General features: G+C 70.7%; 52 protein-coding genes, 4 pseudogenes and 1 riboswitch (1 of these 57 only partly in view). Of the genes and pseudogenes, 18 read left to right on the top strand and 38 right to left on the bottom strand.

All coding sequences use genetic code 11. From position 1 onward, the window contains the following. Nucleotides 1-40: 40 nt before the first annotated feature. Together ACGF8A_RS27440 and rarD are read left to right on the top strand one after the other, a co-directional pair. The gene (locus ACGF8A_RS27440) at nt 41-895 is read left to right on the top strand and encodes an SDR family oxidoreductase (RefSeq protein ID WP_393112666.1); all 855 of its coding nucleotides are present in this window, start codon (nt 41-43) and stop codon (nt 893-895) included. Between the two features lie 111 nt (nt 896-1006). After that, nucleotides 1007-2023: an EamA family transporter RarD gene (rarD, locus tag ACGF8A_RS27435; protein WP_393112664.1), complete on the top strand. Its 1017-nt coding sequence runs from the start codon at nt 1007-1009 to the stop codon at nt 2021-2023. A gap of 80 nt (nt 2024-2103) precedes the next feature. On the opposite strand, the pseudogene ACGF8A_RS27430 reads toward rarD, so the two are convergent. Beyond that, nucleotides 2104-3183 (bottom strand): annotated as a pseudogene (locus tag ACGF8A_RS27430) (MFS transporter); the annotation flags it as partial. A gap of 169 nt (nt 3184-3352) precedes the next feature. On the opposite strand from ACGF8A_RS27430, the gene ACGF8A_RS27425 reads away from it, so the two are divergent. Beyond that, nucleotides 3353-3796 (top strand): winged helix-turn-helix transcriptional regulator, encoded by a 444-nt coding sequence (locus tag ACGF8A_RS27425; protein ID WP_393112662.1) that lies wholly within the window; start codon nt 3353-3355, stop codon nt 3794-3796. Between the two features lie 91 nt (nt 3797-3887). Here ACGF8A_RS27425 and ACGF8A_RS27420 read toward each other — a convergent pair whose 3' ends face one another. Then, on the bottom strand, nt 3888-5300 hold the full coding sequence (locus ACGF8A_RS27420; RefSeq protein WP_393112660.1) for a tetratricopeptide repeat protein: 1413 nt from the start codon (nt 5298-5300) through the stop codon (nt 3888-3890). A gap of 192 nt (nt 5301-5492) precedes the next feature. Between ACGF8A_RS27420 and ACGF8A_RS27415 the strand changes: the two genes are divergently transcribed. After that, nucleotides 5493-5996, top strand: a complete 504-nt coding sequence (locus tag ACGF8A_RS27415; RefSeq protein ID WP_393112658.1) for a DUF6668 family protein — start codon at nt 5493-5495, stop codon at nt 5994-5996. A gap of 157 nt (nt 5997-6153) precedes the next feature. After that, the gene (locus ACGF8A_RS27410; RefSeq protein WP_393112656.1) at nt 6154-6738 is read left to right on the top strand and encodes a flavodoxin family protein; all 585 of its coding nucleotides are present in this window, start codon (nt 6154-6156) and stop codon (nt 6736-6738) included. 9 nt (nt 6739-6747) lie between these two features. Here the strand turns inward: ACGF8A_RS27410 and ACGF8A_RS27405 are convergent. From ACGF8A_RS27405 to ACGF8A_RS27390, 4 genes and pseudogenes are all read right to left on the bottom strand, one after another. Then, nucleotides 6748-6876, bottom strand: a pseudogene (locus ACGF8A_RS27405) (ABC transporter permease); the annotation flags it as partial. 97 nt (nt 6877-6973) lie between these two features. Beyond that, nucleotides 6974-7302 (bottom strand): annotated as a pseudogene (locus tag ACGF8A_RS27400) (ABC transporter ATP-binding protein); the annotation flags it as partial. A gap of 212 nt (nt 7303-7514) precedes the next feature. Further along, nucleotides 7515-8732: an outer membrane lipoprotein carrier protein LolA gene (locus ACGF8A_RS27395; RefSeq protein ID WP_393112654.1), complete on the bottom strand. Its 1218-nt coding sequence runs from the start codon at nt 8730-8732 to the stop codon at nt 7515-7517. A 426-nt stretch (nt 8733-9158) separates the two neighbouring features. Then, the gene (locus ACGF8A_RS27390) at nt 9159-10169 is read right to left on the bottom strand and encodes a polyprenyl synthetase family protein (RefSeq protein ID WP_393112652.1); all 1011 of its coding nucleotides are present in this window, start codon (nt 10167-10169) and stop codon (nt 9159-9161) included. Between the two features lie 243 nt (nt 10170-10412). Between ACGF8A_RS27390 and ACGF8A_RS27385 the strand changes: the two genes are divergently transcribed. The 5 genes and pseudogenes from ACGF8A_RS27385 (at nt 10413) to ACGF8A_RS27365 (ending at nt 13183) form a co-directional block, all read left to right on the top strand. Further along, complete coding sequence (locus tag ACGF8A_RS27385) at nt 10413-10766, top strand: hypothetical protein (RefSeq protein WP_393112650.1); 354 nt, start codon at nt 10413-10415, stop codon at nt 10764-10766. Between the two features lie 204 nt (nt 10767-10970). Then, on the top strand, nt 10971-11282 hold the full coding sequence (locus ACGF8A_RS27380) for a hypothetical protein (protein WP_393112648.1): 312 nt from the start codon (nt 10971-10973) through the stop codon (nt 11280-11282). A 121-nt stretch (nt 11283-11403) separates the two neighbouring features. Next, nucleotides 11404-11514, top strand: a pseudogene (locus tag ACGF8A_RS27375) (hypothetical protein); the annotation flags it as partial. Between the two features lie 88 nt (nt 11515-11602). After that, nucleotides 11603-12247 carry a CocE/NonD family hydrolase C-terminal non-catalytic domain-containing protein gene (locus ACGF8A_RS27370; protein WP_393112646.1) on the top strand — a complete coding sequence of 215 codons (645 nt, stop codon included), beginning with the start codon at nt 11603-11605 and terminating at the stop codon, nt 12245-12247. A gap of 281 nt (nt 12248-12528) precedes the next feature. Then, nucleotides 12529-12706, top strand: a riboswitch (cyclic di-AMP (ydaO/yuaA leader). Nucleotides 12707-12709: 3 nt separating this feature from the next. Then, on the top strand, nt 12710-13183 hold the full coding sequence (locus ACGF8A_RS27365) for a transglycosylase SLT domain-containing protein (RefSeq protein ID WP_393112644.1): 474 nt from the start codon (nt 12710-12712) through the stop codon (nt 13181-13183). Here the strand turns inward: ACGF8A_RS27365 and ACGF8A_RS27360 are convergent. Next, nucleotides 13147-14025: an HAD family hydrolase gene (locus ACGF8A_RS27360; RefSeq protein ID WP_393112642.1), complete on the bottom strand. Its 879-nt coding sequence runs from the start codon at nt 14023-14025 to the stop codon at nt 13147-13149. The genes ACGF8A_RS27365 and ACGF8A_RS27360 overlap by 37 nt on opposite strands. A gap of 355 nt (nt 14026-14380) precedes the next feature. On the opposite strand from ACGF8A_RS27360, the gene fahA reads away from it, so the two are divergent. Together fahA and ACGF8A_RS27350 are read left to right on the top strand one after the other, a co-directional pair. Beyond that, nucleotides 14381-15592, top strand: coding sequence for a fumarylacetoacetase (gene fahA / locus ACGF8A_RS27355; RefSeq protein ID WP_393112640.1), 1212 nt, complete (start codon nt 14381-14383; stop codon nt 15590-15592). A 175-nt stretch (nt 15593-15767) separates the two neighbouring features. Further along, entirely contained in the window at nt 15768-16706 is a 939-nt protein-coding gene (locus tag ACGF8A_RS27350; protein WP_393112638.1) for a M56 family metallopeptidase, read from the top strand. Nucleotides 16707-17003: 297 nt separating this feature from the next. On the opposite strand, the gene recQ is transcribed toward ACGF8A_RS27350, so the two are convergent. The 15 genes from recQ to ACGF8A_RS27275 all read right to left on the bottom strand — a co-directional run bounded on the left by recQ (nt 17004) and on the right by ACGF8A_RS27275 (nt 35243). Beyond that, nucleotides 17004-18986, bottom strand: coding sequence for a DNA helicase RecQ (gene recQ / locus ACGF8A_RS27345; RefSeq protein WP_393112636.1), 1983 nt, complete (start codon nt 18984-18986; stop codon nt 17004-17006). 203 nt (nt 18987-19189) lie between these two features. Continuing rightward, complete coding sequence (gene nuoN / locus ACGF8A_RS27340) at nt 19190-20839, bottom strand: NADH-quinone oxidoreductase subunit NuoN (protein WP_393112634.1); 1650 nt, start codon at nt 20837-20839, stop codon at nt 19190-19192. Further along, on the bottom strand, nt 20836-22407 hold the full coding sequence (locus ACGF8A_RS27335; RefSeq protein ID WP_393112632.1) for an NADH-quinone oxidoreductase subunit M: 1572 nt from the start codon (nt 22405-22407) through the stop codon (nt 20836-20838). The genes nuoN and ACGF8A_RS27335 overlap by 4 nt, the downstream gene beginning before the upstream one ends. Nucleotides 22408-22412: 5 nt before the next feature. Continuing rightward, nucleotides 22413-24377 carry an NADH-quinone oxidoreductase subunit L gene (gene nuoL / locus ACGF8A_RS27330; RefSeq protein ID WP_393112630.1) on the bottom strand — a complete coding sequence of 655 codons (1965 nt, stop codon included), beginning with the start codon at nt 24375-24377 and terminating at the stop codon, nt 22413-22415. A gap of 12 nt (nt 24378-24389) precedes the next feature. Then, complete coding sequence (nuoK, locus tag ACGF8A_RS27325) at nt 24390-24689, bottom strand: NADH-quinone oxidoreductase subunit NuoK (RefSeq protein ID WP_053760538.1); 300 nt, start codon at nt 24687-24689, stop codon at nt 24390-24392. Beyond that, nucleotides 24686-25528, bottom strand: coding sequence for an NADH-quinone oxidoreductase subunit J (locus tag ACGF8A_RS27320; protein WP_393112628.1), 843 nt, complete (start codon nt 25526-25528; stop codon nt 24686-24688). Before ACGF8A_RS27320 ends, nuoK begins: the two co-directional genes overlap by 4 nt. Further along, a complete protein-coding gene (nuoI, locus tag ACGF8A_RS27315; protein ID WP_393112626.1) occupies nt 25525-26166 on the bottom strand; it encodes an NADH-quinone oxidoreductase subunit NuoI in 642 nt (213 codons plus the stop codon). Before nuoI ends, ACGF8A_RS27320 begins: the two co-directional genes overlap by 4 nt. Beyond that, nucleotides 26159-27535, bottom strand: coding sequence for an NADH-quinone oxidoreductase subunit NuoH (gene nuoH / locus ACGF8A_RS27310; protein WP_393112624.1), 1377 nt, complete (start codon nt 27533-27535; stop codon nt 26159-26161). Before nuoH ends, nuoI begins: the two co-directional genes overlap by 8 nt. Next, on the bottom strand, nt 27532-30036 hold the full coding sequence (locus ACGF8A_RS27305; protein WP_393112622.1) for an NADH-quinone oxidoreductase subunit G: 2505 nt from the start codon (nt 30034-30036) through the stop codon (nt 27532-27534). Before ACGF8A_RS27305 ends, nuoH begins: the two co-directional genes overlap by 4 nt. Then, entirely contained in the window at nt 30033-31382 is a 1350-nt protein-coding gene (gene nuoF / locus ACGF8A_RS27300) for an NADH-quinone oxidoreductase subunit NuoF (RefSeq protein ID WP_393112620.1), read from the bottom strand. Before nuoF ends, ACGF8A_RS27305 begins: the two co-directional genes overlap by 4 nt. After that, entirely contained in the window at nt 31382-32254 is an 873-nt protein-coding gene (gene nuoE, locus ACGF8A_RS27295) for an NADH-quinone oxidoreductase subunit NuoE (RefSeq protein ID WP_393112618.1), read from the bottom strand. Before nuoE ends, nuoF begins: the two co-directional genes overlap by 1 nt. Further along, on the bottom strand, nt 32251-33573 hold the full coding sequence (locus tag ACGF8A_RS27290) for an NADH-quinone oxidoreductase subunit D (RefSeq protein WP_393112616.1): 1323 nt from the start codon (nt 33571-33573) through the stop codon (nt 32251-32253). The genes nuoE and ACGF8A_RS27290 overlap by 4 nt, the downstream gene beginning before the upstream one ends. Next, nucleotides 33570-34319, bottom strand: a complete 750-nt coding sequence (locus tag ACGF8A_RS27285; RefSeq protein ID WP_393112614.1) for an NADH-quinone oxidoreductase subunit C — start codon at nt 34317-34319, stop codon at nt 33570-33572. The genes ACGF8A_RS27290 and ACGF8A_RS27285 overlap by 4 nt, the downstream gene beginning before the upstream one ends. Continuing rightward, nucleotides 34316-34870 (bottom strand): NADH-quinone oxidoreductase subunit B family protein, encoded by a 555-nt coding sequence (locus ACGF8A_RS27280; protein WP_030174336.1) that lies wholly within the window; start codon nt 34868-34870, stop codon nt 34316-34318. Before ACGF8A_RS27280 ends, ACGF8A_RS27285 begins: the two co-directional genes overlap by 4 nt. 13 nt (nt 34871-34883) lie before the next feature. Further along, nucleotides 34884-35243 carry an NADH-quinone oxidoreductase subunit A gene (locus ACGF8A_RS27275; RefSeq protein WP_007383963.1) on the bottom strand — a complete coding sequence of 120 codons (360 nt, stop codon included), beginning with the start codon at nt 35241-35243 and terminating at the stop codon, nt 34884-34886. A gap of 724 nt (nt 35244-35967) precedes the next feature. On the opposite strand from ACGF8A_RS27275, the gene ACGF8A_RS27270 reads away from it, so the two are divergent. Next, nucleotides 35968-36804 (top strand): C40 family peptidase, encoded by an 837-nt coding sequence (locus tag ACGF8A_RS27270; RefSeq protein ID WP_393112611.1) that lies wholly within the window; start codon nt 35968-35970, stop codon nt 36802-36804. 627 nt (nt 36805-37431) lie between these two features. Here ACGF8A_RS27270 and ACGF8A_RS27265 read toward each other — a convergent pair. Next, nucleotides 37432-38718 carry a geranylgeranyl reductase family protein gene (locus ACGF8A_RS27265; RefSeq protein ID WP_393112609.1) on the bottom strand — a complete coding sequence of 429 codons (1287 nt, stop codon included), beginning with the start codon at nt 38716-38718 and terminating at the stop codon, nt 37432-37434. Between the two features lie 97 nt (nt 38719-38815). Between ACGF8A_RS27265 and ACGF8A_RS27260 the strand changes: the two genes are divergently transcribed. Both ACGF8A_RS27260 and ACGF8A_RS27255 read left to right on the top strand, forming a co-directional pair. After that, nucleotides 38816-39346, top strand: a complete 531-nt coding sequence (locus ACGF8A_RS27260) for a GNAT family N-acetyltransferase (RefSeq protein ID WP_393112607.1) — start codon at nt 38816-38818, stop codon at nt 39344-39346. 83 nt (nt 39347-39429) lie between these two features. Further along, nucleotides 39430-39771 carry a PASTA domain-containing protein gene (locus ACGF8A_RS27255; protein WP_393112605.1) on the top strand — a complete coding sequence of 114 codons (342 nt, stop codon included), beginning with the start codon at nt 39430-39432 and terminating at the stop codon, nt 39769-39771. A gap of 7 nt (nt 39772-39778) precedes the next feature. On the opposite strand, the gene ACGF8A_RS27250 is transcribed toward ACGF8A_RS27255, so the two are convergent. The 6 genes from ACGF8A_RS27250 to ACGF8A_RS27225 form a co-directional block, all read right to left on the bottom strand. Next, entirely contained in the window at nt 39779-40471 is a 693-nt protein-coding gene (locus tag ACGF8A_RS27250; RefSeq protein ID WP_393112603.1) for a demethylmenaquinone methyltransferase, read from the bottom strand. A gap of 72 nt (nt 40472-40543) precedes the next feature. Continuing rightward, complete coding sequence (locus tag ACGF8A_RS27245; RefSeq protein ID WP_393112601.1) at nt 40544-41146, bottom strand: hypothetical protein; 603 nt, start codon at nt 41144-41146, stop codon at nt 40544-40546. Nucleotide 41147: 1 nt separating this feature from the next. Then, nucleotides 41148-42347: a cyclic dehypoxanthinyl futalosine synthase gene (gene mqnC / locus ACGF8A_RS27240; protein ID WP_393112599.1), complete on the bottom strand. Its 1200-nt coding sequence runs from the start codon at nt 42345-42347 to the stop codon at nt 41148-41150. A gap of 71 nt (nt 42348-42418) precedes the next feature. After that, the gene (locus tag ACGF8A_RS27235) at nt 42419-43150 is read right to left on the bottom strand and encodes a prepilin peptidase (protein ID WP_393112597.1); all 732 of its coding nucleotides are present in this window, start codon (nt 43148-43150) and stop codon (nt 42419-42421) included. Beyond that, on the bottom strand, nt 43147-44589 hold the full coding sequence (locus ACGF8A_RS27230; RefSeq protein ID WP_393112676.1) for a bacterial transcriptional activator domain-containing protein: 1443 nt from the start codon (nt 44587-44589) through the stop codon (nt 43147-43149). The genes ACGF8A_RS27235 and ACGF8A_RS27230 overlap by 4 nt, the downstream gene beginning before the upstream one ends. A gap of 69 nt (nt 44590-44658) precedes the next feature. Further along, on the bottom strand, nt 44659-45507 hold the full coding sequence (locus tag ACGF8A_RS27225) for a menaquinone biosynthetic enzyme MqnA/MqnD family protein (protein ID WP_393112595.1): 849 nt from the start codon (nt 45505-45507) through the stop codon (nt 44659-44661). 294 nt (nt 45508-45801) lie between these two features. Here ACGF8A_RS27225 and ACGF8A_RS27220 point away from each other — a divergent pair, with 294 nt between their 5' ends. Next, complete coding sequence (locus ACGF8A_RS27220; RefSeq protein ID WP_189701348.1) at nt 45802-46005, top strand: cold-shock protein; 204 nt, start codon at nt 45802-45804, stop codon at nt 46003-46005. Between the two features lie 236 nt (nt 46006-46241). After that, the gene (locus tag ACGF8A_RS27215) at nt 46242-46895 is read left to right on the top strand and encodes a class I SAM-dependent DNA methyltransferase (RefSeq protein ID WP_393112593.1); all 654 of its coding nucleotides are present in this window, start codon (nt 46242-46244) and stop codon (nt 46893-46895) included. Nucleotides 46896-47079: 184 nt separating this feature from the next. Here the strand turns inward: ACGF8A_RS27215 and ACGF8A_RS27210 are convergent, their stop codons facing one another. Beyond that, nucleotides 47080-49029 (bottom strand): AMP-dependent synthetase/ligase, encoded by a 1950-nt coding sequence (locus ACGF8A_RS27210; protein ID WP_393112591.1) that lies wholly within the window; start codon nt 49027-49029, stop codon nt 47080-47082. Between the two features lie 272 nt (nt 49030-49301). On the opposite strand from ACGF8A_RS27210, the gene ACGF8A_RS27205 reads away from it, so the two are divergent. Next, nucleotides 49302-50129, top strand: a complete 828-nt coding sequence (locus ACGF8A_RS27205) for a MaoC family dehydratase (protein WP_393112589.1) — start codon at nt 49302-49304, stop codon at nt 50127-50129. A 322-nt stretch (nt 50130-50451) separates the two neighbouring features. Here the strand turns inward: ACGF8A_RS27205 and ACGF8A_RS27200 are convergent, their stop codons facing one another. The 8 genes from ACGF8A_RS27200 to ACGF8A_RS27165 all read right to left on the bottom strand — a co-directional run. Continuing rightward, nucleotides 50452-51096, bottom strand: coding sequence for a TetR/AcrR family transcriptional regulator (locus ACGF8A_RS27200; RefSeq protein WP_393112587.1), 645 nt, complete (start codon nt 51094-51096; stop codon nt 50452-50454). 46 nt (nt 51097-51142) lie between these two features. Next, nucleotides 51143-52447 (bottom strand): dicarboxylate/amino acid:cation symporter, encoded by a 1305-nt coding sequence (locus ACGF8A_RS27195; RefSeq protein ID WP_393112585.1) that lies wholly within the window; start codon nt 52445-52447, stop codon nt 51143-51145. Nucleotides 52448-52499: 52 nt separating this feature from the next. Further along, nucleotides 52500-52589 carry a putative leader peptide gene (locus ACGF8A_RS27190; RefSeq protein WP_393112674.1) on the bottom strand — a complete coding sequence of 30 codons (90 nt, stop codon included), beginning with the start codon at nt 52587-52589 and terminating at the stop codon, nt 52500-52502. 127 nt (nt 52590-52716) lie between these two features. After that, the gene (locus ACGF8A_RS27185) at nt 52717-53007 is read right to left on the bottom strand and encodes a DUF4229 domain-containing protein (protein WP_393112583.1); all 291 of its coding nucleotides are present in this window, start codon (nt 53005-53007) and stop codon (nt 52717-52719) included. 89 nt (nt 53008-53096) lie between these two features. Then, nucleotides 53097-53621 carry a GNAT family N-acetyltransferase gene (locus ACGF8A_RS27180; RefSeq protein ID WP_393112581.1) on the bottom strand — a complete coding sequence of 175 codons (525 nt, stop codon included), beginning with the start codon at nt 53619-53621 and terminating at the stop codon, nt 53097-53099. 16 nt (nt 53622-53637) lie between these two features. Then, nucleotides 53638-54282, bottom strand: a complete 645-nt coding sequence (locus ACGF8A_RS27175; RefSeq protein WP_393112579.1) for a UdgX family uracil-DNA binding protein — start codon at nt 54280-54282, stop codon at nt 53638-53640. Nucleotides 54283-54348: 66 nt separating this feature from the next. After that, the gene (mqnE, locus tag ACGF8A_RS27170; protein ID WP_393112577.1) at nt 54349-55512 is read right to left on the bottom strand and encodes an aminofutalosine synthase MqnE; all 1164 of its coding nucleotides are present in this window, start codon (nt 55510-55512) and stop codon (nt 54349-54351) included. A 40-nt stretch (nt 55513-55552) separates the two neighbouring features. After that, on the bottom strand, nt 55553-55652 hold the final stretch of the coding sequence (locus tag ACGF8A_RS27165; protein WP_393112575.1) for an Lrp/AsnC family transcriptional regulator. 356 nt of this gene lie beyond the right edge of the window; 100 of the gene's 456 nt are visible here — the last part of the coding sequence; its start codon lies beyond the right edge, outside the window; the stop codon is at nt 55553-55555.

The raw sequence follows: 55652 nt of genomic DNA, 5'->3' as shown, positions 1-55652 counted from the left end.
GGCAACCCCGCCACACCCACTCGTACGGAGGAAACCCACCATGGGCATCGTCGTCACCGGAGCCACCGGACACCTCGGCCGCCATGTCGTCGAGCAACTGCTGCAGAAGGTCCCGGCCGACCAGATCACCGCCGTCGCCCGGGACGCGGAGAAGGCCCGCGGCCTCGCGGAACGCGGAGTGCGGATCGCGCTCGCCGACTACAACGCGCCCGCGACGTTCGGCACCCTGTTCTCCGCCGGCGACAAGGTGCTGCTCATCTCCGGCAACGAGTTCGACGAGGACCGCGTGGCCCAGCACAAGGTCGTGATCGATGCCGCGAAGGCGGCAGGAGTGGCACTGCTCGCGTACACGAGCGCGCCCGGCAGCCTGACGGCCGCGCTCGCCGACGACCACCGCGCCACGGAGGCTGCCGTGCTGGCATCGGGTCTGCCGTACGTGCTGCTGCGCAACGGCTGGTACCACGAGAACTACACCGAGAACCTCGCCCCCGTGCTGGAGCACGGCGCGGTCGTCGCGGCCGCCGGCGAGGGCCGGGTCGCCTCCGCCTCTCGCGCGGACTTCGCGGCCGCCGCCGTGGCGGTGCTGACCGGCGCGGGGCACGAGAACAGGACGTACGAGCTGAGCGGCGACGAGGCGTGGAGCTTCGCGGAGTACGCGGCCGAGCTGAGCCGGCAGACCGGCAGGGAGATCGCGTACAACCCGGTGCCGTTCGAGACCTATCAGGGCATTCTGACCGGCGCCGGCCTGCCCGAACCGTTCGCCGCGATCCTGGCCGGGGTGGACGAGTCCATCGCGAAGGGCGAGCTGGCGGTGTGCACCGGCGACCTCTCCCGCCTGGCCGGGCGCCCGGCCACACCGCTCTCCGAGGCGATCACCGCCGCGCTCAAGGACTGACCTCGCACCACCGGCCTCTGCCGTCATGACCGTATGGCGATACGGCCATGACAGGCGGGCGTGTCGGGCGCTACCTTCGTGCGGTGGGCTGGAAGCGCGAAGGAGGAGCCGGTGTCCGGAAAGTCGAGGGGCGAGAGCCGCATAGGCCTGCTGAACGGCTTCGCGGCCTACGGGATGTGGGGCCTCGTCCCCCTGTTCTGGCCGCTGCTGAAGCCCGCCGGCTCGGTGGAGATCCTCGCCCACCGGATGGTCTGGTCACTCGCCGTCGTCGCGGTCGCGCTGTTCTTCGTGCGTCGCTGGGGCTGGGCCGGGGAACTGCTGCGGCAGCCGCGGCGCCTCGGGCTCATCACCGTCGCCGCGGCCGTCATCACCGTCAACTGGGGTGTCTACATCTGGGCCGTGAACAACGGCCAGGTCGTCGAGGCCTCCCTCGGCTACTTCATCAACCCGCTGGTCACCATCGCGATGGGCGTGCTGCTGCTGAAGGAGCGGCTGCGGCCCGTGCAGTGGGCGGCGGTCGGGGTCGGCTTCGCGGCCGTGCTCGTCCTCGCCGTCGGCCACGGCGGCCCGCCGTGGGTCTCGCTCGTCCTCGCGCTCTCCTTCGCCACCTACGGCCTCGTGAAGAAGAAGGTGAACCTCAGCGGGCTGGAGTCGCTGACCGCGGAGACCGCCGTCCAGTTCCTGCCCGCGCTCGGCTATCTGGTGTGGCTGAACGCGCACGGCGAGTCGACCTTCCACACCGAGGGCGCCGGGCACGCGGCGCTGCTCGCCGCGACCGGACTCGTGACCGCGCTTCCGCTGGTCTGCTTCGGCGCGGCCGCGATCCGCGTGCCCCTGTCGACGCTGGGGCTGCTGCAGTACCTGGCCCCGGTGTTCCAGTTCGCGCTCGGCGTCCTCTACTTCCGTGAGGCCATGCCGCCCGAGCGCTGGGCCGGGTTCGCACTGGTCTGGCTGGCGCTGACGCTGCTCACCTGGGACGCGCTGCGCGCCGCGCGCCGGGCGGCCCGCGCGCTGAAGGCCGAGAGGATCATGCCTGCCACCACCATCGCGACCGGCACCGTCAGCGCCGCGCGGAAGGCGGAGAGCGTGGCCTCCGGCCCCGAGGCGGTCGTCGAGGCCAAGCCGTAGACGGCGGTCACCGCCGAGATCCCGATCGCCGAGCCGAACTGCGTCGCGGTGTTCAGCAGCCCGCTCGCCAGGCCCTGCTCTTCCTCCGCGACGCCGTCCGTCGCCGCGATGGTCAACGGCCCGTACGCCAGCGCGAACGCGGTGCCCGCGATGATCAGCGTCGGGAACATGGCGGCGTACGACCAGTCCATCCCGACCGGCAGGAACAGCCCGTACGCGACGACCGCCAGCACGAAGCCGCCGAGGATCACGCGGGCGTTGCCGAAGCGGGCGACCAGCTTCGGGGTGAGCGTCGGGGCGAGGACCGCGTCGCAGCCCATGGCGACCAGCGCGATCGCGGTCTGCAGGGACGACCAGCCGCGCAGTTCCTGCAGGTACAGCGTCACCACGAACTGGAATCCGAAGAAGGCGCCGACGAAGAGCAGCGCCCCGAGATCCGCGCGGACGACGGAGCCCTTGCGCAGGATGCCGAGCCGGACCAGTGGCGCAGGGGACCGCCGTTCGACGGCGACGAAGGTGACCGCCAGCGCGGACGCGGCGAGCGCCGCCACGGCGGTGAGCGGCCAGTCGCGCAGTCCGTGTTCCAGCCGTACGACGGTGTAGGCGGCCAGCAGCATGGCGCCGGCGGCGGTGACCGCGCCGGGCAGGTCGAAGCCGCGTCCCTCGCGGCGCACCGCGGCCGACGCGGGCACGAGGCGGACGGCCGCGACCAGCAGCGCGCCCGCCAGCAGCACCGGGGCGAAGAACACCCACCGCCAGCCGATCGCGGTGAGCAGCCCGCCGATGACCAGGCCCAGGGAGAAGCCGCCGGCCGCGGTGCCCGCGAACACCAGCAGGGCCCTGTTGCGCTGCGGGCCTTCCTCGTAGGAGGTGGTGATCAGGGACAGCGCGGCCGGGGTCATGAACGCGGCCGCGACGCCGGTGACGAACCGCGCCAGGACGAGCATCCACCCGTCGGTGGCGAATCCGCCGAGCCCGGAGAAGAGCAGGAAGACGGTCAGCCAGATCAGGAACATCCGGCGGCGGCCGAGCAGGTCCGCGGCCCGTCCGCCGAGCAGGGTGAAGCCGGCGTATCCGAGGACGTACGCGCTCATCACCCAGGCCGCGGTGCCCGTCGACAGCGCGAGGTCGGCCCTGATCGTCGGGATCGCGACGGCCATCATCGCGACGTCGATGCCCTCCAGAAAGATCGTTCCGCACAGCACGAGCAACAGAGCCCAGGCGCGGGTGCCCATGGCAACACTCCAGGAGATAGACAGGGGTCGGTTACCGGAGTGAGGGTCGGTTCCCTCTTGTAACCACGGCCAGCCTGCGGCAGACTCGACAGACATGGAAGTAGGCACTTCTAAGTCACCGAGTAACTGCGAGAGCACCGTGGACTACGGCGACGCGGACCCCTTCCAGTGGGACACCCGCGAGGGCTGCGAGGTGCGGCAGATCCTGGACCGGGTCGCCGACAAGTGGTCGCTGCTCGTCATCGCCCTGCTGGAGAACCGCAGGCTCCGCTTCACCGAACTGCGCCGCGAGATCGACGGCGTCAGCCAGCGCATGCTGACGGTGACGCTGCGCCAGCTGGAGCGGGACGGCCTGGTCACGCGCACGGTCCACCCCGTCGTACCGCCCCGCGTCGAGTACGAGCTCACACCCCTGGGCGGCACCCTGCACGCCACGATCCGGTCCCTGGTGACGTGGACGGAGGAGCACCAGCGGGAGATCGCGGCGGCGCGGGCGGCGTACGACGCACGGGAGACACAGGCCGCCGAGGCCGGGTAGGGCCTGCTCCGCCGGGCAGCTCCACGGGACGGTACGAGATCGAGGACAACAGCGCCCTGGTCCAACGGCTGCGTGTCGCGGCGGGTGCCGCTCAGCCGCCGGACGCCCGGCCCGCCCGCGCGGCGAGGCGGACCATGCGGGCGCGGACCGATTCGAGTTCCTCCACGTCGTCGGCGGCCGGGCCGGCTTCGGCGGCCAACTCGGTCCACAGGCCGAGCAGTTCGTTCCCCAGCTCCAGGCCGAGCTCGGGATCGCGCACGGCTCGCCAGGCCGTGGCCGCGCTGTACACGTTCCCGTAGGCGCCCTCCGCGTCGTGCGTGCGACGGTAACTACGGGCCACGTCCAGGGAGAGCCGGAAGGCACGGACCGGGTCGGCCGCCAGGTAGGCGACGTACGCGGTGAGCTCCAGCAGGTGCAGCAGTTCGGGATGGCCGGGCGGCAGGCCCGCCGACGCCTCGCCCACGGCCTGCTCCGCGAGAGCCGCCGCCGTCTCTATACGCCCCGCCTTCACGGCGTCGCCGATACGGGCAATGGGTCCGGCGAGCAGGGAGGAGGTGGGGCTCGAAACCTCGTCCTCCGGTCCGAGGATGGCTTCGGCGACCGCGTCGAAGCCGCGGGGCGGGGTGGGCCTGGGGTCCGGATCCAGGTCCGCCGCAGCGAGCGGTTCCGGATGCGGCCTCGCGTCCATGACGGGGGGCGGCCCGAACTCGCCCAACGGCTGCGGCTCCTGGATCGCCCGCAGCCGGAAGGTCGGCGCGGAGGCGGGCCCGGCCGCGGAGGCCTGCGGTGTACGCAGCACGTGTGTGGCGCTGTCCTGCGGAGGCCCGGCCGAGGGCTCTGCGGGCGCCTGGTCCGGGGCGGGCCGGGCCGGTGCGGCCGCCTGGGGCGGGTGAGGCGACGCGGGGGCGGGGGCGGGGGCCGGCGGCCGGTCGGGCGAAGCCGGGGCAGCCACCTGGGGTGAGGGCGGCGGCGCGGGCCGCGGCGGCGGAGGTACGGCTTCCTGCACCGGGCCCGTCGCACGGGGCGCGTCGCGCTGAGCCTGACCCACCGGCGCGGGGCGCGGCGGTGTGGATGCGGCTTCCGCCACCGACCCCGAAGGCACCGATACGGCTTCCCCCGCACCACCCGTCGCCACCGATACGGCTTCACCCGCACCACCCGTCGGCACCGATACGGCTTCCCCCGCGCCGCCCGTCGGCACCGGCTCCGCCGTGAAGCAACTGGACCCGTCCGGGTGAACCTCGAGCGGTACGACGTAGCCGATCCGTTCGTCGTGGACCGTGGCGAGGACGGGTCGGCCGGTGGCGAGGGCGATGCGGTGGAGGTGGTTCAGGACCGTCTGCTGGAGCTCCTCGCCGGCCGCCGGGAAGACCGGGACGCCGCCGATCGAGGCGCCGGCGGTGCCGGCGGCGCCCGGTCCGGCGCCGGGCACGCGGACGTCGATCACCGCTCCCCCGTTCCCGTACTGCTGGTCCCGCTTCTTCTCGCGGCCTGGTCGAGACATCGGTTTCCTCACTCGCCGGGGTCCACGCCTCGGCGGACCCTACCGTCGAGTCTCACCGCTTTCGCCCGATACACGCGTCACCGGGGCGTCACAGCATCGTCCCAAGACCGGGCGCCCCCGTCACGGAGCTCTCCGGCGTCGAGCGAAGATCGATGGACGGCGATCGCCGGCCGACGACGGAGAGGAGCGGGCATGCGGACGGGTGCGCGACAGGGACCGGAGATCTGGATCCGCGGCCCGGTGGCCACGGCGCCGGTGCCGGACCCCTCTCCCGTCTCCTCCCGCACGGTCCGGCGCTTCTCCTGGGTCGGCACGCACGGCGGGGCGGGAGTCTCGACACTGGCCACGGTGTACGGCGGTCAGGACTGCGAACGCGCCTGGCCCGGCTCCGACGATCCGCAGTCGGTACTGCTCGTCGCCCGCACGCACGCGACCGGACTGGCCTGCGCCCTCCACGCCCTGGAGCTCTTCCGTCGCGGGGAGGCTCCGGTCGGGCTCGACCTGGACGCCGTCGTCCTGGTCGCCGACGCGCCGGGCCGGCTGCCACGACCTCTCGCCCAGCGGATCAGGCTCATCGAGTCGGTCATCGACGTGTACCGGGTGCCGTGGGTTCCGGCGTGGCGGCTCGGCGACCTGAGCGGACGCCCGCCCCGCGGGACCGAGGCTCTGGTCCGGCTGACAGCGGCGGTTCGCTGACGGACACGCTGACGGACGTCCACCCCTTGGATTCGGCCGCGCCGGTCTTCGTCGGCGGCGGCTCCTTCGGCACTGGACCATCTGCATGCGTGTGCATATACTGCACAAGCGTTTAACCGTCGTACGCCGAACATCTCGGAACCCCTTGGGGGACACCATGACCCGACGCTTCCTCTTCGTACTGGGCAGCAGCCGCAGCGACGGCAACACCGAACTGCTGGCCCGCGCGGCCGCCGATCAGCTGCCCGCCGACGTGCGACAGCAGTGGATCGACCTCGCCGCGCACCCGCTGCCCGACTTCGAGGACCTCCGGCACGACAGCGACCACGTCCGCCCCACCGAAGGCGAGGTCGCGCTGCTGCTCGACGCCACGCTCGCCGCGACGGACATCGTGATCGCCTCCCCGCTCTACTGGTACTCGGTGTCCGCACACGTCAAGCGCTACCTCGACTACTGGTCGGGCTGGCTGCGCACGCCCGGCCTCGACTTCAAGGCGACGCTGGCCGACCGCACGCTCTGGGGCGTCACCGCGCTCGCGCACGAGGAGGCCGAGGTCGCCGACCCGCTCATCGGCACCCTCAGCAACTCGGCCGCCTACATGGGGATGCGCTTCGGCGGGGTCCTGCTCGGCAACGGCAGCAAGCCCGGTGACGTACTGAAGGACACCGAGGCACTCACCCGCGCCAAGACGTTCTTCGCGCAGGAGGCGCCGCTCGCCCGGCTCCCGTACGAGGCCGCGTAGCACCTGTCGCTACGCGGTGATGTCCCTCGCCGTGAACCGCGCCCATGCCGCCGAGCCGAACACGACCGCGTACAGGGCCCGCAGACCGAGGTTGCGTATCAGGTCGTCCCAGTAGACCGGCTCGCGCATCAGGTCGGCGAGCAGCGCGAGGGTACGCCGGCGCCGGAACGTGATGACGAGTTCGCTGCGCAGCACACCGAAGGTCCACAGCGGACCGAGGCGGGACACCGCGACCTCAGCCCGCGGCATCGAAGCCCTCCCGCGTCAGCGCCACGAACGCGTCCTCCAGGGAGCCCCTGCACCCCGAAGCCGCGGTCCCGCACCCCTGCCTCGACCAACGCGGCGTTCAACTCCGCGAGTTCCCCCTCCGGCGGTTCGCCCGTCACCCGGTCCTCGGTGGCCGACACATCGCCCACCCCGCGCTCCTTCAGCACCCGGGCCGCGTCACCGGTGTCCGGCGTGGTCGCCACCAGCCGGCCCCGCGTACCCGCCGCCAGGTCCGTCACCGCACCCTGGACGATCAGCCGTCCTTGGGGTCATCACCGCCGCGTGCGCGCAGACCTGCCGCGGTCCCATGACGGACGTGTCGGCCATGCGTCCCCGATGCCTCGTACGCGTACCCGCGTACCGAACCCATGCCCCGGCACCGAACTCCGGGCTCTCGTCCCGGAGTTCGGTGCCGATCCGGCTCACTTCCCTGGCCGGGCGTTCACCCGGCTCACTTCCCTTGCCGGGCATTCATACAGCTCACTTCCCGGACCTGGCACTCACCCGGCTCACTTCCCGGAGTCGGCCGCCTTCACCAGCGCCTCCTTGGTGACCGCGCCGACGTAGACCTTGCCGTCGTCCGTGATCAGCGCGTTCACCAGGCGGGTCTCGAAGACCGTGCCCGAGCCGAACTTGCCCTTCACCTCGTCGCCCAGCGAGCCCAGGAAGCCGCCCGCGGCACCCAGCTCGCCCATGTCACCGCGTCCTGCGCCGGAGGCCGCGCCCTCGGCACCCGAGTCGAGGACCGCGACGGAGGTCCAGCCCTCGCCTATGACGTTCAGCCCTTCGAGGCCCTCGGCGAGCTCCTCCTCCTCGGGGTGCTGCGAGTGCTCCGGCGCCTCCACGCTGCCCTCCTCGGTCACCTTCGCGCCCTTGGGCGGGGTGAAGTCGAAGGTCGACGCGGCGGGCTTGCCGAAGCTGACCTGCGTGAAGCCCGCGTCCACCACGGCGGCGCCGCCGCTCGCCGGAGTCAGCGTGAACTTCAGCGGCGTCCCCGTCTCGGCGTCCACCGCCACGCTGATCGCGCCCACCGTGGAACCGGACTGCTTCGGCTCGATGACCAGCTTGTAGGCGTCACGGCCGGCCACCTGCGCGGTGCCGTCGACGGTCACGGACGTGGTGTCGTCGACCGCCTTGAGCGCCTCGTCGGTCAGGTCCTGCGGGGTGGCCGGGACCTTCTCCTCGCGCTGCTCGGTGCCCTCGGTCACGGTGCCGTGGTAGACCTCGTTGGACGCGCTGTCGTAACCCCAGACGTCCTTGCCGTTGTGGATCAGGCTGTACTCGGCGGCGTCCTCCAGCAGCGACAGCTTCTGCCTGTCGGGGCCGTCGGCGGCGACGCGCAGGGTGTGGGTGCCGGAGGCCAGCTCGGTCAGCTTGGCCGACGGGTCGGCCGAGGAGCCCTCGCCGCCGGACGGGCTCGCGCCGGACATCAGGTCGCCCTCGAGGCCGCCCAGGTCGGGCAGTCCCAGATCGGTGCTGATCTTCACCGTGCCGGACAGCTGCTGCACGTCCGACGCGGCCATCTTCTCCAGCAGTTCCTGCGCGGTGATCTTCGGCAGGTCGGGGCTGCCGGAGTCGGCGAGAGCGGGGACGAGCCCGATGGTGCCCGCCGCGAGCCCCAGGACCGCCGCCGGGACGACGTACCGGGCGGCCTTGCGCCGCCGTGCCGCGCGCTGTTCGTCCGCGTCGGCCACGGCCGTGGTGTCGTCGGATTCGTACGGTGCCATGTGTGCCTTACCTCCGTCGTAGGCGGCGGCTGTCTCGTCGCGTCCTCGCACGGGTCCCACCTGAGCCGCCATTCTCACCCGGATCGGTGAGGAGTGGTGTGTTCCGTGTTCTCCATATGACCAAATCCGGCGGCATGAAGCGTCAGACCCGGGAGCCAACTCCGTGTACTGCTGCGGTATGACACGACACGACGGCATCTCCCCCGACCCGTAGGGGTACGACGGGGGGTCACAAGTACTACGGGGGTGACGAGGCCGGACGGCCGGCCCTCGATGCCCGGCCCGGCGACCGGCCAGAGGGCACGCACCAGCATCAGGTACCGGCCCCACAGCCCACAGCCCACAGCCCACAGCCCACAGCCCACAGCCAGACCATGCCCCGGTCGGACCCTGCCCCGCTCGGACCACGAGCCCCCCGGAACGGAACTACCCGGCTCGGTGCACCACGGCGTCGCACAGTTCCGTCAGCGCCGCCTTCGCGTCGCACTCGGGCAGCGGGGCGAGTGCCGCCCGCGCCTCCTCCGCGAACCGGACGGTGTCCCGCCGAGCCTGCTCCAGCGCCGGATGCGCACGCAGCGCGGACAGCGCCTCCGCGTGCCGGGCGTCGTCGGTGAGGTCGGAGGCGAGCAGCTCGCACAGCGCGACGTCCTCGGCGAGCCCCAGCCGGGCGGCCCGCTCCCGCAGGCGCAGCACGGGCATCGTCGGGATGCCCTCCCGGAGATCCGTGCCCGGTGTCTTGCCGGACTCGTGCGAGTCGGAGGCGATGTCCAGTACGTCGTCCGCGAGCTGGAAGGCGACGCCCAGCCGCTCCCCGTACTGGGTGAGCACGTCCACCACCGACTCGTCGGCGCCGGACATCATCGCGCCGAACCGGCACGACACCGCCACGAGCGATCCCGTCTTGCCGGCGAGCACGTCGAGGTAGTGCTCGACCGGGTCCCGGCCGTCCGACGGCCCCGCGGTCTCCAGGATCTGACCGGTCACCAGCCGTTCGAACGCCTCGGCCTGCACCCGTACCGCCTCGGGCCCGAGGTCGGCCAGGATGTGCGAGGCGCGGGCGAACAGGAAGTCTCCGGTGAGGACGGCGACGGAGTTGCCCCAGCGGACGTTCGCGCTGGGCACCCCGCGCCGTACCGCGGCCTCGTCCATCACGTCGTCGTGGTAGAGCGTCGCGAGGTGGGTCAGCTCCACCACCACGGCGGAGGGCACGATTCCGGGCGCGTACGGGTCACCGAACCGGGCGGCGAGCATCACGAGCAGCGGCCGGAACCGCTTTCCGCCGGCACGCACCAGATGCTGCGCGGCCTCCGTGATGAACGGGACCTCGCTCTTGGTGGCTTCGAGCAACCCTTCCTCGACAGCCGCCAATCCGGCCTGGACATCGGCTTCCAGAGCCTGGTCCCGCACGCTCAGCCCGAACGGCCCGACGACGGTCACGAGGGGTCTCCTGTCTGCTGGTGTCTACTGGCGATTACGCGGAATGTCGATAGGTCGCTGCCTTCACTCAAGTCAGCGTATCCGGTCACGTTTCGATCACCGAGGCCGCCCACCGTTACACCTCAGGCGGTATCGGATCACGGCGGGTATGTTTTTGATCAGTTGATATGAGCAGATATTTATCGACTCAGCCGGAAGAGGTGCCCCCAGCCCCGCACCGCCGTCGCCGCCGGACCTGAGAGCATGCCGCCGTCCGGCGACGACCGCGCCTTCCCCGTCCGACCCCGGCGCCTGCCCACCCTCTCCCGCCTCGAGGTCCGGGAGCGCTTCTCGTTCCTCGGCGTGCAGGCCGTCCCCGTCCCGCACGCCGCCGGCACGGTCACGAACGGCGGCACGGGCATGTCCACCACGAAGGGCGGCACGGACATCTCCACCGGAACGGATGCTTCCGTCTCGGTCGCCCACGGCACCCTCGCCTGTCCGGTCTCCGTCGCCGCCGGCCGTGTCCCCGGCTTCCACCCCGCCGTGCTCCGATCCGGCATCCCGATCGCCTGCGGGCCCCACGCCATGGCCATGCCCGCCACGGCGACGACCTGAGCTGGCCTGGGCCTGATCGGCGCGGGCAGCGGGCTCCTCACGCCCTACGCGGCCACCACGGGCGGCAGACGCCGCCGCACGCACGCCGGCTTCCCCCTCAGCTGCACGGCCATCGGCATCGGCGCCTCCACGGGCTCTTTGGTCACGGACCGGCCGGGCGGGCGCGAGGGCCGGCACCGGGGCCTCTGGGCTCCCGCGACCGGCATGACGTTCGGCCTGGTCCAGTACTTCATCGGCAGCCGCCACCTGGCCGGGCGCAAACGCGCGACGGAGTGCGCGCTCCCGCCGCGGGCGACACGCCGTGCCGTCCGCCCGGTCACCACGGGGCCGGCACTCGCCGTCGCGCTCGCGGTGCCGGTCGGGGCGTACGACTCGCCGACCAGGGGCCTCGTGGTCGCCCTGCTCCCGCTGGTCTCGATCGCGACCTGCGTGGTCCTCGGCGGCCTGCCCACCCTCGTGATGGCCCTGCCGCCCACCGGACCCCGGCTGCGCCGCACGACGCTCCCGGTCCGCTGAAGCCATCCCTGGGGTCACACTCACGCGCATCCGTACGTCCTTCCCCTGCGAGACGACTCATCAGGACCTCCGTATCCCGCTGCCCGACGGAACACGGTTGTACGCGCGCGTCTGACGCCCGATCACCGGCGAGCCCGTACCCGCGCTCCTGGAGTACCTCCCGTACCGCCTGACCGACTGGACCGCGCGCCGCGGACATCAGCGCCACCCCTGGTACACCGGCCATGGCTACGCCTCCGTCCGCGTCGACGTGCGCGGGCACGGCGACAGCGAGGGCGTCCCGACGGACGTTGTGATGGACCTCTCCGCGCGCGAGGGGCGTGACCGGGTCACGCCGTGGGGCCCCAGGAGCCACCGAGGACGTCACCTTCGAACTCAGCGGCATCGGGTACGCCTTCCCACCCGGCCACCGCATCCGCCTCGCCCTCTCCTGCGCGCACCGGCCCTGGATCTGGCCCCAGCCGGACTCGTCATTTGGCTTCACCGTGGACCCCTGCGGCAGCGCTCTCGAACTGCCGGTACGCGCGCGTGCCGTGGCCCCGCCCCTCACCTCCGACGAACCGGAGCAGTACGGGCCGCTCGGCGTCGCCCACCCGGCCACGCTCGACGAACCGCGCCCGGAGCGGCTGGCCGTGCGGGACGTGGCCAAGGGGGATCGGCGGCCGGAGGCCGACCCGCGCTGCGGCGGCACGCGCATGTACCCCGACGGCCTGGAGTTCACCGAGGACGCGCTGGAGACGTACACCGTCCGCGAGGACGATCCGCTGCCGGCCCGCAGCCGCTCGGACTGGCCTATCCGGCAGCACCGCCCGGAGTTGGCCTGGGACACGACGATCCGCACACGGTCGGAGACCGCCTGCACGGCAGAGCATTCTTTGACCTTGAATAGGGTGATTTGCACCGATAGCGCCGAAGTGGTCTTCCATCGCGCGCGGGAAAAGCGAATTCCACGGACCGCCAGTTAACTAGGATTTGGGCTTATTGCCCGCTTTGCCATTCTTCTGCATGCGCGTGACTTGGCTCACTCGGGCAGCTTCACGATTTCCTTACACGGACCCCGCGACCCGCCTTTGCACACGGCCGAGTTGGCCGTTGCCGAGCGCAAAGGATCAAGAGGGCCAAACAGGCGATTCGAAGATCAAATCCTGTGATAGGTGAAATCGCCACTTGTTTCGGACATGTGCTCTCGCATACGTTCCCGGCCAGTCGGGCGGAACGCCGAATCCTGCCGCCGCCCGAGCCACCCATGACGGACTCACTCACCGCACGGCAGGAGCGGGGGACCCAGGTGGATCGCCGGACCGGAGGCCGTACCGCACGGCACACCGGAACGGCTCGGGGTGAAGTCGCACTCGCAAGAGGCGGCCGGGCACCTCCCCGCCCGAACCCGACAGCTCACCTCGCAGGCGCCGGAGAGGACAGTCCCCATGACTGCAAACGGTCAGCACAGTCGCACCGCCCGCATCGCCCGCAGGCTCGCCGTCGCCGGTACCGGCGCCGCCCTGCTCGCCCTGCCGCTCGTCGGCGCCACCACCGCGTCCGCCGCCACGCCCACGGCCGTCAACTCGGTCAAGACGTACCCGAACAACCTGGACGGCTGGATCCGCCAGTCGCTCGACATCATGGAGCAGCAGGGGATCCCGGGCTCGTACAACGGCATCTACCGCAACATCATGCGTGAGTCGTCCGGCAATCCGAACGCCATCAACAACTGGGACTCCAACGCCGCCAAGGGCACCCCCTCCAAGGGCCTGCTCCAGGTCATCGACCCGACCTTCGCGGCCTACCACGTGCCCGGCACCGCCTACGACCCCTACGACCCGGTCGCCAACATCACCGCCGCCTGCAACTACGCGGCCGACCGCTACGGCTCCATCGACAACGTCTTCGGCCCGTACTGAGCCTCGGCCAGCAGCCGTTCGAGGACGACGGCGACGCCGTCGTCCTCGTTCGACAGGGTGATCTCGTCGGCCACCGCCTTGAGCTCGGGGTGGGCGTTGGCCATGGCGACGCCGTGCGCCGCCCAGTCGAACATGGGGATGTCGTTGGGCATGTCCCCGAAGGCAATGGTCCGTTCCGGGCCGAGGCCCAGGTGCCGGACCGCCAGCGCCAGTCCCGTCGCCTTGGTGATGCCGCACGGCTGGAGCTCGACCGTTCCCGGCCCCGACATGGTGACGGTCGCCAGCGAGCCGACCACCGTGCGGGCCACCGCCGCCAACTCGTCGTCGGACAGGGTCGGATGGCGCAGCAGCACCTTGCTGATCGGCGCGCACCACAGGTCGTCGCGGCGATCGATCCGCACCGCCGGCAGCGTGGGGTGCGGCATGAGATACCCGGGCTCGATCAGGGTGAGCCCGTCGACCCCGTCCTGGTCGACGGCCGCGTGCACCTGTCCGACCTCGGCCTCGATCTTGCCGAGCGCGGTCTCCGCGAGTTCCCGGTCCAGCGTGACGGACCACAGCAGGCGGTCCGCGCCGGCGTCGTACAACTGCGCGCCCTGCCCGCACACCGCGAGCCCCCCGCCGCCCAGGAGCTCCAGCAGCGGTCGCACCCTCGGCGCCGGCCTGCCGGTCACCACCAGATGCCGGGCTCCGGCCGCGCAGACCCGCGCGAGCGCGGCGAGCGAACGGTCCGAGACCGTGTCGTCGCCGCGGAGCAGCGTTCCGTCCAGGTCGGTGGCGATGAGGGCGTAGTCGGCGGGCGCGTACTCAGTGCGCGCGGCATATGCGATGGGTGCGGCCATGATCCGAGAATACGGACACCGGACCCGCACCGTTCATTCCCAACTACCTTCACACCGTCTGCTTTTCACCCCCCCACGTGGTGCCGGGAGGACGTACGCCGGGTTCGTCATCCGTGCCCGCAGGGTGCCGCCTCCTGTTGTCAGTGGCCGGTGCGATGCTTGTTCTCACTGCACTGACGGTTCGGGGGCGGTCGTGGCGACGGGTCGGCGGGACGCTCCGGCACGAAGATGTGGAGCGCCATTCAGGACATTCAGTATCTTCAACGCGTTTCACGCACTGCCCAAGACAGGTGCCGCAGTCGTAACGTGATCAGCGACCGCATGGACCGCGCGTACGAAAGTGAGGCAGCACCCCATGCCCCCCTTCGATGTCCCCGAGGGCGACCCCTTCGGTCCGCACAACCTTCCGTACGGCGTGTTCTCACCCGCCGGGTCCGCCGAACGCACGGTGGGTGTCCGCCTCGGCGGCCACGTCCTCGACGCCGGTGCGGCCGCCCTGGCGCTCGGCTCCCCGTACGCCGAGCTGCTGGCCCGCCCGACCCTCAACCCGCTGCTCGCCGCCGGCCGCACGGCCTGGTCGGACGTCCGGCGCGCGCTCACCGCCTGGGTCACGGTGCCGTCACACCGCGAGTCCCTCGCCCCGCTGATGCACCCCCTGTCCTCGGTGACCCTGCACCTTCCGTTCGAGGTCGCGGACTACGTCGACTTCTACGCGTCCGAGAACCACGCCCGCAACGTCGGCCAGATCTTCCGTCCCGACGCCGCCGACTCCCTCACACCCAACTGGAAGCATCTGCCCATCGGTTACCACGGCCGCTCCGGCACGGTCGTCGTCTCCGGCACCGACGTGGTCCGCCCCTCCGGGCAGCGCAAGGCCCCGGCCGACACCGCGCCGGTCTTCGGTACGTCCGTCCGGCTGGACATCGAGGCCGAGGTCGGCTTCGTGGTCGGCGTCCCGTCCGCGATGGGCACGCCGGTGCCGCAGTCCGGCTTCCGCGACCACGTCTTCGGCCTGTGCCTGCTGAACGACTGGTCCGCCCGCGACATCCAGGCCTGGGAGTACGTCCCTCTCGGCCCGTTCCTCGGCAAGTCCTTCGCCACCTCGGTGTCGGCGTGGATCACCCCGCTGGACGCGCTGGACGAGGCGCGGGTGGCTCCGCCCGAACGGACGCACCCCCTGCTGCCGTACCTGGACGACTCCGAGGAGGAGCCCGGCGGCTACGACCTGCGTATCTCCGTCGCCCTCAACGGCCACGTCGTCTCGGAGCCGCCCTTCTCCACCATGTACTGGACGGCCGCGCAGCAACTCGCCCACATGACCGTCAACGGCGCATCCCTGCGCACCGGCGACCTGTACGGCTCGGGCACCGTCAGCGGCCCGGCCGAGGGGGAACGCGGCTCACTCCTGGAGCTGACCTGGAACGGCCGCGACGCCCTCGAACTGCCCGACGGCAAGCGCACCTTCCTGGAGGACGGCGACGTCGTGACCATGACCGCCTGGGCCCCGGGGGCCGGCGGGGTACGCGTCGGGCTCGGTGAGGTCACGGGACGTGTCGTGGCGGGGTGAGGTTTACGCGACAGCGACGGCTTCGGCGCTGACTCCGGCCGCCCGGCACCGTCATACTGACGGACGGGCGGTGCGCGCCACGTACGGCGCGGACACGTGAGGCGTACGGCGCGCGACCGCCGCCCGCACCGCACCCCAGCCGCCCCACTCCCGACCAGGATCCGGAGCCCGTGGCATGACCCTCTGCCTGCTCCTGCTGAGCGTCGTCGCCCTGACGGCCGCCGTACCGGCCCCTCGTACGCTGGTCCGCGCCGCGTGGCCCGAACGGGAGCCCGTCATCGGGCTGTGGGTGTGGCAGTGCCTGGTCGCCACCGTCCTGCTGTGCTGTCTGACCGCGCTGGTCCTGGGCGCGGCGGCCGTCTTCCAGACCGTGCGGGACCAGGTCTTCGCGCCCGCCCCGCCGAGCGTCGCCGCCGCCTACGACCTCTCGGCGGCGCCGCCCTGGGCCGCCGCGCTGACCCTGTCGCTGGCCTGCGGCGCCGCGTGGACCACGGCGATGCTCGTGCGCGAGCTGTTCGAGGCCCGGCGCCGCCGCGGCCGGGCCCGCGCACACCTGCGGGAACGCGCCCCCGACCTGCCGGCCGGCCTGCCCGCTGTCCGGGGACCGCTGCTCGTCCTGGAGGACGAGTATCCCGACGCCTGGTGGATGCCGGGCAGTCCGCCCCAGCTGATCGTCACCACCGGTGCGCTGCACCGGCTCACCGACCACCAGCTCGACGCCGTCCTCACCCACGAGCGCGGCCATGCCCGCGCCCGACACGACTGGCTGCTGCACCTGTCCACCGCGCTGGCCACCGGCTTCCCGCGCGTTCCCCTCTTCGCCCACTTCTGCGACCAGACCCACCGCCTGGTCGAACTCTCCGCCGACGACACGGCCTCCCGCCGGTGCGGCCACCTGACCACGGCGCTCGCCCTGATCGAACTCAACCAGCACCGGGGCGTCCTCTCCTGCGCCTCCAGCCACCGCCTCCTGGGCGAACGCGTGGACCGTCTGCTGGAGCCGCCCGCCCGACTGGACCGCCGGCACCGGGCCCTGACGACGACCGCGGCGGCACTGGTCCCCCTGCTCCCCCTGCTGATCACCTTCGCCCCCGGCCTGACGGCACTGTCGTAACGCCGCGCGACCGACCCGATCAAGACAGCCCGGCCCTTCCCCGTCCCAGGACGCGGCCGCCTGAAGGCGGGCCCGCCGACGCATCCGCCCGAGTGCGGGCCCGACGGCGCGACCGCCTGACGCCGGACGCCGAGGTCCGCCACGCCGCCGTACCGCCGTCACCGCCACCCGGGCACGGAGAACGCCGGGCGGCGGTCAGCCACCCCCGTGCACGGCGCCCCGATCGCGGCGTCAGGGCCCACGCGGTGCGGGCGGCGCGGGAAGCCTGGGCCGCGTGCGCCGCCCGCACCCCGCCCCCTACATCCAGTCGTCCGGCTCCGACTCCCGCTCCGACTCCGACTCCGGCCAGTCGTCCGCACCCTGCTCCCCGGTCGGCGTCGCCGCGCCGCCGGGTGATCCGTCCAGGGAGGCCAGCACCGCCAGCACACCCTCCCCGTACGTCACCCGCTTCTTCTCTCCGACCCCGCTGATGCCGCCGAGCTCGGCCACCGACTTCGGCCACGCCACAGCGATCTCCCGCAGCGTGGCGTCGTGGAAGATGACATAGGCCGGGACGCCTTGCTCCCGGGCCTGCTCGGCGCGCCAGGCGCGCAACGCCTCGAAGGCGGGCAGCAGTTCCTCGGGGAGTTCCACCGCCGCGGCCTTCGACTTGCGCTCGCTCCGCCCGGACGGGGAGGACCCCGCCCGCGAACTCACCGGCTTCTTCGGCTCCTTGCGCAGCGGCACCTCCCGCTCCCGCCGCAGCACCGCACCGCTGGCCTCGGTCAGCACCAGCGTGCCGTACTCCCCCTCGACCGCGAGCAGGCCCTGGGCCAGCAACTGCCGGACGACGCCCCGCCACTCGCCCTCGGTCAGCTCCTCGCCGATGCCGAAGACGGAGAGCTGGTCGTGGTCGAACTGGATCACCTTTGCGGTGCGCTTGCCGAGCAGGATGTCGACGATCTGCACCGCGCCGAACTTCTGCCCCCGCTCCCGCTGCAACCGCACCACCGTCGACAGCACCTTCTGCGCCGCCACGGTGCCGTCCCAGGTCTCGGGCGGCGTGAGGCAGGTGTCGCAGTTGCCGCAGCCGGCCTCGTCCGGGTCCTGGCCGAAGTAGGCGAGCAGCTGACCCCGGCGGCACTGCGCCGTCTCGCACAGCGCCAGCATCGCGTCCAGGTGCGCGGCCGCCCGCCGCTGGAACGCCTCGTCGCCCTCGCCGGACTGGATCAGCTTGCGCTGCTGTATGACGTCGTTGAGGCCGTAGGCCATCCAGGCGGTGGACGGCAGCCCGTCCCGCCCGGCCCGGCCCGTCTCCTGGTAGTACCCCTCCACCGACTTCGGCAGGTCCAGGTGGGCCACGAACCGTACGTCCGGCTTGTCGATGCCCATCCCGAAGGCGATCGTCGCCACGACGACCAGCCCCTCCTCCCGCAGGAACCGGGACTGGTGCGCCGCACGCGTACCCGCGTCCAGTCCCGCGTGGTAGGGCACCGCCTCGATTCCGTTCCTGCTCAGGAACTCGGCCGTCGACTCCACCGACTTCCTGGACAGGCAGTACACGATCCCCGCGTCGCCCGCGTGCTCCTCCCGCAGGAAGCTCAGCAGCTGCTTCTTGGGGTCCGCCTTGGGCACGATCCGGTACTGGATGTTCGGGCGGTCGAAGCTCGCCACGAAGTGCCGCGCCGTCGGCATGTGCAGCCGCTGGGTGATCTCCTGGTGCGTGGCGCGCGTGGCGGTCGCCGTGAGCGCGATCCGCGGGACGTCGGGCCAGCGCTCTCCGAGCAGCGACAGCGTCAGATAGTCGGGCCGGAAGTCATGGCCCCACTGGGACACGCAGTGCGCCTCGTCGATCGCGAAGACGGAGATCTTCCCGCGGGAGAGCAGCTCCAGCGTGGCGTCGAGCCGCAGCCGCTCCGGCGCCAGGTAGAGCAGGTCGAGCTCACCGGCGACGTACTCGGCTTCCACCACCCGGCGCTCGTCGAAATCCTGCGTCGAGTTCATGAACCCGGCCCGCACGCCCAGTGCCCGCAGCGCGTCGACCTGGTCCTGCATCAGGGCGATGAGCGGCGACACGACGATGCCCGTACCCGGTCTGACCAGGGCCGGAATCTGATAGCAGAGCGACTTCCCGCCACCGGTCGGCATGAGCACGACGGCGTCGCCACCGGCCACCACATGCTCGATGACCGCTTCCTGCTCCCCACGAAAAGCCTCGTACCCGAAGACCTTGTGGAGCGCTGCCAACGCCTCGCTGTCAGCTACCGCCGCCATGGCACCTACCCCGCCTGTCCCACCCATCGCCGTGCCCCCGTACGTCGGATCTCGACCACTGCGTCCACGATAGGCGCCGCCACCGACAGCCCCGGAGTTATCCACAGGCTTTCCCCGTCTCATCCCGCACCCGGTCGGACAGGCGAGCGCTGTGATCGGCTCCGGTCACCCCGGACAGCAGGAACGGCCCTCCCCGATGAAACGAGAAGGGCCGCCGTGGACGGGATGCGTCAGCGCACGAACACCCCCGCATCACCCGCCAGCTCCAGGAAGTACTGGGGCGCCACACCCAGCACCAGCGTGACCGCCACGCCCACGCCGATCGCCGTCACCGTCAACGGCGACGGCACGGCCACCGTCGGCCCCTCCGGCCTCGGGTCGCTGAAGAACATGAGCACGATCACCCGGATGTAGAAGAACGCGGCGATCGCCGACGAGATCACACCGATCACCACCAGCGGCGCGGCCCCGCCCTCCGCCGCCGCCTTGAACACGGCGAACTTCCCGGCGAACCCGGAGGTCAGCGGGATTCCGGCGAAGGCCAGCAGGAACACCGCGAACACGGCCGCCACCAGTGGCGACCTGCGGCCGAGCCCGGCCCACTTGGACAGATGGGTCGCCTCGCCGCCGGCGTCGCGCACCAGCGTCACCACCGCGAACGCGCCGATCGTCACGAACGAGTACGCCAGCAGGTAGAAGAGCACCGAGGACACACCGTCCGGCGTCGTCGCGATGACACCCGCGAGGATGAAGCCCGCGTGCGCGATCGACGAGTACGCCAGCAGCCGCTTGATGTCGGTCTGCGTGATCGCGACGATCGCGCCGCCCAGCATGGTGACGATCGCGACGCCCCACATCACCGGCCGCCAGTCCCAGCGCAGGCCGGGCAGCACGACGTACAGGATCCGCAGCAGAGCGCCGAACGCGGCCACCTTGGTCGCCGCCGCCATGAAGCCGGTCACGGGTGTCGGCGCGCCCTGGTACACGTCCGGCGTCCACATGTGGAACGGCACCGCGCCCACCTTGAACAGCAGCCCCATCACGATCAGCGCGGTGCCGATCAGCAGCAGCACGTCGTTGCCCATGGTGTTCGCCAGGGCGGGGCTGATGTCGGTGATGGTGCCGTCCACGACCTGCGCGATCGTGCCGTAGGACATCGAGCCCGAGTAGCCGTACAGCATCGCGATCCCGAACAGCGTGAACGCCGAGGCGAACGCGCCGAGCAGGAAGTACTTGACCGCGGCCTCCTGCGACATGACCCGCTTGCGGCGGGCCAGGGCGCACATCAGGTACAGCGGCAGCGAGAAGACCTCCAGCGCCACGAACAGCGTCAGCAGGTCGTTGGCCGCGGGGAACAGCAGCATGCCGGAGACCGCGAAGAGCAGCAGCGGGAAGACCTCGGTGGTGGTGAAGCCCGCCTTGATCGCGGCCTTCTCGCTGTCGCTGCCGGGCACGGACGCCGCCTGCGCGGCGAAGGAGTCGACCCGGTTGCCGTGTGCGGCGGGGTCCAGCCGCCGCTCGGCGAAGGTGAACAGGGCGACCAGCCCGGACAGCAGGATCGTGCCCTGCAGGAACAGCGCCGGCCCGTCGACCGCGATCGCGCCCATCGCCGCGATCTGCGCCTTCGTGGTGCCGTACCCGTCCGCCGCGAGGGCGACGACCGCGGCGAAGCCGGCGGCCAGACCCACCGCGGACACGAACATCTGCGCGTAGTACCGGGACTTGCGCGGGACGAACGCCTCGACCAGCACCCCGATGATCGCCGCGCCGATCACGATCAGCATGGGCGACAGCTGGGCGTACTCGATCTTCGGCGCGTCGATCTTGCCGATGGGATCGGCCGCGGTTGTCCACAGGCTGTGGACGGCTGTTGCACTCACTTGGCCGCCTCCACCTCAGGCCGGGGGTCCTGCTTGTGTACGTCGGACATGGTCTGCTTCACCGCCGGGTTGACGATGTCCGTGACGGGCTTCGGGTACACGCCCAGGAAGATCAGCAACGCGACCAGCGGGGCGACGACCACGAGTTCACGCACCCTGAGGTCCGGCATCGCGGAGACCTCCGGCTTCACCGGGCCCGTCATCGTCCGCTGGTACAGGACGAGGGTGTAGAGCGCGGCGAGCACGATGCCGAAGGTGGCGATGATGCCGATCACCGGGTAGCGCGCGAACGTGCCCACCAGGACCAGGAATTCACTGACGAAGGGCGCGAGGCCGGGCAGCGACAGGGTCGCCAGGCCACCGATCAGGAAGGTGCCGGCCAGCACCGGGGCGACCTTCTGGACTCCGCCGTAGTCCGCGATGAGCCGCGAACCGCGCCGCGAGATCAGGAAGCCGGCCACCAGCATCAGCGCGGCTGTCGAGATGCCGTGGTTGACCATGTACAGCGTGGCGCCGGACTGGCCCTGGCTGGTCATGGCGAAGATGCCCATGATGATGAAGCCGAAGTGCGAGATCGACGCGTACGCGATCAGACGCTTCATGTCACGCTGGCCGACCGCGAGCAGCGCGCCGTAGACGATGCTGATCAGCGCCAGGACGAGGATCGCGGGCGTCGCCCACTTCGAGGCCTCCGGGAACAGCTGGAGGCAGAAGCGGAGCATCGCGAAGGTGCCCACCTTGTCCACGACCGCCGTGATCAGGACGGCCACCGGCGCCGTGGACTCCTGCATGGCGTTGGGCAGCCACGTGTGCAGTGGCCACAGCGGAGCCTTCACCGCGAAGGCGAAGAAGAAGCCGAGGAACAGCCATCGTTCGGTGCCGGCCGACATCTCCAGCGAGCCGTTGGCACGGGCCTCGGCGATCTCGGTGAGGGAGAAGTTCCCGGCGACCACGTAGAGGCCGATCACCGCGGCCAGCATGATCAGACCGCCGGCCAGGTTGTAGAGCAGGAACTTCACCGCGGCGTAGGACCGCTGCGTCGACGCGACCTGCTCGCCGTGCTCGTGGGCACGGTCCCCGAAGCCTCCGATGAGGAAGTACATCGGGATGAGCATGGCCTCGAAGAAGATGTAGAAGAGGAAGACGTCGGTGGCCTCGAAGGAGAGGATCACCATCGCCTCGACGGCCAGGATCAGCGCGAAGAAGCCCTGCGTGGGCCGCCACCGCCTGCTGCCGGTCTCCAACGGGTCTGCGTCGTGCCAGCCCGCGAGGATGATGAACGGGATCAGCAGCGCCGTGAGCGCGATGAGCGCCACGCCGATGCCGTCCACACCCAGCTCGTAGCGGACGCCGAAGTCCGCGATCCAGGCGTGCGACTCGGTGAGCTGGTAACGGTCGCCGTCCGGGTCGAACCGGACCAGCACCGTGACGGCGAGGGCGAGCGTGGCGAGCGAGAACAGCAGCGCCAGCCACTTGGCGGCGGTGCGCCGCGCGGCCGGGACGGCGGCCGTGGCGATCGCCCCGAGCGCCGGGAGCGCCGCTGTCGCTGTCAGCAGAGGAAAGGACATCGGTATCAGACCGCCCTCATCAGCAGGGTCGCGGCGACGAGAACCGCCGCGCCGCCGAACATCGAGACCGCGTAGGACCGCGCGAAGCCGCTCTGCAGCTTGCGCAGCCGCCCGGACAGGCCGCCGACCGAGGCCGCCGTGCCGTTGACGACTCCGTCGACCAGGGTGTGGTCGACGTACACCAGGGACCGCGTGAGGTGCTCGCCGCCGCGGACCAGGACGACGTGGTTGAAGTCGTCCTGGAGCAGGTCGCGGCGGGCGGCACGGGTGAGCAGCGACCCGCGCGGGGCGACGACCGGGACCGGGCGGCGGCCGTACTGCGCGTAGGCGATCGCGACACCGATCACCATCACGGCCACCGTGGACAGCGTGACCGTCAGCGCGCTGACCGGCGGGGTCCCGTGCTCGTACCCCGTGACCGGCTCCAGCCAGTGCACGAAGCGCTCGCCGACGCTGAAGAACCCGCCCGCGAAGACCGAACCGAACGCCAGCACGATCATCGGGATCGTCATGGTCCGGGGCGACTCGTGCGGGTGCGGCTCGGCGTGCTCGCCATGGGTCCGGGCGGCAGGCTCCACGTCGGGCTCGGCCGGGGACGCGGTCGCGGTGTGCCGCCAGCGCTCCTCGCCGAAGAACGTCATCAGCATCACGCGCGTCATGTAGTACGCGGTGATGGCCGCGCCCAGCAGGGCACAGGCGCCGAGGATCCAGCCCTCGGTGCCGCCCTTGGCGAAGGCCGCCTCGATGATCTTGTCCTTGGAGAAGAAGCCGGACAGACCCGGGAAGCCGATGATCGCGAGGTAGCCGAGGCCGAAGGTGACGAAGGTGATCGGCATGTACTTGCGCAGTCCGCCGTACTTGCGCATGTCGACCTCGTCGTTCATGCCGTGCATGACCGAACCGGCGCCGAGGAACAGCCCGGCCTTGAAGAAGCCGTGCGTCACCAGGTGCATGATCGCGAAGGCGTAGCCGATGGGGCCGAGGCCGGCGGCGAGGACCATGTAGCCGATCTGCGACATGGTGGAGCCGGCCAGCGCCTTCTTGATGTCGTCCTTGGCGCAACCGACGATCGCACCGAACAGGAGCGTGACCGCTCCGACGATCGTGACGACCAGCTGGGCGTCGGGCGCGGCGTTGAAGAGCGCACCGGAGCGGACGATCAGGTACACACCCGCCGTCACCATCGTCGCGGCGTGGATCAGGGCCGAGACCGGGGTCGGGCCCTCCATCGCGTCCCCGAGCCAGGACTGCAGCGGCACCTGGGCGGACTTGCCGCAGGCGGCGAGCAGCAGCATCAGGCCGATCGCGGTGAGCATCCCCTCGGAGGTGTCGCCGACGAGACCCGGCTCGTCGTTGCCGCCGAGCACCGGGCCGAAGGCGAAGGTGCCGAAGGTCGTGAACATCAGCATGATCGCGATCGACAGGCCCATGTCGCCGACGCGGTTGACCAGGAAGGCCTTCTTCGCGGCGGTGGCGGCACTGGGCTTGTGCTGCCAGAAACCGATCAGCAGGTAGGAGGCGAGACCGACACCCTCCCAGCCGACGTAGAGCAGCAGGTAGTTGTCGGCGAGGACGAGCAGCAGCATCGCCGCGAGGAACAGGTTCAGGTAGCCGAAGAAGCGGCGGCGCCGCTCGTCGTGCTCCATGTACCCGATCGAGTACAGGTGGATCAGCGAGCCGACGCCGGTGATCAGGAGCACGAACGTCATCGACAACTGGTCGAGCTGGAAGGCGACGTCGGCCTGGAAGCCCTCGACGGGGATCCAGCTGAACAGGTGTTGTGTCAGCGTGCGTTCCTCCGCGCCCTTGCCCAGGAGGTCGGCGAAGAGGACCGCGCCGAGGGCGAAGGAGACGAACGCGAGGACCGTGCCGATCCAGTGGCCGACGGCGTCGAGCCGCCGGCCGCCGCACAGCAGGACGGCCGCTCCGAGCAGCGGCGCCGCGATCAGCAGCGCAATCAGGTTCTCCACTTCAGCGACCCCTTAGAGCTTCATCAGGCTGGCGTCGTCGACCGAGGCCGAGTGGCGGGAGCGGAACAGCGAGACGATGATCGCGAGACCGACCACGACCTCGGCCGCGGCGACGACCATCGTGAAGAACGCGATGATCTGGCCGTCGAGGTTGCCGTGCATCCGGGAGAAGGCGACGAACGCGAGGTTGCAGGCGTTGAGCATCAGCTCGATGCACATGAACAGCACGATCGCGTTCCGCCGGATGAGCACGCCCGTCGCGCCGATCGTGAACAGCAGGGCGGCCAGATAGAGGTAGTTGACGGGATTCACTTCGACGCCTCCTCGGACCGCTTGAACGTCGGCGGCTCGATCTCGTCCCGCTCCAGCCGCTCCTGCGAACGCTGTTCGAGGGCCCGCAGGTCGTTGAGCGCCTCGGTGGACACGTCCCGGATCTGGCCGCGCTCACGCAGCGTCTTGCTGACCGTCAGGTCGGACGGGGTGCCGTCCGGCAGCAGGCCCGCGATGTCCACGGCGTTGTGCCGCGCGTACACACCGGGCGCCGGCAGCGGCGGCACGTGCTTGCCCTCGCGGATGCGCTGCTCGGCCAGCTCACGCTGGGTCTTGGCGCGCTCGGTGCGCTCACGGTGGGTGAGCACCATGGCGCCGACGGCGGCCGTGATCAGCAGGGCGCCGGTGAGCTCGAACGCGAGGACGTACTTGGTGAAGATGAGGGCGGCGAGGCCCTCCACGTTGCCTCCGGCGTTCGCCTGGCCGATGCCGTTGAACTCCGCCAGGGACGCGTTGCCGATGCCCCCGACGAGCAGAAGGCCGAAGCCGAGGCCACAGAGGAGGGCCAGCCAGCGCTGGCCCTTGATGGTCTCCTTCAGCGAGTCCGCCGCGGTGACACCGACCAGCATCACCACGAACAGGAACAGCATCATGATCGCGCCGGTGTAGACGACGATCTGCACGATGCCCAGGAAGTAGGCGCCGTTGGCGAGGTAGAACACCGCCAGGATGATCATGGTGCCGGCCAGGCAGAGCGCGCTGTGTACGGCCTTCTTCATGAAGACGGTGCACAGGGCGCCGATCACCGCGACCGTGCCGAGGATCCAGAACTGGACGGCCTCCCCGGTGGAGGTGGTGTAGGCGGCGAGTTCGGTGGTCATCGGCCGATCACCTTCCCCGAGGCGGGTTCGCCCTCGCCGAAGGTCGAGGCCGCCTCCTGGACCGTCTCATCCTTGGACAGGGCGACCTGGCGCTCCGTGCCGGGCGCGGCCTCTGTCACCAGGCCCCGGTAGTAGTCCTGTTCGTCCATCCCCGGGTAGATGGCGTGCGGCGAGTCGACCATGCCCTCTTCGAGGCCGGCCAGCAGCTGCTCCTTGGTGTAGATGAGGTTGGCGCGGCTGGAGTCGGCGAGCTCGAAGTCGTTCGTCATGGTCAACGCGCGCGTGGGGCACGCCTCGATGCACAGGCCGCACAGGATGCAGCGGGCGTAGTTGATCTGGTACACCCGCCCGTACCGCTCGCCCGGCGAGTAACGCTCCTCGTCCGTGTTGTCCGCGCCCTCCACATAGATGGCGTCGGCGGGGCAGGCCCAGGCGCACAGCTCGCAGCCGACGCACTTCTCCAGGCCGTCCGGATGGCGGTTGAGCTGGTGCCGTCCGTGGAACCGTGGGGCCGTGGTCTTCTGCTGCTCCGGGTACTGCTCGGTCAGCCGCTTCTTGAACATGGCCTTGAAGGTCACGCCGAAGCCGGCCACGGGGTTCTGGAAACCGGGCTTGGTCTCCTTGGGTTCCTCAGCCATCGGACGCCTCCTTTCCATCCGTAGATCCATCCGGAGATCCATCACTCCGAGTATCGGGTCCACCACTGACAATCAGCTCGCGCTCGCGGCGCGAGCGGCGCCTCGGCACCGGTGGCAGCTCCTGTCCGGGCAGCGGCGGCACCGGGAATCCACCGGCCATCGGGTCGAACGCGGGCTGCTCGGCGGGCGGCTCCGCCGCCTTGGCGCGGTCGCGGAAGAAGTCCACGACGAACGAGAGCAACAGCAGCGCGAGGACACCGCCGCCCACGTAGAGGGCGATGTCGGCGAAGGCGTAGTTCTCGTTCCGTAGCGTCCGCACGGTCGCGACGAGCATCAGCCAGACCACGGAGACCGGGATAAGGACCTTCCAGCCGAGCTTCATCAGCTGGTCGTAGCGGACCCGCGGGAGCGTGCCGCGCAGCCAGATGAAGAAGAAGAGCAGCAGCTGGACCTTGACGACGAACCACAGCAACGGCCACCAGCCGTGGTTCGCGCCCTCCCAGAAGGTGCTGATCGGCCAGGGCGCCCGCCAGCCACCCAGGAACAGCGTCACCGACACGGCCGAGACGGTCACCATGTTGACGTACTCGGCGAGCATGAACATCGCGAACTTGATCGACGAGTACTCGGTGTTGAACCCGCCGACCAGGTCACCTTCGGACTCCGGCATGTCGAACGGCGCGCGGTTGGTCTCCCCGATCATCGTCACGATGTAGATCAGGAAGGAGACCGGCAGCAGTACCACGAACCAGCGGTCCGCCTGCGCGTCGACGATCGCCGACGTCGACATCGAGCCCGAGTAGAGGAACACCGACGCGAAGGCGGCGCCCATGGCGATCTCGTACGAGATCATCTGCGCGCAGGAGCGCAGACCGCCGAGCAGCGGATAGGTCGACCCCGAACTCCAGCCCGCCAGCACGATGCCGTAGATGCCGACCGAGGCGACCGCGAGGATGTACAGCGTCGCGATCGGCAGGTCGGTCAGCTGCATCGTCGTGCGCTGACCGAAAATCGAGATCTCGTTGCCGGCCGGGCCGAAGGGGATCACCGCGATCGCCATGAAGGCCGGGATGGCCGCGACGATCGGCGCGAGGACGTAGACCACCTTGTCCGCGCGCTTGACGACGAGGTCCTCCTTGAGCATCAGCTTCACACCGTCGGCCAGCGACTGGAGCATGCCCCAGGGGCCGTGCCGGTTGGGACCGATGCGCAGCTGCATCCAGGCGACGACCTTGCGCTCCCAGACGATCGAGAACAGCACGGTCACCATCAGGAAGGCGAAGCAGAACACCGCCTTGACGGCGACCAGCCACCATGGGTCGCGGCCGAACATGGAGAGGTCCTCAGCGGCGACGAAGTACGGGCTCATGCCTCCACCTCCGTGGGGGCCTCACCGGCGAGCGGCGCCGGGCCGATGCGGACGAGGGAGCCGGGCAGCGCCCCGGTGTCGGAGGCGACGCCCCCGCCGGCGGAGTTCAGCGGCAGCCAGACCACCCGGTCGGGCATCTCGGTGATCTGGAGCGGCAGTTGCACCGAGCCGGCGGGGCCGGTCACGGTGAGCACGTCACCCTCCGCGACCCCCGCCTCGGCGGCCGTGGCCGGCGACACACGCGCGCGTGCGGCGTGCCGTGTCCCGGCCAGCGCCTCGTCGCCCTCCTGGAGCAGGCCCTGGTCGAGCAGCAGCCGGTGCCCCGCAAGTACGGCCTCCCCGGTGGCCGGACGCGGCAGCACACCCGCGCTCTGGACCGGCTCGGTGGCCCGCGGCCCGCCCCAGACGCCGAGCCGGTCCAGCTCGGCACGCGTGGTCCGCAGATCCGGCAGCCCGAGGTGTACGTCCATCGCGTCGGCCAGCATCTGCAGCACGCGCGCGTCGGTGGGCGCCGGCGGGCGGCTCATCTGGTCGGGCTTGAGCGCGGCGTCGAAGGAGCGGACCCGGCCCTCCCAGTTGAGGAAGGCGCCCGCCTTCTCGGCGACCGCGGCGACCGGCAGGACCACGTCGGCGAGTTCCGTGACCTCGCTGGGCCGCAGTTCGAGCGAGACCAGGAAGCCGACCTCGCCGAGCGCCGCACGCGCGCGTGCCGGGTCGGGCAGGTCGGCGACCTCCACACCGGCCACCAGCAGCGCCTGGAGCTCACCGCTCGCGGCGGCCTCGACGATCTGGCCGGTGTCACGGCCGTAGCGGAGGGGGAGTTCGGCGACTCCCCAGGCGGCCGCGACCTCGTCCCGCGCGCGCGGATCGGTCGCCGGGCGCCCGCCCGGCAGCAGCGACGGCAGCGCGCCCGCCTCGATGGCGCCGCGCTCCCCGGCCCGGCGCGGGATCCACACGAGCCGCGCGCCGGTGGCGGACGCGGCCCGCACAGCGGCGGTCAGGCCACCGGGCACCCCGGCCAGCCGCTCACCCACGACGATCACCGCGCCCTCGGCGCGCAGCGCCTCGGCGGCCAGCGCTCCGTCGTCCTCCAGGCCGACGCCGCTCGCGAGCGCGTCCAGCCATTCGGTCTCGGTGCCGGGTGCGGCGGGCAGCAGCGTGCCGCCCGCCTTCTCCAGGCCTCGCGTGCTGTGCGTGGCCAGCGAGAACACCTTCTGCCCGTGCTTGCGCCAGGCCTTGCGCAGCCGCAGGAAGACGCCGGGCGCCTCCTCCTCGGACTCGAACCCGGCCAGCAGGACGGCGGGGGCCTTCTCCACAAGCGCGTACGTGACGCCCGTACCGTCGAGGTCGTGGCCGCGTCCCGCGACCCGCGCGGCGAGGAAGTCGGACTCCTCGCCGCTGTGCATGCGCGCGCGGAAGTCGATGTCGTTCGTGTCGAGCGCCACGCGCGCGAACTTGCTGTACGCGTACGCGTCCTCGACGGTGAGCCGACCGCCGGTCAGCACACCGGTGCGGCCACGCGAGGCAAGCAGCCCCTGGGCGGCGATCTGCAGCGCCTCCGGCCAGGAGGCGGGCTCCAGGTCACCCTCGGCGTTGCGCAGCAGCGGTGTGTCCAGGCGGTCCTTCAACTGTGCGTAGCGGAACGCGAAGCGCCCCTTGTCGCACATCCACTCCTCGTTGACCTCGGAGTCGTTCGCCGCGAGGCGCCGCATGACCTTGCCGCGCCGGTGGTCGGTGCGGGTGGCGCAGCCGCCGGAGCAGTGCTCGCACACGCCCGGCGAGGAGACCAGGTCGAAGGGCCGGGAGCGGAAGCGGTACGCCGCCGAGGTGAGCGCGCCGACCGGGCAGATCTGGATGGTGTTCCCGGAGAAGTACGACTCGAAGGGATCGCCCTCACCGGTGCCCACCTGCTGGAGCGCGCCCCGCTCCAGCAGCTCGATCATCGGGTCGCCCGCGACCTGGTTGGAGAACCGGGTGCAGCGCGCGCACAGCACGCACCGCTCACGGTCCAGCAGCACCTGCGTGGAGATCGGCACCGGCTTGGCGAAGGTGCGCTTGCGGCCCTCGAACCTCGACTCGGCGTTGCCGTGGGACATCGCCTGGTTCTGCAGCGGGCACTCGCCGCCCTTGTCGCAGACCGGGCAGTCCAGCGGGTGGTTGATGAGCAGCAGCTCCATCACACCGTGCTGCGCCTTCTCGGCCACCGGCGAGGTCAGCTGGGTCTTGACCACCATCCCATCGGTGCAGGTGATGGTGCAGGACGCCATCGGCTTGCGCTGGCCCTCGACGTCCACGATGCACTGACGGCAGGCACCGACCGGGTCGAGGAGGGGATGGTCGCAGAACCGCGGGATCTCGATGCCGAGTTGCTCGGCGGCCCGGATGACCAGGGTGCCCTTGGGCACGCTGATCTCGGCACCGTCGATCGTCAGCGTGACGAGGTCTTCCGGCGGAACCGCCGCCTCTCCCCCGCCGGAGGGAGCGCTCGTGGTCACAGTCATGCGTTCACCTCCGTACGGTGGTCGGCCCAGGCGGTCGACTTGGCCGGGTCGAACGGGCAGCCACGGCCCGTGATGTGCTCCTCGTACTCGCCGCGGAAGTACTGGAGCGAGGAGAAGATCGGCGAGGCGGCACCGTCACCGAGGGCGCAGAAGGACTTGCCGTTGATGTTGTCGGCGATGTCGGCCATCTTGTCGAGATCGCTCATCGCGCCCTTGCCGGCCTCGATGTCCCGCAGCAACTGCACCAGCCAGTACGTGCCTTCCCGGCAGGGTGTGCACTTGCCGCAGGACTCGTGGGCGTAGAACTCGGTCCAGCGGGTCACGGCGCGCACGACGCAGGTCGTCTCGTCGAAGCACTGCAGCGCTTTGGTGCCGAGCATGGAACCCGCGGCGCCCACTCCCTCGTAGTCGAGAGGGACGTCGAGGTGCTCGTCGGTGAGCAAGGGCGTCGAGGAGCCGCCCGGCGTCCAGAACTTCAGCCGGTGACCGGGCCGCATCCCGCCGCTCATGTCGAGGAGCTGGCGCAGGGTGATGCCGAGCGGCGCCTCGTACTGGCCGGGGCTCGCGACGTGACCGCTGAGCGAGTAGAGCGTGAAGCCGGGCGACTTCTCACTCCCCATCGACCTGAACCACTCCTTGCCGTTTTTCAAGATGGCGGGAACCGAGGCGATCGATTCGACGTTGTTCACCACAGTCGGGCACGCGTAGAGGCCCGCGACAGCAGGGAAGGGGGGACGGAGCCGCGGTTGACCCCTGCGGCCTTCGAGCGAGTCGAGCAGCGCGGTTTCCTCACCGCAGATGTACGCGCCCGCGCCGGCGTGCACCGTGATGTCGAGGTTGAGCCCGCTGCCCAGGATGTTCTCGCCGAGGTAGCCCGCCGCGTACGCCTCGGCGACGGCCGAGTGCAACCGCCGCAGCACGGGGACGACTTCACCACGCAGATAGATGAAGGCATGCGACGACCTGATGGCGTAACACGCGATGATCATGCCCTCGATGAGGCTGTGCGGGTTCGCGAAGAGGAGCGGGATGTCCTTGCAGGTTCCGGGCTCCGACTCGTCGGCGTTGACAACTAGATAGTGCGGCTTTCCATCACCCTGGGGAATGAACTGCCATTTCATTCCCGTGGGGAATCCCGCGCCACCACGGCCGCGCAGGCCGGAGTCCTTGACGTACGCGATGAGGTCGTCGGGCGACATCGCGAGTGCCTTGCGGAGTCCCTCGTACCCGTCGTGCCTTCGGTAGACGTCCAGGGTCCAGGACCCGTCCTCGTCCCAGAAGGACGACAGCACCGGTGCGAGCAGCTTCTCGGGGCTGGTGTCCTTCAGCTCGGGTGCCAACGTCATCACTCCCCCTCCTCGGCGGTAGGCCCGGCCGGGTGGGCGGGGTCGGATGCCGATGTCTTCTGCGGCGCGTCGTGCGAGCTGAGGTGCTCGGTCGGCGACGGCTCGTGGACGGCCCCGTCATGCGGCTCGTCGTGCGGGCCGCCCTCCCGCGGGTGGACCACGCGCGCGGGTGCGGCCTCTCCCCTGGCCAGGCGGAGGCCCACCAGCGACGCGGGTCCCGCGCTGCCCGTGGCCTCGACGGCCCCGTCCCGCTCGTCGGGGAAGCCCGCCAGGATCCGGGCGGTCTCCTTGAACGTGCACAGCGGCGCCCCGCGGGTCGGCTCGACCCGCACTCCTTCGCGCAGGTCGTCCACCAGGCGCTTGGCGGTCTCGACCGTCTGGTTGTCGAAGAACTCCCAGTTGACCATCACGACCGGCGCGAAGTCGCAGGCCGCGTTGCACTCGATGTGCTCCAGCGTGACCTTGCCGTCGTCGGTGGTCTCGCCGTTGCCGACGCCGAGGTGCTCCTGAAGCGCCTCGAAGATCGCGTCACCGCCCATCACGGCGCACAGGGTGTTGGTGCAGACACCGACCTGGTAGTCGCCGCTCGGCTTGCGCCGGTACATGGAGTAGAAGGTGGCCACCGCGGTGACCTCGGCCGTGGTCAGGTCCAGCACGTCCGCGCAGAACCGCATCCCGGTACGCGTGACATGGCCCTCCTCCGCCTGCACGAGATGCAGCAGCGGCAGCAGGGCGGAACGGGAGTCCGGGTAGCGGGCGATGATCTCGCGCGCGTCCCGCTCCAGCCGGGCTCGAACGTCGTCCGCGTAGCCGGGCGCGGGCAGCTCCGGCATGCCCAGGCTGACGCCCCGCTCCGAAGAAGAGGTGGTCACCGGTCGACGCCTCCCATCACGGGGTCGATGGATGCGACGGCGACGATGACGTCGGCGACCTGGCCGCCCTCGCACATCGCCGCCATGGCCTGCAGATTGGTGAAGGACGGGTCCCGGAAGTGGACCCGGTAGGGCCGGGTGCCGCCGTCGGACACGACGTGCACTCCGAGTTCGCCCTTGGGCGACTCGACCGCCGCGTACGCCTGTCCCGGCGGGACGCGGAAGCCTTCGGTCACCAGCTTGAAGTGGTGGATCAGGGCCTCCATGGAGGTGCCCATGATCCTCTTGATGTGGTCCAGCGAGTTGCCCAGTCCGTCCGGTCCCAGGGCGAGCTGGGCGGGCCAGGCGATCTTCTTGTCGGCGACCATGACCGGGCCGGGCTGCAGCCGGTCCAGGCACTGCTCGACGATCCTGAGCGACTGGCGCATCTCCTCCAGGCGGATCAGGAAGCGGCCGTAGGCGTCGCAGGTGTCGGCGGTCGGGACGTCGAAGTCGTACGTCTCGTAGCCGCAGTAGGGCTGGGTCTTGCGCAGATCGTGCGGCAGGCCGGTGGAGCGCAGGATCGGGCCGGTGGCGCCGAGGGCCATGCAGCCGGCCAGGTCGAGATGGCCGATGTCCTGCATACGGGCCTTGAAGACGGGGTTCCCGGTGGCGAGCTTGTCGTACTCCGGGAGGTTCTTGTTCATCTTCTTCACGAACTCGCGGATCTGGTCCACCGCGCCGGGCGGCAGGTCCTGGGCGAGTCCGCCGGGGCGGATGTACGCGTGGTTCATCCGCAGGCCCGTGATGAGCTCGTAGATGTCGAGAATCATTTCACGATCACGGAATCCGTAGATCATGATCGTGGTGGCGCCGAGTTCCATGCCTCCGGTGGCGATGCACACCAGGTGCGAGGAGAGCCGGTTCAGCTCCATCAGCAGCACCCGGATGATCGTGGCCCGGTCCGGGACCTCGTCCTCGATGCCGAGGAGCTTCTCGACGGCGAGGCAGTAGCCGGTCTCGTTGAAGAAGGAGGTCAGGTAGTCCATGCGCGTGACGAAGGTGGTGCCCTGCGTCCACGTGCGGAATTCCAGGTTCTTCTCGATGCCCGTGTGCAGGTAGCCGATGCCGCACCGGGCCTCGGTGACCGTCTCGCCCTCGATCTCCAGGATCAGGCGGAGCACCCCGTGGGTGGAGGGGTGCTGGGGCCCCATGTTGACAACGATGCGCTCGTCGTCGGCGCGGGCCGCGGACTGGACGACCTCGTCCCAGTCGCCACCGGTGACCGTGTACACGGTGCCCTCGGTGGTCTCACGCGGAGTTGCGTGCTGCGTGCTCATGAGTACGACCTCCGCTGGTCCGGAGCCGGGATCTGGGCGCCCTTGTACTCGACGGGGATGCCGCCGAGGGGGTAGTCCTTGCGCTGCGGATGGCCCTGCCAGTCGTCCGGCATCATGATCCGCGTCAGGGCCGGGTGACCTTCGAAGACGATGCCGAAGAAGTCGTAGGTCTCACGCTCGTGCCAGTCGTTGGTCGGATAGACGGCGACCAGCGACGGGATGCGCCGGTCGCTGTCCGGGGCGCTGACCTCGAGGCGGATCAGCCTGTTGTGGGTGATCGAGCGCAGGTGGTAGACGGCGTGCAGCTCGCGGCCCTTGTCGTTCGGGTAGTGGACGCCGCTGACGCCGGTGCACAGCTCGAAGCGCAGCGCCGGGTCGTCGCGCAGGGTGCGGGCGACGCGGACGAGGTGTTCGCGCTCGATGTGGAAGGTGACCTCGCCCCGGTCGACGACCGTCTTCTCGATGGCGTTGCCGGGAAGCAGGCCCTGTTCCTCCAGGGCGCCCTCCAGCTCGTCGGCGACCTCGTCGAACCAGCCGCCGTAGGGACGGGTGGCCGGACCCGGCAGCCGGACCGAGCGGACCAGGCCGCCGTACCCGGAGGTGTCGCCGCCGTTGGTGGCGCCGAACATGCCTCGCTGGACGCGGATCTCCTCACCGCCCTGCCCGCGCTGGCCCGGGAGGTTCTCGGCGGAGAGGTCCTTCTCGGGGTTGACGCCGTTCGACGCCCCGCTGTTCGCCTCGCTCATCGCAGCAGCCCCTTCATCTCGATCGTGGGCAGGGCCTTGAGCGCCGCTTCCTCCGCCTCCCGGGCCGCCTCCTCGGCGTTCACGCCGAGCTTGGAGCTCTGGATCTTCTGGTGAAGTTTGAGGATGGCGTCCATCAGCATCTCGGGCCGTGGCGGGCAGCCGGGGAGATAGATGTCGACCGGGACGACGTGGTCGACGCCCTGGACGATGGCGTAGTTGTTGAACATGCCGCCGGAGGAGGCGCACACCCCCATGGAGATCACCCACTTGGGGTTCGGCATCTGGTCGTAGACCTGCCGCAGCACCGGCGCCATCTTCTGGCTGACCCGGCCGGCCACGATCATCAGGTCCGCCTGGCGGGGTGAGCCGCGGAAGACCTCCATGCCGAACCGGGCCAGGTCGTAGCGGCCGGCGCCGGTGGTCATCATCTCGATGGCACAACAGGCGAGGCCGAACGTGGCGGGGAAGACGGACGCCTTGCGCACCCAGCCCGCGGCCTGCTCGACGGTGGTCAGCAGGAATCCGCTCGGCAGCTTTTCTTCGAGTCCCATGACTAAAGGCCCCTCAGTCCCATTCCAGGCCGCCGCGCCGCCACACGTACGCGTAGGCGACGAAGACGGTGAGCACGAAGAGCAGCATCTCCACGAGCCCGAACACACCCAGGGCGTCGAAGGTGACGGCCCACGGGTAGAGGAAGACGATCTCGATGTCGAAGACGATGAAGAGCATCGCCGTCAGGTAGTACTTGATGGGGAAGCGCCCGCCGCCGGCCGGCGTGGGGGTCGGCTCGATGCCGCACTCGTATGCTTCGAGCTTGGCGCGGTTGTACCGCTTCGGACCGATCAGCGTGGCCATGACCACGGAGAAGATCGCAAAGCCTGCCCCGAGGGCTCCCAGTACGAGGATGGGCGCATACGCGTTCACCGCTCCTCGCTCCTCTCAGTCGGCGCTGACTGCTGGCGGTTGCATCAGGCTTCACGCCTGACTCACCTGTCCCACGAACCCCGCTTGTCCCGGCGAAGATCGAGAACATGTGAAGCAGGTCACAAGCCCAACTGCCTCGCATCCTATGCCCGCCGCTCTGTGATCTGCGACACGGGGTATTGCACAAGCTTTGTGATCTCCACCACCTGATGAAGGATCATGAAGTCGGATGATCAGCGATCTTCACACGTGAAGCGTCCAAGTGATCACCAGAGGTGACATTTTCGATCGTCGCCGCAGCTCGCAGGGGGTCTCGGTGGGCGTCTCAATATCAAGAGACTTCCCTTGCATGCAAATTGGCAGAGGGCCTCCCGCCCTGATAGTGCGACGCATTCACACATCAGAGGGAGGCGGAGGCGAGATGTGGACGTGTGCACGCGTTCACGAACGCGGGGCGGCGATTCCCGCGCGCCGGACGCACATGATCCGGAGACCGTTCCGTGACCTCTGCCACATCGACGAGAGGGACCTGAGAAGCGGGCTTGGCCAACCACGCCAACCAGTGGTAGGTCGGGCGCAATTCGGACGTAACGAAGAAAGCCCATGATCACAGGCTTGGTGACCGACGTCCGCAATGTCCGTTACGGCGTCAATAAAGGGGAAGACGCCGGGGATTCGGGCCGTCGATTGAACAACTGTGGCGGACCACACGTTTCTTGAAGGTATGGAGGAGCCCCTGATACCGGTTATTCCCATGTCCCACACCGCTCACATACGTAGCCACCGGAAGCCCCGCCCGCGCAGTGCGTCGAAGATGGCGATGCGGGCCGGAGTTGCCGGTGGCATCCTCAGCACCGTGGCAGTGGCCGGCGCATCGGCCTCGGCGAACGCCGCCGAGCCGGTGACGCAGACGCTCGAACTGCCCACCCTCACGGCCGACCTGTCCGCACAGGTCGCCCAGTCCGCGGACGCCACGCAGCTGGCCGCCGCGAACTACGAGCTGCAGGCCGAGCGTGACGCGGCCGCCGCCCAGGCCGCCAAGGAGGCCAAGGCCGACCTGGCCGTGGCCAAGAAGAAGGCGGAGGCCCGCAAGAAGGCCGCCGAGGAGGCGCGCCAGGCCGCCGCGGAGCGCGCCGCGCGCGACGCCGAGCGGGCCACCCTCTCGACCGTCTCCGACGGCTCCGACGCCGTGAGCGTGCCGTCCGGCGGCAGCGTCGCGACCGTCATCGCCTTCCTCCAGGCCCAGGTGGGCGACGCCTACGTGATGGGCGCCAGCGGGCCCAACGCCTGGGACTGCTCCAGCCTGGTGCAGGCGGCGTTCAAGCAGGTCGGTGTGGATCTTCCGCGCGTGTCGCAGGACCAGTCGATGGTCGGCACGGACGTCTCCCTGTCGAACCTTCAGGTCGGCGACATCCTGTACTGGGGTGGCAAGGGCTCGGCGTACCACGTGGGTGTGTACATCGGGAACGGCCAGTACCTGGACGCGGCGAACCCCTCCAAGGGAGTCGTCGTGCAGGACCTCTCCGGCTACCCGGCGTCGGGTGCGGTGCGCGTGCTCTGACGGCAACAGCCGTCCCCACACACAAAAGGCGCATCGAGGTACGGAAGGGGCCGCAGCCGCTCGGGGGCGGCGGCCCCTCGCCGTCGTTCCGCTCATCCCCCGCGCCGCTCCCGCGTGGCGCCGCCGGACATATGTGACGGGTGCCGCTCCGGGAGGAGCGGCACCCGTCGGCGTGGGGCTGAAGGGACCTCAGGCAGCGGGTCTCAGGCGGTGGTGCCGCCGCCGTGTGCCGCGCGGCGGCGCAGGAACAGCACCAGGCCGGTTCCCAGGCCGAGTACGAGGACCGCGCCCCGGCGATCAGCGTCACACCGCCGGCACCGGGGAGGGCCAGGCCGCCGTCCAGGCCGGCTCCCGAGTCGCCGCCGGAGACGTCCCCTCCCGCGCCGCCGCCGGAGCCGCCTTCCGTGCCGGAGGACGAACCGCCGCCCGACGTGCCACCGTTCGACGTGCCACCGTTCGACGTGCCACCGTTCGGCGTGCCACCGCCGGACGAGCCGGAGCCGCCGTCCGTGGCCCCCTCGTCGCCGCTGCCGTTGAGTACGCGCTCCCGGCCTACGGCCTGGGCAGCTGCCCAGGCCGTCAGCGGCTCCTCCTGCTGCGGGCCGGGTGACGAGTGACCCCGCATGATCAAGCTTTCGGGGCCACCTTGGACAGCCCGTTGATGATGCGGTCCATCGCGTCGCCGCCCGTCGGGTCGGTGAGGTTGGCGAGAAGCTTCAGGGTGAACTTCATCAGCACGGGGTGCGTCAGCCCGCGCTGGGCGGCGATCTTCATGACCTTCGGGTTGCCGATGAGCTTCACGAAGGCGCGGCCCAGCGTGTAGTAGCCGCCGTAGGTGTCCTTGAGGACGCGCGGGTAGCGCTGGAGGGCCATCTCGCGCCCCGCGGGAGTCGGGCGGGCGTGCGCCTGGACGATCACGTCGGCGGCGATCTGGCCGGATTCCATGGCGTAGGCGATGCCCTCGCCGTTGAAGGGGTTCACCAGGCCGCCGGCGTCGCCGACGAGCAGCAGGCCGCGGGTGTAGTGCGGCTGGCGGTTGAAGGCCATCGGGAGCGCGGCGCCGCGGATCGGGCCGGTCATGTTCTCCGGGGTGTAGCCCCAGTCCTCCGGCATCGAGGCGCACCAGGCCTTCAGGACCTCGCGCCAGTCCAGTTCCTTGAAGGAGTCGGAGGTGTTGAGGACACCGAGGCCGACGTTCGAGGTGCCGTCGCCCATGCCGAAGATCCAGCCGTAGCCCGGCAGCAGCCGGTCCTCACCGGGCCCGCGGCGGTCCCACAGCTCCAGCCAGGACTCGAGGTAGTCGTCGTCGTGGCGTGGCGAGGTGAAGTACGTGCGGACCGCGACGCCCATCGGGCGGTCCTCGCGGCGGTGCAGGCCCATCGCGAGGGAGAGCCGGGTGGAGTTGCCGTCCGCTGCCACGACCAGCGGCGCGTGGAAGGTGACCTCACGCTTCTCCTCGCCGAGCTTGGCGTGCACGCCGGTGATGCGGCCGGTGCGGTCGTCCACGATCGGCGCGCCGACGTTGCAGCGCTCGTACAGCCGCGCGCCCGCCTTCTGCGCCTGGCGGGCGAGCTGCTCGTCGAAGTCGTCGCGCTTGCGGACCAGTCCGTAGTCGGGGAAGGAGGCGAGATCCGGCCAGTCCAGCTGGAGCCGCACACCACCGCCGATGATCCGCAGGCCCTTGTTGCGCAGCCAGCCGGCCTCCTCGGAGACGTCGATCCCCATCGCCACGAGCTGCTTGACGGCGCGCGGGGTGAGCCCGTCGCCGCACACCTTCTCCCGCGGGAACTCGGTCTTCTCCAGCAGGAGTACGTCCAGTCCGGCCTTGGCGAGGTGGTACGCCGTCGTGGAACCGGCCGGGCCGGCGCCCACGACGATCACATCGGCGGTGTTGTCCGTCAGAGACTCGGCCACGGCGGGATCTCCCCAAGTTCGAAATCTGTGTGCCGACCGGCACTGGACATGGGCAGTCTATTCAGCAGAATTGATCAACCGGCCGAAGGGATACCCAGTGAACCGAGCTCTGCCCGTGGTACGGCTGCGTGTCCCCACCGACGAGGACGCCGTCGCCTGGCACCGGGTCTTCGACCACCCGGACGTCATGGAGTTCCACGGCGGCAGGTCCGCCGAGCTGTCCGTCTACGAGGAGCTCACCGCCCGCCAGCGCATGCACGACGCCGAACTGGGCTTCTGCCTGTGGACCGTGCTCGACGCCGGCGACCGGGTCATCGGCTTCACCGGCGCCCAGCCGTGGCCGCGCGAGTGGGGCCCGAAGGGTGAGATCGAGATCGGCTGGCGGCTCGGCCGGGAGCACTGGGGCCAGGGATACGTCACGGCGGCCGCGCGGATGACCCTGGAGCGGGTGCGCGCGGCTGGCGTCGGCAGCGTGGTGGCCATGGTCAGCGCGGGCAACACCCGGTCGATCGCGGTCACCGAGCGGCTCGGTATGCATCTTGCCGAGACCTTCAGCAGTCCGGAAACGGACAAGCTGGGACACTGTTTCCGGCTGGCCCTTTCCGACCAGCTCCGCGACGGAGAGTAGTAGTCGGCTACGGAAAGCCACCTGACGCTTCCGGATCGCACCCTCGGGCGGTTACGCTGCCAGTACCTCTGGGGGTGACATCTGTGCGCATAACACCCAAGACGCCCGAAGTTCGCGTGCCGAGGTTTGTCGGCCTGATGGCCATGGACGCCCGCGAGGCGGCCAAGGCGCAGGGCGTGCTGCTCGCCGCACCCGACCGGCCCGACTTCCATCTCACCGTCGTGGACTACGTCGTACGCCAGTACCCCCCGCCCGGTGTCGAGGTGCCGCGCGGGGCGGTGGTCACGGTGTGGTTCGACCTCGGGGAGGGCGAGGGCGGCGGTGGCGCGGGCGTACGGGAACCGCGGCTGCCGAGGCCGCCGAGGGGCGGGATGGAGCGTGAGCTCGGCCGGCCGCCCGGGGAGACCTTCGAGGCGATCAGGTGAGCACGCCTCAGGCCTTGAATCCCCGGTGCAGAGCGACCACCCCACCGGTCAGGTTCCGCCACGCGACCTTCGACCAGCCGGCCTTGCCCAGCCGCTCGGCCAGTGCCGGCTGGTCGGGCCAGGCGCGGATGGACTCGGCGAGATAGACGTACGCGTCCGGATTGGACGACACCGCCCGGGCCACCGGCGGAAGCGCCCGCATCAGGTACTCGGTGTAGACCGTGCGGAACGGCTGCCACGTCGGATGCGAGAATTCGCAGATCACCACACGTCCGCCCGGCCGTGTCACCCGGTACATCTCGCGCAGCGCGGCGTCCGTGTCCTGCACGTTGCGCAGCCCGAAGGAGATGGTGACGGCGTCGAACACGTCGTCTCTGAAGGGCAGCCGCGTCGCGTCACCCGCCGTCACCGGCAGCCAGGGGTGGCGCTGCTTGCCGACCTGGAGCATGCCGAGGGAGAAGTCACAGGGCACGACGTAGGCACCCGCGCGCGTGAAGGGCAGCGAGGAGGTGGCCGTACCGGCGGCCAGGTCCAGCACCTTCTGCGCGGGGCGCGCGTCGACCGCCTTCGCGACCTCCCGGCGCCACACCCGGTCCTGGCCGAGTGACAGCACGTCGTTCGTCAGGTCGTACCGTTCCGCCACGTCGTCGAACATCGAGGCGACTTCGTGCGGCTGCTTGTTCAGGGAAGCGCGGGTCACGAAGACCATTCTTGCAGCACCCCCTGAGGGACAGGGGCGCGGCATCTCATGGGCGACCAGCGCGGCGCCGCCCTACTTCCGCCGGAACACGATCCGTCCCGCCACCACGGTCACCACACAGCTCCCGCCCCCGCGCTCGGCCAGCTCCGCCTCGTCGCGCACGTCGAACACGGCGAACCGCGCGGCCGAACCACTCTCACGCGCGGGCGGGAAGTCCACGGGCAGCCCGGAGCCGAAGGGGTCGAGGCAGGGCACTCCGCCCGGCACGCCGGGACGTCCCGTCACACCGATCCCGGACCGCCGGACGGCTGTGGCGACGGCGCGGTTGCTGAACGTCCCCGCCACCGCGACGTTCCCGCGCGCCAGCATCCGATGCAGTCCGCGCCGCGCGCTGGCACCCCACCGCGCCTCGTCGATCACCAGCGCGGTCAGGGCGTCCCCGGTGAGCGGCTCGGTGCCGAGTTCGGCGGCCTCCCGCGGGTCCGGGTGGTAGGACTGTTCGAGCAGTTCGGGCCCGTGCGGGTTGACCAGCCCCGAGGTGAGGATGCCGGGCCACGACCGCACGCGCGCGAGCGGATGGGCGCCGGTGAGCTCCTCCAGGGGCCCGGAAGCGAGCACCCACTCACCACGCACGGCGAGGGCGCGCCCCCTGGAGTCCGCGTGAATCGTCAGCAAGTCAGCTGGAAGCGAGCAGCTTCAGCTCGGGGTGAGCGGTGCCGCCCTCGATCGCGGTGGAGGAGATGTGGGACATGACGCGCTCGTCGACGGGGTCGTTCGCCGGGTCGTCGTGGACGACGAGGTGTTCGTACGTCGTGTTCCGCTGGGCGGGCACGCGGTCCGCCGTGCGGATCATCTCGATCATCTCCAGCAGGTTGGAGCGGTGTTTGGCGCCGGCCGCGGAGACGACGTTCTCCTCCAGCATCACCGAGCCGAGGTCGTCCGCCCCGTAGTGCAGGGTCATCTGCCCGGCGTCCTTGCCCGTGGTCAGCCAGGAGCCCTGGATGTGGGCGACGTTGTCGAGGAAGAGCCGGGCGATCGCGATCATCCGGAGGTACTCGAAGATGGTGGCCTGGGTGCGGCCCTTCAGGTGGTTGTTCTGCGGCTGGTAGAGGTACGGGATGAAAGCGCGGAAACCGCCCGTACGATCCTGTACGTCCCGGATCATCCGGATGTGCTCGATCCGCTCGGCGTTCGTCTCACCGGTCCCCATGAGCATGGTGGACGTGGACTCGACGCCCATCCGGTGGGCCGTCTCCATGATCTCCAGCCACCGCTCGCCGCTCTCCTTGAGCGGGGCGATGGCCTTGCGCGGCCGCTCGGGCAGCAGTTCGGCACCGGCCCCGGCGAACGAGTCCAGCCCGGCGGCGTGGATCCGCCGGATGGCCTCCTCGACCGACACCTCGGAGATCCGGGCCATGTGCTCGACCTCGCTCGCCCCCAGGCTGTGGATGACGAGCTGCGGGAACTCCTTCTTGATGGCCGCGAAGTGCTTCTCGTAGTACTCGACGCCGTAGTCGGGGTGGTGACCGCCCTGGAACATGACCTGGGTCCCGCCCAGTTCGACGGTCTCCGCGCACCGGCGCAGGATGTCGTCCAGGTCGCGGGTCCAGCCCTTCGCCTTGTCCTTCGGCGGGGCGTAGAAGGCGCAGAACTTGCACGCCGTGACGCACACGTTCGTGTAGTTGATGTTCCGCTCGATGATGTACGTCGCGATGTGCTCGGTGCCCGCGTACCGACGGCGGCGTGCGGCGTCGGCGGCGGCGCCCAGCGCGTGCAGCGGGGCGTCGCGGTAGAGGTCGAGCGCCTCCTCGGGGGTGATCCGTCCGCCCTCGGCGGCACGGTCGAGGACGGACTGGAGGTCGGCCTTCTCGGTCACCGGGTGTCCCTTTCGTCAAGGGTTGCGGACGGACTGACCCAGCCTACGCCAGCCGTTTTCCCACCCCGCCCTCAGCCCGCCGCTCCCAGCAACAACCCCGCACAGGCGCCCGCGAGCAGGAACGGACCGAACGGAATGGCGGTCTTGCGCCCCGCCTTCCGTACGACGATCAGGGCACCCCCGTACACCGCCCCGCACACGAAGGCGGCGAACGTGCCGAGCAGCACCGCCCCCCACCCGTACCAGCCGAGCACCGCACCGGCCCCGAGCGCCAGCTTCACATCGCCGAAGCCCATGCCGGCGGGGTTGATCAGGAAGAGCAGGAAGTAGAAGCCGCCGAGGGCGAGGGAGCCCAGCAGGGCGGTGCCCAGGTCCCCGGCGTGTCCGGGCACCAGCGAGGCCACACCCAGCAGGGCCGGGGTGCCCGCCGCGAGGGGCAGCGTGAGCGGATCGGGCAGCCGGTGTACCCGCAGGTCGACGACCGCGAGCAGCACACCGACGGGCGTGACCAGCAGCCAGACGACGAGTTCGGGCCGGGGGCCGGTGACAAGGGCGAGGACCGCGCACAGGAGCGCGGTGAACGTGGCCGGCCACACCGAGCGGGGGCCGTAGGACGAGACGTCGGCCGCGCACCGAGCGCACCGTGCGGGCCCGGCCCACCCCCGGATCGGATGCCCGCCCGGACACCGCTGCCGCCAGGCTTCCCCGGCGGGCACGGAAAAGCGGTGGGCCGCCCGCGGCAGCAGCGCACCCGCGACGGCACCCCAGGCCGCGGCCGGCACGATCAGCGTGGCTCCGCTCATCCCCCTGCCGCCGCACCCTCGCGCCGGCTCGGCAGAAGCTCGTCCAGCAGGGCCTCGGTGCGCGGCGGCAGCCCTCGCGCCCCGCTGCGGCGGAGCAGATCCTCGGCGAGCGCGTGGAGCCGGGCGGTGTCGCCGGTGCTGTGGGTCGCGCGCAGCAACTCGTGCCAGAGCCGCTCGTCGGAGGGTGCGGTGCGCAAGGACCCGTCCAGCGCCTCGATGGCCTTCTCCGCGCGGTCCTTCTCCAGATGGAACGCGGACAGAGCGAGCCCGATGTCCGCCACGAGCAGCGGAAGCTGAGCGTCGACGATCTCGTAGGTGAGCCAGCGGTAGCGGCCCTCGGGCCGGTTGGACAGCAGCGGGCCGCGCACCAGACCGAGCGCCTGCGTCAGCAGGCGCCCGCGCACGGCACGGTCGTCGGCGCCGTCGCCCTGCGTGGCCTCGTGATAGAGGGAGCGCAGCACGTCCAGGTCGGAGACGACGGACCGGGCGAGCGTGAGCCCCCCGGTCGCGTCGGTACGCAGCCGCGGGCTGCCGTCCGGGTCGGCGCCGAGCCAGGCTCGCAACCGCTCCAGAAGCGCCTCTGGTACGTCGTCGGTGACGCCCCGCGGCCACAGGGCGGAAGCCAGGACCCGCGGGTTCACCCCCTCCCGGTGCAGGAGCAGCAGCGCGAGCGCCTCGTGAAGCAGTGCACTGCGCTCGCCGTCCGGGGTCTCCAGCCCCGTGATCTCGTACGACCCGACCAGTCGCGCGTACACCGCCGGCCGCCCCTGCTCGCTCAGGTCGACGAGGAACTGGGGGGAGTTGTCCGGCCCGTCGGGTCCGCGCTCGGGGTCGGCGTCGGCGAACAGTTCGACGACGCCGCGCTGCTGCTCCGACGGCAGCAGTTGCGCGTCGAGCGAGAGACCGAGGAGCGGGGCGGTCAGCCTGCCGGCCTCGTCGATCTCCATCTCCCATGCGGCGCCGGGCAGTTCACCGCTGCCGGTGCCGACGAGGTAGCCGATGCCGAGGCGGCTCGCGTCGGCTGCGAGCTCGGCGAGCTTGACCGCGTCCTCGGCGGAGGGCTCGGCGGCGAGCAGGACGAGGTGCGGGGCCCATCGGGTGTGCTGGGCCGGCCCGGTACGGCCGGTGAGAACGCTGTCGTGTCCCGCGGCGCCCGGCGCCCCACGCCGCTGCCTGGTCTCGGCCTCCATCGTCTCGATCAGGTCGTCGATGCCGTCGAGGTGGCGGCTGCCGACCGCGTCGCCGGGCATCTCCATGATCCAGCCCGGCCGGATCAGACTGGCCTCGGCCAGCCTGGAACCGTCGGGCTGTCCAGCCCAGGACCGTCCAACACCAGCGGGAAGTTGGCCGCCCACATGGCCCACGCCACCGGAACCGAGCCGGCCGAGCAGCCGGTAGGGCCCGATGGCCGTGGGCTCGCCGACGCCGAGCGGCTGCATGGCGTCCGCCCCCTCTCCCCCGTACGCCTCCACCGCCCGCAGGGTATCGGCGTACCGCGTGCGGCCGTACTACGGCCCCAGCAGCTCCACCCTCACATCCGCCGGGAACCCGGTCGTCGGCCCCACCCTGCGGGCGAACTCCGCGACCGCCTCCAACTGGGGGCCGCCGAGGCTGAAGTCGAGGGTGGTGAAGTACCGCTCCAGGACCTGTTCGTCGAAGGCCTCCCAGCGGGCCGCCTGCTCGGCGACCTTGGTGACCTCTTCCAGGGAGAGGTTGCGGGAGGCGAGGAAGGCCTCGTGCACCTGGCGGGTGATACCGGGCTCGCGTTCCAGGTAGTCGCGGCGGGCCGCCCACACGGCGAAGACGAACGGCAGCCCGGTCCACTCCTTCCACAGCGCGCCGAGGTCGTGCACGGTCAGGCCGTACCTCGGCCCGTCGTGCAGGTTGGCCCGCAGGGCGGCGTCGCCGATGAGTACGGCGGCCTCGGCCTCCTGCATCATCAGGCTGAGGTCGGGCGGGCACGTGTAGTAGTCGGGCCGCACGCCGAAACGGTCCGCCAGCAGCAGCTGAGCGAGGCGTACGGAGGTGCGCGAGGTGGAGCCCAGGGCCACCCGGCGTCCGTCCAGCTCGTCCAGCGGGACCTGCGAGACGATCACGCAGGACATCACCGGTCCGTCGCATCCGACGGCGATGTCCGGGAAGGCGACGAGGTCGTCGGCGTTCTTGAGGAACTCCACGAGGGTGATCGGGCCGATGTCGAGATCACCCCGCACGAGCTGCTCGCTGAGCTTCTCCGGGGTGTCCTTCGTCAGCTCGAAGTCAAGCAGCGTTCCCGTTCGGGCGAGCCCCCAGTAAAGGGGCAGGCAGTTCAGGAACTGGATGTGACCGACGCGCGGCCGCGTGCGAGAAATGTCCACATCGAGAGGCTAGACCCAGTGGGGTAGGGTGCAGCCTTCTGGGGTCCCCCTCCGGCGTCAACGCCGACACGACGTTCAAACATCCGGGTGACGTGATCTTGACCCCTATTGCTTTCGGCTGCCCGCATGCTAGGCTCGCCGCAAGTTGCAGTTTGGTTTCCCTTGCAGTACAGAGCCTGCGGAGCATGTGACCGCGGGCTCTCGACGTTCTCGGACATATGCAGTTGTGCAGAACTCAATCTTCACACTTGCTGGTTCTGGAGCAGGGCAACCCTTTGGGCCCAAGGAGGGCTTATGGCTACCGGAACCGTGAAGTGGTTCAACGCCGAAAAGGGCTTTGGTTTCATCGCCCAGGAAGGCGGCGGCCCCGACGTCTTCGTCCACTACTCCGCGATCAACGCGACCGGCTTCCGGTCCCTTGAGGAGAACCAGCACGTGACCTTCGACGTGACCCAGGGCCCGAAGGGCCCGCAGGCGGAGAACGTCACCCCGGTCTGATCCTCTGATCCAGGATCGAGTGCAGTACCCAAGGAGCCCCGCGCCATCCGGCGACGGGGCTCCTGCCTTTCCCGCACCACTCCCGCCTTCCCCTTGCAAGAGGAAACTGCAAGGGGCCACCGCAAGAGGCCACCGCGCGAAGATGAGTTCTCCGGGAATTGCGAGGGCGACCTGGCTCCGGAGGGCGTGACGAAACACCGCACAGCTGCCCCGCCCGGCCACTACCGTCACCCCCCATGACCGAAGAAGCGCCCACCACCACGGAATCCGTCCAGCACTTCTACGACGCGATAGCCGAGGACTACGCCCACCTCTTCCGCGACGAACTCACCGGCAGGCCCTTGGAGCGGGCGCTCCTCACGGCGTACGCCGAGCTGGTCGGCACCGGCGGCGAGGTCGCCGACCTCGGCTGCGGCCCGGGGCTCGTCACGGCGTACCTCGCCTCACTGGGCCTGCGCGTGTTCGGTCTCGACCTCTCCGCGGCGATGCTGACCGTCGCCCGCCGCGCGAACCCCGCCCTGCGTTTCATACAGGGCTCGATGACGGACCTGGACATCCCCGACGGCCGGCTGGCGGGCGTGGTGTCCTTCTACTCCTCCGTCCACACCCCCGCCGGCCGGCTCCCCACGCTCTTCGAGGAGTACGCCCGCGTCCTCGCCCCCGGCGGCCACCTCCTCCTCGCCTTCCAGGCGGGCGACGCCCCCCTCCGCGTCGACCGCCCCTTCGGCCGGCCGGTCTCCCTGGACTTCCAGCGCCGCGACCCGGACCGGATGGCCGCCCTCCTCACCCGGACAGGGTTCACCCTCCACTCCCGAACGGTGCGGGAACCCGACCCGAACGTCAGGGAGACCACCCCGCAGGCACTCCTGATCGCCCGCAGGAACGCCTGAACCGGCGGGATCCCAGCGGCGCGTCGTCTGGTCGTACGGGTGTGTTCACTGATCCGCGGTGAGGTGCTTGGGCAGGGCGGACGGGGGGAGGGGCTGGTGGCGCAGCAGGTGGTGGGCCCGGGGGACGGGACGCGCGCGGGAGGGACGCGGTGAGGATGTGACCGCGGTGCCGATGTGACGTGGCTCACCCGTCGTACATGGCCTCCACCTCGCCTGCGAAGTCGCGCAGGATCGCCTCCCGGCGGAGCTTCATGGACGGGGTCAGATGGCCCGCCGCCTCGGTGAAGTCGGTGGGCAGGACGATGAAGCGGCGGATGGACTCGGGCCGGGAGACGAGCCGGTTGGCCTCCTCGACCGCGCGTTGCAGAACGCCGCGCAGTTCCTCGTCGTCGACGAGGAGTTCGGGCGGCACCGGGTGCTTGCCGTTCATCTGCCGCCAGTGGGTGATGCCGTCGGCGTCGAGGGTGATCAGGGCGGTGATGTAGGGGCGGCGGTCACCGAGGACGAGGCAGTGGGAGATCAGAGGGTGCGAGCGGAGCCAGTTCTCCAGCGGCGCCGGCGCCATGTTCTTGCCGCCCGCGGTGATCAGGATCTCCTTCTTGCGGCCGGTGATGGTGAGGTAACCCTCGTCGTCCAGCCGGCCGATGTCGCCGGTCGGGAACCAGCCGTCCGGCGCCGCCGGCACCACCCCGCCCGCGTGCGGGTCCCAGTAGCCGCGCAGGACCTGGCCCCCGGCGAGCAGGATCTCGCCGTCCGCCGCGATCCGCACCCGGGTGCCCGGCAGCGGCCAGCCGACCGTGCCGAGCCGGGGTTTGAGCGGCGGGGTCACGGTCGCCGCGCCGGTCGTCTCGGACAGCCCGTAGCCCTCGTACACGTCGATGCCCGCGCCCGCGTAGAACGCGGCCAGGTCGCGGCCGAGCGGGGAGCCGCCGCAGACGACGTAGCGGATCCTGCCGCCGAGGGCGTTGCGGATCCGGCGGTAGACCAGTGGGTCGTAGAGGGCGCGGGACGCCTTCAGGGCGGCCCCGGGACCGGGGCCGGTGCCGCTCGCCCGGGCCACGGCCGCCTCGCCGTAGCGGCGGGCGATCTTCGCGGCGCGGTCGAACGCCGCTGCCCTGCCGCCGCGTTCGGCGGTGGCGCGGGCGTTGTTGTAGACCTTCTCCAGCATGTACGGGATGGCCAGCAGGAACGTGGGCCGGAACGCCGCGAGGTCGGCCAGCAGGTCCTGCGCCTTCAGGCTGGGCGCGTGCCCCAGCCGGACCCGGGCGCGCACGCAGGCCACGGCCACCATCCGGCCGAACACATGGGACAGCGGCAGGAACAGGAGGGTGGACGCCTCCTCGCTCGTCCGCGCCTTGAAGACCGGGTAGAGCAGCTCGACCGCGTTGTCGACCTCCGCCAGGAAGTTGCCGTGGGTCAGCGCGCAGCCTTTGGGCCGGCCCGTGGTGCCCGAGGTGTGGACGAGGGTCGCCAGGGTGTCCGGGCCCAGCATCCCGCGGCGTACGTCGACCTCGGTGTCCGGCACCGGCTGCCCCAGCTCCGCGAGCCGTTCCACGTGGCCCTTCTCGATGACCCACAGGTGGCGCAGGTCGGGCAGATGCGGGAGTTCGGGCCCGATCGCCGCGGCCTGTCCGGCCGTCTGGGTCGCCAGGGCGACCGCGCCGGAGTCCTGGAGGATCCAGCGGGTCTGGAACACGGAGGAGGTGGGGTACACCGGGACGCTCACCAGTCCGGCCGCCCAGGCCGCGAAGTCGAGGAGCGTCCACTCGTACGACGTCTGCGCCATGATCGCGATCCGGTCGCCCGGCACCAGGCCTTCGGCGATCATTCCCTTGGCCACGGCCAGCACCTGCGCGGCGAACTCCGCCGCCGTCACGTCCGCCCAGCTCCCGTCGTCGCCACGGCGGCTGAGCACCGGACGGTCCGGCGCCACGGCGGCGTTCTCGAACGGCAGGTCGGCCAGCGAGCCGTGGGACACCGGCGGCACGAGCGGCGGTACGGCCACCTCCCGCACCTCGCCGTCCAGCCGCCGAATCTCGGGCTCGACGGGAACCGGCCCGCTGTCCGGGTCGTAGTCCAGCGACGCCGCCGACGTCTGTGGCGGAACGGACGAGGACGAGTACGAGATGGGCATGGCAGCTCCTGGGGCCTGCGGCGCGGTACTGCTTCGCTGCATGAGGTACGCGCGGCGCGTACGGAGGCGTTCACCGGCGGTGCGTGCTGGGGCGTTCGCGGCAGCTCAGGTGGCAGATCGTACGGCTCCCACGTGGGGAGGTTGTGCGGGTTCGAAGATGCTCCGGAGTCGGGCCTGTGGAGTCCCGGAGGCCTTGCGCCACCTGTGTTTACCTACGGTAACCTTACGCAAGAGCAAGGCAGCGAGAAGGGAACGGGGAAACCGTTGTGGCCATGGCTGACCATCTCCCGCTCGTCACCGGCGCCCTCCGCTCCCCCTTCAAACGCCCCCGGCCGGACGCCCACTTCCCCCGCACCCGGCTCGTACGGTCCGGTGTCCGCGTCGACCCGGCCCGGCTCACCGCCTACGAGCGGGGGTGCGGCTTCCCCACCGGCGACGACGCGCTCCCGCTCACCTATCCGCACGTCCTGGCCTTCCCGCTGGCCATGCGCCTGCTGGGCGGCAGGGACTTCCCGCTCCCGCTGCTCGGCCTGGTCCACACCTCGATCGACCTCACCCGCCACACCGCCCTTTCCGCCGGAGACGAGTACGAACTCGCCGTGCGCGTCGCCGGACTGGCACCGCACCGGCGCGGGACCGAGGCGACGGTGGTGACGGAGGCGCGGGCCGGCCGCGAGGTCGTCTGGGAGTCGCGGAGCACCTATCTGGCCCGGCACCACACCGACACCGTGCAGCCGCCCGTGCCCGTGCCCGAGAAGCCCGAGCCGCTGCCCCCGGGCACCGAGTGGCGGCTCGGCGAGGACATCGGCCGGCGGTACGCCGCCGTCTCGGGCGACCGCAACCCCATCCACCTGCACCCCCTCACCGCCCGCCTGTTCGGCTTCCCGCGCCCGATCGCGCACGGCATGTGGACGGTCGCCCGCTGCCTCGCCGCGCACGGCACGTCCGAGGCGGTGCTGGTCCGGGCGGAGTTCCGGGCTCCGGTGCTGCTGCCGGCGACGGTGGAGTACGCCGCCGGGGACGGCCGCTTCACCCTGCGCCGAGGCGACCGGCTGCACGTCGACGGAACCGTCCAGCCGCTCGGCTCGGACGGGCACTGACCAACAACCCCCGGCCATAGGCCCACCGACCCCGCACGGGACGGGATCCTCCAGCCGCACGACTCATACCCCGGGCGGTGACCAGCGGCGCCCCGCCATCAGCCCACCACACCCGCACCCGGCCGGACCGCCCAGCCGCACGACTCAGACCCCGGGCGGTGACCGGCGGCGCCCCGCCATCAGCCCACCGAGCCCACACCCGGCGAGACCGGCAGCCGCACGACTCAGACCCCAGCCGGTGACCGGCGGCGCCCGGCCATCAGCCCACCGACCCCACCGACCCCACCGACCCCACACCAGGCGAGACCGGCAGCCGCACGACTCAGACCCCGGGCGGTGACCAGCGGCGCCCCGCCATGAGTTCGCCGAGCCCGGACCAGGCGAAGTTCATCAGGGTCGCCGTCGCCTGCCGGGCCGTCACGGGCGGGGTGGCGTTGGCCCAGTCGGCGAGTGACTCGGCGGCGCCTACCAGGGCCTGGGCGAGCCCGGCGACCTCGTGCTCGGGCAGCTGCGGGTCCTGGTGTGCCTCGCGGGCGGCCTCGGCGATCAGCCGGGTGACGAAGGCGACGATGTCCGCGCGCACCGCGGTGACCTCGGCGGCGAACGCCTCGCCGTGGGTGCGCGCCTGGAGGTGCAGCACGGACCAGCCGTCGGGGTGCTGGGCGGTGTGCGTGAAGAACGCCAGCAGCCCGTCCCACAGTTGGCGGTCGGCCGGCCGGCCGGGCCGGACTCCGGCCTGGACGGCGTCGAACAGCGCCTGGGCCTCGCGGCGGATGCAGGCCGTGAAGAGGTCGTCCTTGGAGTTGAGGTAGAGGTACACCAACGGCTTGGACACGCCGGCGAGTTCGGCGATGTCGTCCATCGACGCCGCGATGTACCCCCGCTGCCCGAAGATCTGCACGGCGGCGTCCAGCATCTGCTGCTCACGGACCGCACGCGGCATCCGCTTGGTCTTCACGGCACCCATGCGGCTTAGCGTACGGTCCGCGCGGCAGGCGGCCGGTCAGTACCGGTCAGGCGGCGACGGCCACCCGTTCCCGCTCCTCCACGGGTGAGCTGCCCGCGTTGTCGTACGCCTCGCGGTCGAGCAGCCCCTCACGGGCCGAGACGACGACCGGCACCAGGGCCTGCCCTGCCACGTTCGTGGCCGTCCTCATCATGTCCAGGATCGGGTCGATGGCGAGCAGCAGGCCGACGCCCTCCAAGGGCAGGCCGAGCGTGGACAGGGTGAGCGTCAGCATGACCGTCGCGCCGGTCAGGCCGGCTGTGGCGGCGGAGCCGACCACCGACACGAACGCGATGAGCAGGTAGTCGCCGGTCCCGAGCGGGATGTCGAAGATCTGTGCGACGAAGATCGCGGCGATGGCCGGGTAGATCGCGGCGCAGCCGTCCATCTTGGTGGTCGCGCCGAACGGCACGGCGAAGGACGCGTACTCCTTCGGTACGCCGAGGCGCTCGGTGACCTTCTGGGTGAGCGGCATGGTGCCCACGGACGAGCGGGAGACGAAGGCCAGCTGGATCGCGGGCCAGGCGCCCTTGAAGAACTGGAGCGGGTTGACCTTGGCGACGGTGGCGAGCAGCGCCGGGTAGACCACGAACAGCACGATCGCGCAGCCGACGTAGATGTCGGCGGTGAAGGTGGCGTACTTGCCGAGCAGGTCCCAGCCGTAGGTGGCGATGGCCGTGCCGATGAGGCCCACGGTGCCGAGCGGGGCGAGGCGGATGACCCACCACAGGGCCTTCTGCAGGAGTTCGAGGACGGACGCGCTGAGGGTGAGGATCGGCTGGGCCCTCTCGCCGAGCTGGAGGGCGGCGATGCCGGCGACGGCGGCCATGAAGACGATCTGGAGCACGTTCAGTTCGGTGAACGGCGTGATCACGTCGGTCGGCACGATGCCGGTGAGGAAGTCGATCCAGGAGCCGGTCCTCTCGGGCAGCTCACCGTCCTTGGGGGTGAGGCCGGTTCCGGCGCCGGGGTTGGTGACCAGGCCGATGGCGAGACCGACGGCCACCGCGATCAGCGAGGTGACCATGAACCAGAGGAGGGTGCGGGACGCCAGGCGGGCCGCGTTGTTGACCTTCCGCAGATTGGTGATCGACACCAGGATCGCGAAGAAGACGAGCGGGGCGACGGCGAGCTTCAGCAGGCCTATGAAGGTGTCGCCGACCTTCTCCAGGGTGGTGACGAGCCAGGACATGTCCTGGCTCCTGGCCGTCCAGCCGAGCAGGACGCCGAGGGCGAGGCCGAGGAGTATCTGGGCCCAGAAGGGGACATTGAAGGGCAGCCTGAAGGACTGCGTGTGCGTGGACACGGACATGCTCCGGTGAGGGGTGCGCGGGGGCTGACGTGGGGACGGGCGTCGCGGAACGTCAGGGGCGACAGATCGCGGACGCGCACCAGCAGAGGTCCACGTGCAGACGCGCCACCAGCAGCGGGCACACGGGCATGCTCTCGGGCATGGCGGGCGCGGCTGATGACTTCATGCGCAGACCTTAACACCGGAGCTTTGAGATACTCAAAGCCTTACTTTGACAGGCACACAGCCAGCATTGCCTTATGAATGCGGACAAGGACCCTTCGGGAGATCTACCCCTGCGCCCGCGCCGCGTCGTCGGCGCCGTCCTCCTGGCTGCGGTTGGCCTCGTAGCCGGCCTTGACGCGTTCCACCTTCTGCACGATCCGCTCGGACGCCCGGTCCCGCTCCTTGCGCAGCACGACGAAGCTGATCGGGGCGGAGATCACGAGCGCGAGCAGCACCACCCAGACGCCGTTGGAGGCACCGAGCCCGCGCGGGGCGGCACCGGAGTAGACGAGGCCCCAGACGACCACGAGGCAGCCCACGAAGATTCCGAGGCGCATCAGCGTGTAGCGGAGCATCTCAATCCACTCTTCCGTTTCGAACGGCCAGAACTACCCAAAGGGCACCGTCCAGTGAAGCACGCCGTCGCACCGATCTTGAAAGGGGGTCAGCCCAGCGGCAGCAGCATGATCACGTCGTCGCGGTCGTCGCCGGGGGCGACCCGGATCGCGTCGGGGATGCGGCCGACCTCCTTGTACCCGCAGGAGCCGTAGAAGCGCTCCAGCCCCAGCCCGCCCCGGCAGGTCAGCCGTATCGCCTCGATCCCCCCGAACCCGCGGGCGGCGTCCGCCGCGGCGGCCAGAAGGTCCCGGCCGTATCCCTTGCCCTGGTGCCGCGGGTGCACCATCACCGTGTACAGCCACACCCAGTGGGTCATCAGCCGGTGCGTGTTGAACGTGAGGAACGCGGTCGCGGCGACCCGCCCGTCCCCGTCCCGCCCGACCAGCAGCCGGGTCCGCCCCTCGACCATGGCCACCAGGTGTTTCACCAGCTCCGGCCGGACCGCCTCCCGGGTCACGGGAGGGACGAATCCGACGGAGCCGCCGGCGTTGGACACGTCGGTCCACAGGTCGAGGATCTCGTCACGAAGGGAGCGGTCGACGGCGGGATCCAGCGTGAACGTAAGGGACATGCGCGCATGCTACCCATTACGAAAGTACGCGCGCCGCCACCCCGAGGTCCGAGACCAGCCCCTGGTACGCCGCCTCCCGGTCGTCCGCGCGCAGCACCGACGACGGATGCACGGTCGGCACCAGCCGCTCGCGGTGCCCGTGGATCTCCTCCTCCAGAACGGTCCCCCGCACCTGCGTCACCCGGAACGACGAGCCCAGCAGCGCCTTGCCCGCGGTCGCGCCCAGCACCACGATCAGCTCGGGCCCGACGAGGGCCAGCTCGGCGGCGAGCCACGGACCGCAGGCGGTCATCTCGCGCAGGCTGGGCGCCTTGTGGATGCGCCGCTTACGGGGTTCCGCCCGGGTGAACTTGAAGTGCTTGACGGCGTTGGTGACATACGTCTCACCGGGGTCGATCCCGGCCTCCGCGAGCGCCCGGTCGAGCAGCTTCCCGGCGGGGCCCACGAAGGGCCGGCCCTGGCGGTCCTCCTGGTCGCCGGGTTGCTCGCCGACGAGCATGACGCGGGCGTCCCCGGCCCCGGCACCGAACACGGTCTGCGTGGCCTCTCGGTGCAGGGGGCAGCCCCGGCAGCCGGCGGCGGCCTCACGCAGCTCCGCGAGCCCGGCGCGCTCGGGCACGAAGGGCTCGGCGGTGTACTGGTCCTCGGGTGAGCTGCTCACGACCGCCGGGTACCCACCTTCGGGGACGCGGGACCGCGACCCGAGGGGGGCAGGGCGCCCGGTACGTCAGATCCGCATCGGCTGCGGCGCCTCGCGGCGCGCGGGGTCGGGACCCCCGAACTCGCGGATGATCTCGTACCGCGTGTTGCGCTCCACCGGGCGGAAGCCCGCGTCGCGGATCAGGTCCAGCAGGTCGTCGCGGGTGAGCTTGCTGGGCGTGCCGTAGTTGTCGGCGTCGTGTGTGATCTTGTACTCGACGACCGAGCCGTCCATGTCGTCCGCGCCGTGCTGGAGGGCGAGCTGGGCGGTCTGGACGCCGTGCATCACCCAGAAGACCTTGACGTGCTGCACGTTGTCGAAGAGCAGCCGGGAGACGGCGAAGGTCTTCAGGGCCTCCAGCGGGGTCGCCATGGCCGTGCGGGCCTGGAGCCGGTTGCGTACCTTGCCGTCCTTCATGTCGACGAAGTCGTGCTGGTAGCGCAGCGGGATGAAGACCTTGAAGCCGTCGGTCTCGTCCTGGAGTTCACGCAGCCGCAGTACGTGGTCGACGCGGTGGCGGGGCTCCTCGATGTGGCCGTAGAGCATGGTCGAGGGGGTCTTGAGCCCCTTCTCGTGGGCCAGCCGGTGGATGCGCGACCAGTCCTCCCAGTGCGTGCGGTGGTCCACGATGTGCTGCCGGACCTCCCAGTCGAAGATCTCGGCGCCACCGCCGGTGAGCGACTCCAGACCGGCGTCGATCAGCTCGTCGAGGATCTCGGAGGCCGACAGGCCGGAGATCGTCTCGAAGTGGTGGATCTCGGTGGCGGTGAAGGCCTTCAGGGAGACGTTCGGCAGCGCGGCCTTCAACTCGCGCAGGGAGCGCGGGTAGTAGCGCCACGGCAGGTTGGGGTGCAGGCCGTTGACGATGTGCAGTTCGGTGAGGTTGTCCGCCTCCATCGCCTTGGCGAGCTTCACGGCCTCCTCGATGCGCATCGTGTACGCGTCCTTCTCCCCCGGCTTGCGCTGGAAGGAGCAGTACGCGCAGGAGGCCGTGCAGACGTTGGTCATGTTGAGGTGGCGGTTGACGTTGAAGTGGACCACGTCGCCGTTCTTGCGCGTGCGCACCTCGTGGGCGAGGCCGCCCAGCCAGGCCAGGTCGTCCGACTCGTACAGCGCGATGCCGTCCTCGCGAGTCAGCCGCTCACCGGAGCGGACCTTCTGCTCCAGCTCGCGCTTGAGCCCGACATCCATGCGCACACCTTTCTTCCGACGGCCTCCGCCAAAGGTACGCCTACACCTCCTCCGGCAGCTCACCCACCCTGTTCTCCCACTTCGTGGACAGCACGATGGTGGTACGGGTGCGGGAGACGCCCTTGGTGCCGGAGAGCCTG

The organism is Streptomyces sp. NPDC047706 (genome assembly GCF_043204795.1).
In the GTDB taxonomy this organism is placed as follows: domain Bacteria; phylum Actinomycetota; class Actinomycetes; order Streptomycetales; family Streptomycetaceae; genus Streptomyces.
The sequence above is the reverse complement of the archived record's forward strand: the minus strand, read 5'-3'. Positions and strand labels throughout refer to the sequence as shown.

Excerpts from the sequence above, each read along its gene's own strand:
- ACGF8A_RS27440 (WP_393112666.1), top strand. The coding sequence starts at position 41 with ATGGGCATCGTCGTCACCGGAGCCACCGGACACCTCGGCCGCCATGTC.
- ACGF8A_RS27425 (WP_393112662.1), top strand. The coding sequence starts at position 3,353 with ATGGAAGTAGGCACTTCTAAGTCACCGAGTAACTGCGAGAGCACCGTG.
- ACGF8A_RS27420 (WP_393112660.1), bottom strand. The coding sequence starts at position 5,300 with ATGTCTCGACCAGGCCGCGAGAAGAAGCGGGACCAGCAGTACGGGAAC.
- ACGF8A_RS27415 (WP_393112658.1), top strand. The coding sequence starts at position 5,493 with ATGCGGACGGGTGCGCGACAGGGACCGGAGATCTGGATCCGCGGCCCG.
- ACGF8A_RS27410 (WP_393112656.1), top strand. The coding sequence starts at position 6,154 with ATGACCCGACGCTTCCTCTTCGTACTGGGCAGCAGCCGCAGCGACGGC.
- ACGF8A_RS27395 (WP_393112654.1), bottom strand. The coding sequence starts at position 8,732 with ATGGCACCGTACGAATCCGACGACACCACGGCCGTGGCCGACGCGGAC.
- ACGF8A_RS27385 (WP_393112650.1), top strand. The coding sequence starts at position 10,413 with ATGCCGCCGTCCGGCGACGACCGCGCCTTCCCCGTCCGACCCCGGCGC.
- ACGF8A_RS27380 (WP_393112648.1), top strand. The coding sequence starts at position 10,971 with ATGACGTTCGGCCTGGTCCAGTACTTCATCGGCAGCCGCCACCTGGCC.
- ACGF8A_RS27365 (WP_393112644.1), top strand. The coding sequence starts at position 12,710 with ATGACTGCAAACGGTCAGCACAGTCGCACCGCCCGCATCGCCCGCAGG.
- ACGF8A_RS27360 (WP_393112642.1), bottom strand. The coding sequence starts at position 14,025 with ATGGCCGCACCCATCGCATATGCCGCGCGCACTGAGTACGCGCCCGCC.
- fahA (WP_393112640.1), top strand. The coding sequence starts at position 14,381 with ATGCCCCCCTTCGATGTCCCCGAGGGCGACCCCTTCGGTCCGCACAAC.
- ACGF8A_RS27350 (WP_393112638.1), top strand. The coding sequence starts at position 15,768 with ATGACCCTCTGCCTGCTCCTGCTGAGCGTCGTCGCCCTGACGGCCGCC.
- recQ (WP_393112636.1), bottom strand. The coding sequence starts at position 18,986 with ATGGGTGGGACAGGCGGGGTAGGTGCCATGGCGGCGGTAGCTGACAGC.
- ACGF8A_RS27335 (WP_393112632.1), bottom strand. The coding sequence starts at position 22,407 with ATGTCCTTTCCTCTGCTGACAGCGACAGCGGCGCTCCCGGCGCTCGGG.
- ACGF8A_RS27320 (WP_393112628.1), bottom strand. The coding sequence starts at position 25,528 with ATGACCACCGAACTCGCCGCCTACACCACCTCCACCGGGGAGGCCGTC.
- nuoI (WP_393112626.1), bottom strand. The coding sequence starts at position 26,166 with ATGGCTGAGGAACCCAAGGAGACCAAGCCCGGTTTCCAGAACCCCGTG.
- nuoH (WP_393112624.1), bottom strand. The coding sequence starts at position 27,535 with ATGAGCCCGTACTTCGTCGCCGCTGAGGACCTCTCCATGTTCGGCCGC.
- ACGF8A_RS27305 (WP_393112622.1), bottom strand. The coding sequence starts at position 30,036 with ATGACTGTGACCACGAGCGCTCCCTCCGGCGGGGGAGAGGCGGCGGTT.
- nuoF (WP_393112620.1), bottom strand. The coding sequence starts at position 31,382 with ATGACGTTGGCACCCGAGCTGAAGGACACCAGCCCCGAGAAGCTGCTC.
- ACGF8A_RS27290 (WP_393112616.1), bottom strand. The coding sequence starts at position 33,573 with ATGAGCACGCAGCACGCAACTCCGCGTGAGACCACCGAGGGCACCGTG.
- ACGF8A_RS27285 (WP_393112614.1), bottom strand. The coding sequence starts at position 34,319 with ATGAGCGAGGCGAACAGCGGGGCGTCGAACGGCGTCAACCCCGAGAAG.
- ACGF8A_RS27280 (WP_030174336.1), bottom strand. The coding sequence starts at position 34,870 with ATGGGACTCGAAGAAAAGCTGCCGAGCGGATTCCTGCTGACCACCGTC.
- ACGF8A_RS27270 (WP_393112611.1), top strand. The coding sequence starts at position 35,968 with ATGGAGGAGCCCCTGATACCGGTTATTCCCATGTCCCACACCGCTCAC.
- ACGF8A_RS27235 (WP_393112597.1), bottom strand. The coding sequence starts at position 43,150 with ATGAGCGGAGCCACGCTGATCGTGCCGGCCGCGGCCTGGGGTGCCGTC.
- ACGF8A_RS27230 (WP_393112676.1), bottom strand. The coding sequence starts at position 44,589 with ATGCAGCCGCTCGGCGTCGGCGAGCCCACGGCCATCGGGCCCTACCGG.
- ACGF8A_RS27220 (WP_189701348.1), top strand. The coding sequence starts at position 45,802 with ATGGCTACCGGAACCGTGAAGTGGTTCAACGCCGAAAAGGGCTTTGGT.
- ACGF8A_RS27215 (WP_393112593.1), top strand. The coding sequence starts at position 46,242 with ATGACCGAAGAAGCGCCCACCACCACGGAATCCGTCCAGCACTTCTAC.
- ACGF8A_RS27210 (WP_393112591.1), bottom strand. The coding sequence starts at position 49,029 with ATGCCCATCTCGTACTCGTCCTCGTCCGTTCCGCCACAGACGTCGGCG.
- ACGF8A_RS27205 (WP_393112589.1), top strand. The coding sequence starts at position 49,302 with ATGGCTGACCATCTCCCGCTCGTCACCGGCGCCCTCCGCTCCCCCTTC.
- ACGF8A_RS27200 (WP_393112587.1), bottom strand. The coding sequence starts at position 51,096 with ATGGGTGCCGTGAAGACCAAGCGGATGCCGCGTGCGGTCCGTGAGCAG.
- ACGF8A_RS27195 (WP_393112585.1), bottom strand. The coding sequence starts at position 52,447 with ATGTCCGTGTCCACGCACACGCAGTCCTTCAGGCTGCCCTTCAATGTC.
- ACGF8A_RS27190 (WP_393112674.1), bottom strand. The coding sequence starts at position 52,589 with ATGCCCGAGAGCATGCCCGTGTGCCCGCTGCTGGTGGCGCGTCTGCAC.
- ACGF8A_RS27185 (WP_393112583.1), bottom strand. The coding sequence starts at position 53,007 with ATGCTCCGCTACACGCTGATGCGCCTCGGAATCTTCGTGGGCTGCCTC.
- ACGF8A_RS27180 (WP_393112581.1), bottom strand. The coding sequence starts at position 53,621 with ATGTCCCTTACGTTCACGCTGGATCCCGCCGTCGACCGCTCCCTTCGT.
- mqnE (WP_393112577.1), bottom strand. The coding sequence starts at position 55,512 with ATGGATGTCGGGCTCAAGCGCGAGCTGGAGCAGAAGGTCCGCTCCGGT.